Raw genomic sequence first — 55,534 nt, 5'->3', positions numbered from 1 at the left:
AGCGGCTCTTTCTCGTACACGTCCAGGCCGGCGCCACGGATGGTGCCTTTCTGCAGGGCTTCGATCAGCGCCGGTTCGTCGACGATCGGCCCACGGGCGATGTTCACCAGAATGGCGGATGGCTTCATCAGCGCCAGCTCGCGGTGGCTGATCAGGTGCTTGGTCTTCTCGCTCAGCGGTACCACCAGGCAGACGAAGTCGGCTTCGGCCAGCAGCTGGTCGAGGCTGCGGAACTGCGCGCCCAGCTCTTGTTCGATGGCGGTCTTGCGGCTGTTGCCGCTGTACAGGATGGGCATGTTGAAGCCCAGGCGGCCACGGCGGGCGATGGCTGCGCCGATGTTGCCCATGCCGACGATGCCCAGGGTCTTGCCGTACACGTCAGTGCCGAACAGGTTGGGGCCGACGGTGGCTTTCCATTCCCCGGCCTTGGTCCAGGCGTCCAACTCGGCGACGCGGCGGGCGCTGCTCATGATCAGCGAGAAGCCCAGGTCGGCGGTGCTTTCGGTGAGCACGTCGGGGGTGTTGGTGAGCATGATGCCGCGTTCGTTGAAGTAGGCGACGTCGTAGTTGTCGTAACCCACCGAGACGCTCGACACCACTTCCAGCTTGCTGGCGCTGGCCAGCTGCTTGGCGCCCAGCGGGCGGCCAGCGCCGATCAGGCCATGGGCGTGGGGCAGGGCTTCGTCGAACTGCGCGGCAATGTCACCCTGCTTGGGGTTGGGCACAATCACGTCGAAGTCTTGCTGCAGGCGCTCGACCATGGGCGGGGTGATGCGGCTGAAGGCAAGTACGGTCTTTTTCATTGGGCTTGTTCTCGACAGTCGGGTGAAGAATGTGAGCACGCTAACATTCCCGCCCTCGCTGACACAAACCCGTAGCCGCTGCCGCCAGGCTGCGCTGGCCCCTGAGCACACTGGAGATCATCAGCGCATGTCAGGGCCAGCGCAGCCTGGCGGCAGCGGCTACGAAGCGTTTCAAATCGCCATGTTCAACTCATGGGTCTTCAGGTCCGCCTCATGCGCCGCCAGAATGTCCGGCAACGAGCCGCGCAGGTACTCCACCCAGGTCTTGATCTTCGCGTCCAGGTACTGGCGCGACGGGTAGATGGCGTACAGGTTCAGCTCCTGCAGGCGGTAGTCGGGCAGCATGCGCACCAGGGTGCCGTTGCGCAGGCCGTCGATGGCCGCGTAGATGGGCAGCACGCCCACGCCCATGCCGCTGATGATCGCGCTTTTCATCGCGTCGGCGGAATTGACCTGGAACGGTGCATTGCTGATGTTGACCATCTCCTGGCCTTCGGGGCCGTCGAACAGCCATTTCTCCAGTTGCACCACCGGGCTGATCAGCCGCAGGCAGGCGTGGGACATCAGGTCGCTTGGCTTGCGGGCGGCGCCGTGGGCCTTCACGTACTCGGGCGAGGCGCAGACGATGCTGTAGGTGATGCCCAGGCGCTGGGACACGAAGCCCGAGTCCGGCAGCTCGCTGGCCAGCACGATGGACACGTCGTAGCCCTCGTCCAGCAGGTCCGGTACGCGGTTTGCAAGGGTGAGGTCGAAGGTCACGTCCGGGTGAGTCTTGCGGTACCGGGCAATGGCGTCGATCACGAAGTGCATGCCGATGCCGGTCATGGTGTGCACTTTCAGCTGGCCGGCTGGCCGGGCGTGGGCGTCGCTGGCTTCCGCCTCGGCTTCTTCGACGTAGGCCAGGATCTGCTCGCAGCGCAGCAGGTAGCGCTTGCCCGCTTCGGTCAGGGCAATGCGGCGCGTGGTGCGGTTGAGCAGGCGGGTTTGCAGATGCGCTTCGAGGTTGGAGACCGCCCGCGACACGTTGGCGGTGGTTGTATCGAGCTGCACGGCGGCGGCAGTGAAACTGCCTGCTTCGGCCACGCAACTGAAAGCACGCATGTTTTGCAGGGTGTCCATGGGTCACTCTCTAAATAGACGGCAAATTGTCGCATGAAGTAACAATTGTCGTCTCGCTGCTTTATACCGATTATCGCTTTTTCCGTAACAAAGATTCACACGAACACCTGCTTATCGGCGCCCGTTTCACCCCCTAGAATCGGCGTCTCAAGGCAATCCCCTCTCTTTCAGTCAGGAATTAGCAGCTGTGCCGCGTCGCATATTTGGAAAGCTGAATGCTTTCAGCGTTTTGGCCTTAACTTTGACCATCAGCGGCTGCATCGGCACAGGAGGCATCGCCCCGCAAGGCAAGGCCCTGTCCGCCAACACCCTGGCCACCGACGAAGCCATCCAGGCCGCCGCCAAGGACGCCCATTGGCCAGCCAGCCAATGGTGGCGTGGCTATGGCGACGCGCAGCTGGACCAGTGGGTGGACACCGCGCTGCAAGGCAGCCCGACCCTGGCCATGGCCGCCGCCCGCGTGCGCCAGGCCAAAGCCATGGCCGGGGTGGCCGAGTCGGCCGAGTCGGTGCAAATCAACGGCAAGGCGTCGATGACCCGGCACAAATGGCCGACGGACAACTTCTATGGCCCCGGCGAGCTGGCCGGTGTCACTGACTGGGACAACACCGCCGGCCTGGGCCTGAGCTACGACCTGGACCTGTGGGGCCGCGACCGCAACGCCACCGAACAGGCCGTGGACATGGCCCACATAAGCGTGGCCCAGGCCCGCCAGGCGCAGCTGGAACTGACCAACAACATCGTCAAGGCGTACATCCAGCTGTCGCTGCAGTTCGCCCAGCGCGACATCGTCCAGGCCACACTGGCGCAACAGCAGCAAATCTTGCAGCTGGCGCAAAAACGCCTCGACCATGGCATCGGTACCCAGTTCGAGGTCAGCCAGGCGCAGACGCCGCTGCCCGAAACCCAGCGCCAGATCGACGCCCTGGACGAAGAAATCGCCCTGAGCCGCAACCAGCTGGCGGCCCTGGCCGGCAAAGGCCCGGGTGAGGGCGCACGCCTGCAACGGCCGACCCTGGCCCTGGGCGCGCCGCTGAAACTGCCGTCGGCGCTGCCCGCCGAACTGCTCGGCCAGCGCCCCGACGTGGTCGCCAGCCGCTGGCAGGTCGCGGCGCAAGCCCGTGGCATCGACGTGGCGCACGCCGGCTTCTACCCCAACGTCGACCTCACCGCCAGCCTTGGCTACATGGCCACCGGCGGCGGCATGCTGGGCTTCCTGACGGCTTCCAAGCTCAGCTACACCGTGGGCCCGGCCGTGACCCTGCCGATCTTCGACGGCGGCCGCCTGCGCTCGCAGCTGGGCGAGGCCTCGGCCGGCTACGACATGGCCGTGGCGCACTATAATCAGACCCTGGTCGAGGCCCTGAAGAACATCTCCGACCAGCTGATCCGCCGCGAGTCCATGGACAAGCAGCAGGCCTTCGCCGCCCAATCGGTGGCCTCGGCGCAGAAAACCTACGACATCGCCCAGGTGGCGTTCCAGCGCGGCCTGACCGATTTCCTCAACGTACTGAACGCCCAGACCCAGCTGTTCCACCAGCAGACGGTGCAACAGCAGGTGCAGGCCGCGCGCCTCACCGCCCAGGCCGAGCTGGTGACGGCGTTGGGCGGTGGCCTGCAGGCCGGCAACGACGTGCCGAGCGACGACAAGACCGCGGCGCCGAAAACCCCGGCGGCCCTGGCCATCCTTAACCACTGACGGACCGATCATGACTTCTCTGTCTGCACCGCTGCGCCGGCTCGGGTCGCTGCAGTGGCGCCGTGGCTTCTTCGAGTGGGCGCGCAGCGACGGCGTCACCTGGGTGTATATCTTCAAGACCCTGTTGGCGGCCTTCCTGACCCTGTGGCTGGCCATGCGCCTGGAACTGCCGCAGCCGCGCACGGCGATGATCACCGTGTTCATCGTCATGCAGCTGCAAAGCGGCCACGTGTTCGCCAAGAGTTTCTACCGTTTCCTCGGCACCATCGCCGGGTCGGTGGTCACGGTGCTGCTGATTGCGCTGTTCGCGCAGAACACCGAACTGTTCCTGCCCAGCCTGGTGATCTGGTTCGGCATCTGTTCGGCGGGCGCCGTGCGCCACCGCAACTTCAAGGGCTACGGCTTCGTGCTGGCCGGCTACACCGCGGCGTTCATCGGCCTGCCGGCCCTGGCGCACCCGGAAGGGGCGTTCATGGCGGCCATGTGGCGGGTGCTGGAAATCTCCCTGGGGCTGATCGTCTCCACGGCGGTCAGCGCGGCGATTCTGCCGCAGTCGGCCAGCGCCTCCATGCGCAACGCCATGTACCAGCGCTTTGGCGTGTTCGCCGGCTTCGTCGCCGAGGGCCTGCGCGGTGCCAGCCAGCGCGCCACTTTCGAGAGCACCAACGTGCGCTTCATCTCCGAGGCCGTGGGCCTTGAGAGCCTGCGCGGCGTGGTGGCCTTCGAAGACCCGCACATGCGCCGTCGCAGTGGCCGGGTCAGCCGCCTCAACAGCGAGTTCATGGCCATCACCACGCGCTTCAACGCCCTGCACCAGTTGCTGGAACGCATTCGCGGCCGTGGCCATGCCGAGGTTGTCACGGCCATCGAGCCCGGCCTGCAGGCCCTGGCGCAACTGCTGGACGGTTTCGCCGGCCGCGCGCTGACCGTGGACGACGCCAAGCGCCTCACTGAACAGCTGTCCATCTACAAGGCCGAGCTGCCGTCCCACGTGCGCCGCCTGCGGGCCATCTTCGTCGAAAGCGCGCCCAGCGAGCACGACCTGCTGGACTTCCACACCGCCTACGAGCTGCTGTACCGCTTCGTCGACGAGCTGCACAGCTACGCCCAGACCCACGCCTCGCTGGCTGACCACAGCCATGTGCGCGAAAGCTGGGACGAGCCGTTCATGCCCCAGACCAGCTGGTGGGTCTCGGCCGCCGCAGCAGTGCGGGCCATGTCGGTGCTGGGCCTGCTGGGCAGCTACTGGGTGGCCACGGCGTGGCCCAGCGGTGCCACCATGACCCTGGTGGCCGCGGCCACCGTGGGCCTGTCGGCCGCGGCGCCGAACCCCAAGCGCATGTCGTTCCAGATGGCCTGCGGGACCATGCTGGGCGCGGTAGTGGGTTTTGCCGAAACCTTCTTCGTGTTTCCCTGGATCGACGGCTTCCCGCTGCTGTGCATGGTGCTGTCGCCGGTGCTGGTGTTCGGCGCCTTTTTGGCCTCGCGCCCGCAGTGGGCGGGGTACGGGCTGGGCTTGCTGATTTTCTTCTCGATCGGCTCGGTGCCCGACAACCTCACGGTGTACAACGCCTACGGCTTCATCAACGACTACATCGGCATGATCCTGGGCATGCTCGCCTGTGCCGCCGCCGGCGCCATCATCCTGCCGCCCAACAGCCGCTGGCTGTGGCAGCGCCTGGAGCACAACCTGCGCGAGCAGGTGGTGTTCGCCATCAGCGGCAAGCTGCGCGGCCTGGGTTCGGCGTTCGAAAGCCGCACCCGCGACGTGCTCAACCAGGCTTACGGCCTGGCCGCCGGCAAGCCCGAGGTGCAGCGCAACCTGCTGCGCTGGATGTTCGTGGTGCTGGAGATCGGCCACGCCATCATCGAGCTGCGCCGCGAGCAGGCGGTGCTGCCGGTGCACCCGGCCTACGCCGAGTCGCAGCCGTGGCGCCAGGCCATCCGCGCAATGGGCCGTTCGCTGATCCGCCTGTTCATCCAGCCCAGCCGCGCCAACCTGGAGCGCAGCCTGGCGGCAGTGGACCAGGCCATCTACTGCGTGCGCGACACCGACGAGCCGTTCGCCCGGCACTTCGACACCTCGGCGCTGCGCCGGGTGCAAAGCTACCTGCACTTCATCCGCAGCTCCCTGCTGGACCCGCAATCACCGCTTGCCGAGCTGGCGCCGCCGCGCCAGCCCAAGGACTGACCCATGCCTCGCGAAATAGCCTTCCATGGCGTGTACATGCCGACCATGACCCTGATGTTCCTGATTGCCCTGGGCGTGGGCTGGGTGCTGGACCGCCTGATCAGCGGCCTGGACCTGTACCGCTTCTTCTGGCACCCGGCGCTGCTGCGCCTGAGCCTGTTCGTCTGCCTGTTCGGCGCCATGGCGCTAACCGTTTACCGTTGAGACCGACCTGATGAAAAAGTTTTTCAGCCTGATTGCCACCCTGCTGATACTGGCCCTGGCCGTGTTCATCGGCCGCGAGTTGTGGGTGCACTACATGGAAACTCCCTGGACCCGCGACGGCCGCGTGCGCGCCGACATCATCAACGTCGCCCCGGACGTGTCCGGCTACGTGGTGGCGGTGCCGGTGCGTGACAACCAACTGGTGAAGAAGGGCGACGTGCTGCTGCAGATCGACCCCGAGCACTACCAGATCGCCGTCAAGCAGGCCCAGGCGCTGGTTGCCTCGCGCAAGGCCACGTGGGAAATGCGCCAGGTCAACGCCAAGCGCCGCGCCGACATGGACAACCTGGTGGTGTCCAAGGAAAGCCGCGAAGACGCCGGCAACGTCGCCAGCTCCGCCGAGGCCGACTACCAGCAGGCCGTGGCCGCGCTGGACGCTGCCCAGCTGAACCTGGCCCGCACCAAGGTGCTGGCCACGGTGGACGGCTACGTCACCAACCTCAACGTGCACGTGGGCGACTACGCCCGCACCGGCGAGGCGAAAATGGCCGTGGTCGACAAGAACTCGTTCTGGGTTTATGGCTTCTTCGAGGAAACCAAGCTGCCGCACGTGAAGGTGGGCGACAAGGCTGACCTGCAAATGATGAGCGGCGAAGTGCTCAAGGGCCACGTCGAGAGCATCTCGCGCGGCATCTACGACCGCGACAACCCCGAGAGCCGCGAGCTGGTGGCCGACGTCAACCCGACGTTCAACTGGGTGCGCCTGGCCCAGCGGGTGCCGGTGCGGATTCATATTGATGAAGTGCCGGAGGGGTTTTTGCTGGCAGCGGGGACGACTTGTACGGTGATTGTTAAGCAGGGGTCTGCTGGGGCTCTGTGAGGGGGTAGGGGCTGGTAGGAGGTTGCATGATGGCCGCCAGGTGCCAGTCATTGTTCTTCTAGCGTTCTCGAGATCGAGCGCCGTCCGCACGGCGCATCGCGACCAAGGTCGGCTCCTACATCTGTTTCGGGCCAGTTATGCCAGTGCCATCGCTTGGTCCGCCTTGTTGGTTCACTGCAGATTCGTGGTGGTGCCACCAAAGCGGGCAAGGTGATCTAACAGGCATAATTGGCCCGAAACAGATGTAGGAGCCGGCCTTGGCCGCGATGCGCCGCGCGGGCGGCGCTCGATCTCAAGGACACTGCACCTCTCAAGACATGCCCCTGGAAGCCCCAGCGCGATCGACCGCCAAGCCAAGCTCAGCGCAGCCTGGCGGCAGCGGCTACAGGTCTCGGTTGAGGCCGAACTTGCGTTTCAGGATTCCCTCCAGCATGCCCTTCGGCACCCACCTCTCCAGCCACGGCAACGCCCGGCTGCCGTTGCCGATACGCACCAGGCGCGGCGGCGCGGGTTTTTGCACGGCGGCCAGCAGGCGGTTGGCGAACTCGTCGGCCGGCGTAGGCCGGTCCTGTGACGCTCGCGCCCGCGCGCGGATCTGCGCCTGCAACGGCCACCACGGCGACCCCTCGGCCAGCACCTGCTCGGCCTCGCGGCTGGCGTTGTTGGCGAACTGGGTGTCGATGGCGCCCGGCTGTACTTCCATCACGCGAATGCCGAACGGTGCCAGTTCCATGCGCAGAGCATCGCTCAAGCCGTGCACGGCGGCCTTGGAGGCGCAGTAGGCGCCGGCGAACGGGGTCACCAGCACGCCGGAGACACTGCCGATGTTCACCACCAGCCCGCGGCTGGCACGCAGCAGCGGGAACAGCGCGCGGGTGACGCCGACGATGGCGAAGACGTTGGTCTCGAACTGCTGGCGCATGCCGGCCACGCCGCCGTCCAGCAGCGGGCCCATGGCGCCGTAGCCGGCGTTGTTGATGAGGATATCCAGCTGCGGCAACTCGGCGGCCAGGGCCGCCAGCGCGGCCTCGTCGTTGACGTCAAGCTGGCGGGCCTGGAAGCCTTCGGCCGCCAGGCGCTCTACGTCCGCGGGTCGTCGTGCCGTTGCCCAGACGCTGTGGCCTGCCTGCTGGAAGCTGCGCGCGAGGGCGAGGCCAATGCCGCTCGAGCAGCCGGTGATGAGGGTGACGGGCATACGGGGTCCTTGTTCTGCGAGTCCGGTGTCAGGTCAATCAGGGCGCAGTCTAGCTGTTCATCCTTGCCCCCTGTGATCAATAACCCGCGGCCATCGGCGTGCACCACGAATTGCGCCGGCACCCCGGTCACGCCCAGGGGCTGCCATAAAGCGCCGTTGCCTTCGGTGGGCATGCTGAAGATGTCGACGTCCGGGTGCTGGCTGGCGATGGCCGTGAGGTGTTGCAGGCGCATGCTGCAGCTAGGGCACCCAGCCGAGTGCAATAACAAAAGGCGCCCCCGGCGTGCCGGGGCAAAGGCATATTCATTGGCGCCGGTCTGCTTGCCTTCGCCGAAATGTTCGACGAAGGCAGCAGCGTTTTTGAGCGGTTTGATGGCATTCATGTCGCTGTCCCCATGATGAATAACGTGACCACGTATTCAACGCCTATGGGGCACAGCGCGAAACTGTAAGAACTGACAGGTACCCCGTCAGTTGGCAAAGCTGCCCTGTACCCGCTCGGCACGCCATTCCAGCGTCTGCGCGCGGTAGCCGGGGCGCAGCGGCGGCAGCGGCAGGCAGTCGCTCCAGCTGGCGCCGGGCTGCAACTGGCCCGGGCCGCGGTAGCGCGGGGCGTCGTAGTCGTCCTGCACCAGGTTCACGGTGTCACCCGGCGCGAAGGCGGCCAGGCGCCATTGCAGCTCCACCATGGGCACGCTGTTGCCGTTCTTCATGCTCACTTGCAGCGGCTTGTCGGCGGGGCACTGCTCGGCCTCGTACTTGAAGTGCAGGCCCATGCGCGCCAGTTGCGCCAGTTCGCGGTTGTCCTGCCACAGCACGCTGAGGCCGACCATGGCCAGGCCAACTACCGCCACCAGGGAAATCGGCAGGGCTTTTTTCGGGTAGCGAATGAGCAGGAACAGCCAGGAGATGATGAGGAGAGTGCCGATGAGCATGGCATGGTTTCGCGTGTGGCTGGACAGGCTTGCCATGGTAACCCGAACGCAATTGTCGAGCCACGTGTGCCTGAAGTGAACGGTGTGAGAAGTCGGAACTTCAGAAAACTCGTACACGACGGTCGGAAACGTCTGGTTTTTTTAGCTGGGAGCAGTGGGTAGGTTGCGCGAACACCCTGTTCAGGAAGATTTCCCTATGGCTAATCACGGCTACATGACCATCACTGGCGCGACTCAAGGGTTGATTTCGGCGGGTTGCTCCACACAGGACTCCATCGGCAACAAGTGCCAGGCCGGGCATCGCGACGAGATCATGGTGCTGTCGCTAAACCACGTTATGGAGCATGTCGGTAATAGCACCCGGGCCACCCATCAGCCCATCATCATCACCAAGAACATCGACAAGTCTTCGCCTCTGTTGGCACAGGCGATGGCAAGCCTTGAGACTCTTGACTGCAAGATCACGTTCTTCCGGGTTTCGGCCCATGGCGTTCAGGAAAGGTTCTACACCATCGAAATAAACGGCGCGCGCATCAGCCGGCTGATGGTGGATATGCCCCATGCCATGCTGGAGAATGATGAAGAAGCTCAAGAGCAGGTCTCTATTCGCTACCGTGACATCAGTTGGGTCCATCACCTGGCAGGGACCACTGGCTACAGCTCATGGGGCGAGCCCGAATGAGGAAATCGACCGAGCAGGAAGTCAAAAGCACCTGCGACTACTGGGAGGTGACACAGGCTGCAAACTACTTGGTGAGCCAGGCTTGTACCTTGGGTGGTCGGCATATTAGAGATGGCGGTTTGCGGGCCAGCTTCAGCCGAGAGGTGGCCTACTACGCGAGGGGAATTGTTCGGGATGTGGACAGTGGGCGCAAGACGGCCGATGAGGGGTTGGAAGCGTTGCTCCACGAAAAACGAGCGTTAGTGAAGCAGTCGCGTGACATTGCGCTGAAAGGAATTGGCGTAATTGCGGGGTCGGCGCAGTTCGTAGCCGGGGCGGGGCTTTGTTATGGTTCAGTTGGGCTTTTATGCCCTTTTTTCGGGGTGCCGTTGATGGCTCACGGCGCGAATAATATCTACGAGAACGGGCGTAATATGCTCCAGGGACGTTCTGATACTCAAGGTCCGATTAGAAAACTGTACCAAAAGGCATCGTCGGCTTTGGGCGGAACGAGTGTTGAAGGGAATATTGCCTATGGCGCGGTCGACATCGGTATGTCCGCTTATGGACTTCTCAGGTTGAGGCTCAGGCCGGATGCTTGGCGATTGTTCAGGTATGTGCGCACAGATTATGTCCGTGCCTATCAGATGGTCAGCAAACCTGCTTTGCTGATTGATGGAGTGTCTGGCGGGGTCACGCTTGATGCAATACGTGATGAGGCCACACGGCGTGATTGAGTCATCTCACGTGTGGGAAGGGGGGTACTACTTAGTTTCATTGTTGGTGTGGGTGCAAACTTATTATCTATCACGCCGGTTTTCAGGTGAGCGATTCAATCTGCTTGCATTTTCAGTGTTGTTTTTATTCGCATTTGGTTGGGGAATGGTACAAATGAGCCTGGTGTATCATGGGTACTTCAGGTTGTGGGGAACCACGGTTAAATTATTCGACGAAAGCGAGTTTGCGAACTGGTTTGCTCTTGTTTGTACAGGGTTGCAGGCATTTTGTATTCCCGGGCGGAGCGGCCACGGTCAATGGCGTGGCAAATAGTGGTTAGTGGATACGTTTTGAGATGGCGGACAGTGGTTTTCAAATGCTTTGGAGCGACAGCGCCTTTAGGACACAGACAATAAAAAGCCCCTGCCTCACCGGCTGCGGATAGGGGACGCAGCGGATGAGGCAGGGGCTTTCGGGGCCGACCTTACTGGGCGATGGTTTTCACCGACACGCCGCGCTCGATCGGGGTGGAACGGCCGTAGATGTCCTCGAAGCGCTCGATGTCGTCTTCACCCAGGTAGCTGCCCGACTGCACTTCGATGATTTCCAGCGGGATCTTGCCCGGGTTGCGCAGGCGGTGCACCGAGGCGATCGGGATGTAGGTGGACTGGTTCTCGCACAGCAGGAACACGTTCTCGTCGCAGGTGACCTCGGCGGTGCCCGACACCACGATCCAGTGCTCGGCGCGGTGGTGGTGCATCTGCAGGCTCAAGCAGGCGCCCGGTTTCACCGAGATGTGCTTGACCTGGAAGCGGCCGCCCATGTCCACCGAGTCGTACGAGCCCCAGGGGCGGTACACTTCGCAGTGGTTCTGGGTTTCGCTGCGGCCCTGCTCGTTGAGGGTGGCGACCATCTGTTTCACGCCCTGGACCTTGTCCTTGTGGGCAATCATCATCGCGTCCTTGGTTTCCACCACCACGATGTTTTCCAGGCCGATCACCGACACCAGCTTGCCGTTGCCATGGATCATGCAGTTGCGGCTGTCCTGCACCACCACGTCGCCCTTGGTGACGTTGCCGTTGGCGTCTTTCTCGTGCACGTCCCACAGCGACGACCAGCAGCCCACGTCGCTCCAGCCGGCGGTCAGCGGCACCACGCAGGCACGCTGGGTCTTTTCCATCACCGCGTAGTCGATGGAATTGTCCGGGCAGCAGGCGAAGGTGGCTTCGTCGATCTCGATGTTGTCGCCGTCCTTCACGCTGCGCTCAAGGGTGAGCATGCAGGTGTCGTAGATGTCCGGGTCGTGCTTCTTCAGCTCTTCCAGGAAGCGGCTGGCGCGGAACAGGAACATGCCGCTGTTCCAGAAGTAGCCACCGGCCTCGACGAATTCACTGGCGCGTTTTTCATCCGGTTTCTCGACGAACTGGGCCACACGGCTCACGCCTTCGGGCAGCAGCGCATCGTTGGTGGACTTGATGTAGCCATAGCCGGTTTCCGGCTTGGTGGCCGGCACGCCGAACAGCACCATCTCGCCACGCTCGGCGGCCACGGTGGCCAGGGCCAGGGCGCGTTGCAGGGCTTTCTGGTCGTCGATCACGTGGTCGGCGGGCAGCACCAGCATCAGCTCGTCGCGGCCTTCATTCACCAGCTTCATGGCGGTCAGGGCCACGGCTGGCGCGGTGTTGCGGCCGAAGGGCTCCATCAGGATGCCCTGGGTTTCCAGTTTCAGGTTGGCCAACTGTTCGTTGACGATGAAGCGGTGGTCCTTGTTGCAGACCACGATGGGGGTGTCCATGCCTTCGAACACCAGGCGTTCCAGGGTTTGCTGGAACAGTGTGTGCTCGCCGGTCAGGGCCAGGAATTGCTTGGGGAATTGCTTGCGCGAAAGCGGCCACAGACGAGAGCCACTACCACCTGACAAGATCACCGGAATCATAATGTTTCTCCATAAAACGAATGGTTAGTTAGACGCGTTGCCGTTTCTGTCTTGTTGTTGTTCCCTGCTGGCCGCCCGTTGCTGCGGGCGGCCGGCTCGATGTTTCTCAGCGGGTGGACACCGGGCGCTGTACCCAGACTGGCGACAGGCTGCTGCCTTCGCCGGTCACGTAGAGCACGGCGGCCTCGCCACGCTCCAGGGCCACGGGCTTGAGGTCGCTGACCTTCTTGTCGCCCTCGTACAGCGCCAGGCTGACTTTCACCGGGTTGATCTCGCGCTCGCCGGTGCCCTTGGCGGCCACGTCCTTGACCACGTCGGTCTTGCCGTCGGCGGTCTTCAGGGTCAGCGGCTTGTCACTCAGGTTCTGCACGCGTACCAGCGACTTCTGCTTGTTCTTGAACGGTGGCTCTTCCACCAGTTGCGGGTTGCCGTTGGTGTTGTTGACCACGGTGTAGTAGTGGTCCGAGGCCAGCTTCACCGGCAGGGTCTTGCTGCCGACCTTGGCGCTGTAGTCGCCCTGGGGCATGAAGCTGAAGTCGCTGCTGGCCAGCGGCGCGATCTCGTTGAGGTTGGTGTTGCCGACGCTGGCGCTGACTTCCTGGTTGCCGGCGTTGTAGACACGGACAAAGGCGGAGCCTTTCGGCGCGGTAGGGCCGTAGAGGGCGGCATCGCCACCGGCGAAGGCGTGTGCGGAGAGCAGGCCGGTGGCGGCAATCAGGGCAGCGGCCAGACGGTTTTTAGTGATATGTGCGGTCATGTGCATTTCCTCTTTGCTTGTAAGGTTCGAGCTTTTCAACGGCTCAGTTGGATTGGCCCACAGCCAGGTTCTGGTTGGTATTCGGGTCTTTTTTCAGCTCGGCGATCCAGTTCGGGTCGAAGTCGCCGAGGTCGTTCTTCATTGGCAGATAACGTTCCGGGAACTCCCAGATCAGCACCTGGGGCGGGCTGTTCTTGAAGGCGTCGGTTTGCAGGTACTTGAGCATCGGCAGAATCGGGCCATGGCCGTCTTCGGCGTAGTTGACGACGTCGCTGTTGAGCGACTGCTTCAGCGCGCCCAGGAAGTTCCAGTGCGGGTTGGCGCTGTAGCTGGTGCCCACCAGGGCCACCGGGATTTCGCTCCCGCCAAACAGCGCGTCGCCGCTGTCGGCCTGCTCGCCTGCCTGGGTGGTAGTGCGCTGGGCCAGCTCATCCGGTTTGGGCAGCAGGTTGCTGAACAGCGGGTCCAAGGGCAGGAAGTTGGTCAGGTCGCCCTTGTAGGGCTTGCTGCTGTCGCTGGCAGTGACGAAGGTCTGCGGCTGGCCGCTGAGCGGCATGTGCGCGCTGATGGCGGTGCCCAGGTTGTGGGCGACCACGTCGGCGCCCATGGGCGTCCAGTGGGTGTCGGTGCGCAGGAACACCTGGCCATGGGCCTTGGCCTGCTGCAGCGGGGCCAGCAGGTCGGGGGCGAAGATGCCGGCGGCCGCAGCCTGGGCGTGGAACTGCTGATACAGGTCCTGGTGCAGCGCGGCCGGGGCGGTGGCGCCGATGTGCTCGGGGTACAGGCGCGCCTTGGCCGGGACGATGGCCAGCACCAGCTGCACGCCGTGCTGCTTGAGCTGGGCCTGCACGCCCTTGATCAGGGCAAAGTTGTCCGCTTCCACCTGGGCGCCGTTGGCGACGGGGTCGAATTCCTCGTCGCTGTACAGCCATTGGTCGCGGCCCAGCACCACGCCGGGGCGGCCTTCGTGGAACAGCTTGAAGTCCACCGCCGCCCACAGGTTGGTGCCCAGGCGCTTGATCGGGAACTGGTCGTCGTAGTGGGTTTCCACCGCCTTGGTGAACTTGCCGTTGAGCACGGTCATCTGTTGGGTGCGGTTGAAGCTGGCGAAGCTCCACAGCGACCAGATGCCCAGGCCCAGCAGCACGGCCAGGAACAGCAGGATGTAGAGGATGCGTAATGATCGGGTCATGGTCGGCTCGCTCAGAACTGGAAGTAGAGGAACGGCGAGAAACTTTGCGCCGACAGCTTCAGGATCGAGGCCAGGAACAGCACCAGCACCAGCGTGCGCATCAGGTAGCGGCTCCAGTCCACGGTCCAGTACGAGGCTTGCACCTGGTGGCCGTGGGCGTGGGCCGCCAGCGCGGCCGGGTTGTCGCCCGGGGTGGCGCGGTACAGGCCAGGTTGCGCGGTGGCCGGGCCGTTGGCTTCGGCAACCGGGGCCTTGGCTTTTGGCTTGGGCTGGTTGGTGTACAGGTCACGCAGGCCGAAGAACGCCAGGGTGATGTAGGCGATCACCAGGGTCGCCACTTGCAGGCCGGTGAGGCTGGCGGCGTTGAGCTCGGACAGGTGCCAGTCGCCGAAGCTGAACATGGCGCCGTACATGCGGTAGGCCACGTGCAGGTTCTCGGCGCGGAAGATCACCCAGCCCATGATCACCAGCAGGAAGGTCAGCGCCCAGCGAATCGGGTTCAGCGCCCGTGGCGTGGTGTTGATGCCCAGCAGGCGCTCGATGGCCAGCCACGCGCCGTGCCAGGCGCCCCAGATGATGTAGGTGAAGTTGGCGCCGTGCCACAGGCCGCCCAGCAGCATGGTCAGGAACAGGTTGCGGTAGGTGGCCAGGGTGCCTTTGCGGTTGCCGCCCAGGGTGATGTACAGGTAGTCGCGCAGCCAGGTCGACAGGCTGATGTGCCAGCGGCGCCAGAACTCGGTGATCGACTGGCTGATGTAGGGCTGCTTGAAGTTTTCCATGAAGCGGAAGCCCATCATCAGGCCCAGGCCGATGGCCATGTCGCTGTAGCCGGAGAAGTCGAAGTACAGCTGCGCGGTGTAGGCCAGGGCGCCCAGCCAGGCGTCGCCGGTGGTCGGTGCGGCCAGGGCGAAGCAATGGTCGGAGACGGTGGCCAGGGTGTCGGCGATGAACACCTTCTTGATGAAGCCCTGCATGAACCGCGTGGCGCCCTCGCTGAACTTGTCGAGGGTGTGGGTGCGGTTGTTGAACTGGTCCACCAGGTCGGCGAAACGCAGCACCGGCCCGGCGATCAGGTGCGGGAAGATGGCCACGAAGGCGGCGAAGTCGATCAGGTTGCGCGTGGCCGGGGTGTCGCCGCGGTACACGTCGATGATGTAGCTGATCGATTCGAAGATGTAGAACGAGATGCCGATAGGCAACAGCACGTGCGTGAGGATGAACGGCTGCATGCCGAACGAGCTGATGATGGCGTTGATGCTCTCCACGCCGAAGTTGGCGTACTTGAAGTAGCCCAGCACGCACAGGTCCACGGCCACGCCCAGCAGCAGCCAGCGCTGTGCGGGTTTGGTGCGCACGCCGGCGGCGCCTACGCGCAGGCCGATCCAGTAGTTCCACAGGGTGACCGCGGCGAACAGCGCCAGGAAGTCCACCCGCCACCAGGCGTAGAACACGTAGCTGGCGACCAGCAACAGCAGGTTGCGGTAACGATTGCCGCACAGGTAGTACAAGCCGAGAAAGACCGGCAAGAACAGGAACAGGAACACGTTAGATGAGAAAACCATCCCGATCTCTCCTTGTTTGATCCATACACAAGGGCCAAAGCCCCCCCAAACCCCCCATTTATTCCAGGGGGTAAATCACCTCTACGCCATCTCGTAGCCGCTGCCGCCAGGCTGCGCTGGCCGGTGTGAACCCTGAAGATCTCCAGTGAGGTTCAGGGCCAGCGCAGCCTTCGGCAGCGGCTACAGGTCTAGGAGCCTTTGTTGCCTTTTTCGTGCTCGGGGTCGTAGACCTTGGTCAGGTCGCCGCCCAGGCGGAAGGTCTTGAACGGCTGGCCTTCGTGCTTGCGTTCAAGCGCGTCGGACGGGCAGCTGTAGAGGCTGCACCAGGGCTCCAGCCAGGCGAATTTGCTGTCCACCTTGAGGTCGGTCATGTCCTGGTCCTTGCCGTTCTTGGCCTCGAAGATGTCCGGGTCTTTCACCCCGGCCAGCACCTTGTCGCCCAGGCGTTTCAGGGCACCGTTGTTTTCCTGGCGCAGGTCCACGCCGTTGGCCTGGGCGAAGCTGGCGATCATGGCCAGCGGCGGCAGGGCGTAGTTGTGGTAGGCCAGGGCACGCTGCTGGCGCTTGAGCTCGTTGGGCAGGAAGCCATCGGCGTCGACCTGGCTGGCGCCGATCTTGTATTCCTTCACCGACCAGTCGAACAGGTCGCGGCGGTCCAGGGCCACGGATGCGGCCATCACCGACCAGGCGGCCCAGTACGAGTGGTTGTTGGTGTGGTCCAGCGGCAGGTTGTTCCAGTCGCTCACCACCTGGTCGGCCAGGCGCCCGAACCAGGCCTCGATCACCTGGGTCTGCTGCTGGTGGGTGGCCAGCGGGTGCGAGTCGGAGAACTTCAGCCGCACATACGCCGAGGCCATGCTGCCCAACGCCCATTTGCGCATGGACTTGCCGGTGTGGTTGAAGTCCTTGGACATCAGCGCGTCGGCCTGGGCCCACGTCACCATCCAGTTCAGCGCGCAATCCAGTTGCGCCGGGTTGCCGTCGCGCATGTACACCATCACCTGCTTGCTGATGCCGCGCTCCATGCTGGTGATGTCCTTGGTGGCATCGCGGAAGGCTTTGTCAGAGGTGGCGTTGAAGGTCGAACGGGTCTTGTCCGAACCTTCGTACTTGCTGCGGAACTGCAGGCTCTGGGTGTAGGGCTGCGGCATGGCCGGGCAACCCTGGTCGTTCGGGCTGGTCTTGAACTTGTCCACGGCGGCCAGGTAACCCTGCGGCGGGTGCAGGGGCGCGGCGGCCTGGGCGTGGCCGGCGAAGATGGCCAGGCCCAGCAGGGTAGGGGCGAGCAGGTGGCGTAGTGCGTTGGTGCGGTTCATGGGTAACCTCACAGTCCGGCTTGGGCGTTCTGTTGTTTCGGCGATTGCTGAACGCCAGGGAAGACGTTGCGCTTGCACACGGTGGCTTCGACTTTCTGGGCAGGTTGGCCGGCCTCGGGGCCTTCCACTTCCAGGGCCAGCAGGTTCTGCGAAGCCCAGTCCTCGTCGTTGCGCAACTCGAAGGCAAAGCGCCCGTCGGTTTCCGATGTGGTCGGTTTTTCGATCTTCAGGTCCTCATGCCGCCCGTTCAGGTACCACAGGGTGGCGTGCAGGGTCTTGACCGAGGTGTCGGCGAACTTGATGTCGATCTGGTGGTTGCCGTTGTGCAGGTCCTTGATGCCGTTGCGGCCGTTGATCAGCAATTCGTTCTTGCCGGTCTTGAGCGTGGTGCTGGCCGACAGCTCGGCGGTCTTGCCGTCGCAGCCGTTGTCCAGCAGCGACATCATCTGCCGGTAGATGGTCTCCTGGTCCAGGCGGTACAGCGGCGAGAACTCCCAGATGAGGATTTTCGGCGGGTGCTTCTGGAAGTCGTCGCTGCCCAGGTACTGCAGCATCGAGCCTTCCAGGCCGCCGCCGGGGAAGGCGACGTTGAGGATGTCGGCGCCGATGTCCTGCTCCAGGAAGCCCGAGAAGTTGTAGTTCTTGCCGCTGTGGCTGGTGCCCACCAGGGTGATCTGCGGGGTGCCGGCGTCGCCGAACAGGTCGCCGTCGGCGGCCTCGCCCTTGGGCTCGGTGGTGAACTGGTCCATGTACTGGATGGCGTAGCTGGTGCCGCACAGCTGGCCGGCCATGTTGTGCAGGGTGCCGGTCTTGCCCATGCGGCCGGACAGGTGGGTCTCGAACTCGCGCTTGGGAATGTCGGCGAAGGCCGGCATTTTCTTCACGGTCTCGGCAACGATCTTGGCGGTGCGCTGGGCGCCGTACGGGGTCCAGTGCTGGTCACCGCGGAAGTAGAAGTCGTGGGCCTGCTGCTCGTTGGTCAGCGGCGACAGGTCCGGCACGTTGAAGCCCATGCTGGCGAAGCGCTTGAGCATGGCCTGGTAGTTCTGCAGCGCCTTGTCGTACTGGAACTTGTCGCGGTCGGCGGGGAACAGCTTGTTGCGGTCCACCAGGCCACGGGTGGGCTGGTACACCACCACCAGCTCCACGCCCTTGCTCTTGAAGGCGTCGTGCAGCTGTTGCAGGCGGCGGTAGCCCTCGGGCGTGGTGTCGAATTCGGTGCGCAGGTCTTCCTGGGTACGGAACAGCCAGTCGCCCTGGGCCTGTACCAGGGTGGTGAAGTTCTGCTGGTAGCGGGTGACGTAGTTCTTCGCATCATGGGCGGCCGGGCACAGGCTGCAGCACGGCGCTGCCTGGTACTTGGGCGCGGCGAAGTCCTGGGCGCTGGCGCCGTTGGACGCGGCCATCATGGCGGCGGCCAGGCCGGACAGGCTGAGCAGCTTGATCAAGGTGGGGTGCATGAAATTCATCCTCAGTCCTGCATTTCGGTCTGGCGTTCGACAGGGTCGATCAGCACGGCTTTTTGTTGGCGAACCATCAGGTCCATGATTTCGGCCTGGCGGTCGCCCAGGATGCCGGTGAAGCTGATGCCGCTGGATTTGGTCGGGGCAAGCATCGACACGCGGTACATTTCAAGCGACAGCGGCGAGTCGATGGACAGCGGCCCGGTGCCGTTGCCGGCCAGCTCGCCACCCACCAGGATCAGCGAGACCTGGGCGTCGAACGGGTCGAGCTTGATGTTGCGGTCGGTGTTGCTCAGGTCCTTGATGTGCCCGTACACGCCGGTCAGGCCGTTGCCCAGGGCTTTGTTCTCGTAGAGGCGGATGTTGGTGCTGTTGCGCACGCGAATGCCGTGGCGCTTGTTGCCCAGCAGCATGTTGCCCCACAGCAGGTTGTCGGCGCTTTCGTACAGGGTGATGCCGTCGGTGTGGTTCTTGTAGATCTTGTTGTAGGCCACCAGGTTGCCCACGCTGTTACGGTCGATCACCACGCCGGACAGATGGTTGTCGTAGCTGCGGTTGTTGATGATGAAGCTGTCGTTCACCTCGCGGGAAACGATGATGCCGTGCTTCTTCTTGGTCCCGTACACCGTGTTGTCGGCGATGATCAGGCCGTGGGAGCGGTCGTGCGGGTCGATGCCGTAGATGACGTTGTCGCGGTAGGTGTTGCTCTTCACCACGAAGTCGGTGGTCTCATAGCAGTAGAAGCCGTACCACATGTCCGAGAAGGTGCTGCCGATGATCCAGCCGGTGGGCTGGGCACGGCCCATCTGCTCGCTCATGTTCGGCGTGTACTGCGAGATGCTCACCCCGTACGACTTGGACTGGTTGTAGCCCATGCTCGCCATCACGGTGTTGACCATGTAGGTCTCGGTGCCGCCCCAGGACAGCAGGAACGGGCGGAAATCCTTGGGGTCGCGGAAGGTCGACGGGCCGTTGTCGGCCTCGCGCCAGCCCAGCACGCGGGTGTCACGGATGAACAGCTTGCCGTCGTTGACGATGAACGCACCGCCTTCCTGGGACAGGCGCAGTTCCTTGGTCTGCTTGTCGATCTCGAAGGTTGCGTTGTGCCCGACCACGATTGGCAGGCGCGCCAGGTACACGCCCGGGGCGGTCTCGCGGATGTACTGCTTGGGCAGCTTGCGCACCAGCTCGGTGAGGTTGACGTAGCCGTCCTCGACGAAGATGGCCTGGGGAATGCCGTGCTGGCGGTTCACCCACTCGGCCATCTTGTTGTCGCCGCCGATGAATTCCTTGAGCACGTCTTCCTGCAGCATGCGCTTGACCACGATCTTGCCGGCCTTGCGGCGGTCAATCTTGGCGGCCACGGCCTTGGCGGTGTAGCCGCTGAGGTCGGGCAGTTTCGGCGCGGCCAGCTCCAGCGACTCGGGGGCCGCGGTGGTGATGGTGTAGGTCTTGGCCTGCTGCAGGGTCTTGGCCTCGTCATCGCCCAGGGGCGGCGCCGGGTGGGCCGCCGGCGCGGCAGCCAGGGCCGCGCCGCTGGCCAGCAGCAGGGCGGTGGCCAGCAAGGCCCTGGGCCATGGCAATCTGTCTGAATTCATCATTTCCTCGCACTCCCTTCGCGGTCGCATCAGAAGCGCCAGATCACGTCGATAAAGGCGCGGTGCATGTAGCTGTCCACTTGATTGCCATAGGCCGAGCCGGGCTTGAACACACCCGCGCGCAGGCGCACCAGGGCCGAAGGCTCGTCGATGGACTGGCTCAGGGCGGCAGGCAGCAGGCCTTGCTTGAAGTACTTGCTGACCACCAGGTCCATCTCCTGGCCCAGGTCCTTGTCACCGTCAGCCAGCGGCAGCGAGCTGATGGAGGTGATGTCGGTCGGGTTTTCCGGGTCGGTGGTGGTGTTCACCGCGTCCAGGGTGCTGGTGCCGATGCCCTGGTTGCCGTCCACGCGCCAGAACTTGTGGTAGATCAGGCTGGCGTCGTATTCGTCGCGCAGCTGCCAGCTGGCGAACAGCGAGGCGCTTTGCACGTTGGCCATCTCGGCCTGGTAGGCCTCGCCGAAGCGCGCCACGCGGGCACGGGTGCCGGTCCAGGTCGAGCGGTTGCTTTGCAGGCCGTTCTGTTCGTAGTCGCGGCTGGCACGCGAATAGGCGCCGCCCACTTGCCACTCGGGCGTCAGGTGCACGCGCAGGCCCAGGTCGGTGGCCCAGCCGTTGACGTGGCCACTGGTCTTGTCGCCGGCCACGGTCTGGCCGTCGACCACGTTGCTGCCAATGCTGTCGCGGTTGCCGGACATGAACGTCAGGCTGCCCCAGTAGTTGATGTTGTTCAGGTTGTCGTGGTTGTAGGCGTCGCTGTCGGCTTCAAGGCCCAGCCAGGTCAGGTCGCCGGTGCTGCTCTTGTCCGAATCGTCGATGGCCTGGCCGGTGCTGGGCAGGCTGCCGCTGTCATGGGTGTGGTGGGCGCGCAGGCCAATCCACTGGCCCGGGGTCCACTGGTACGAGACGTCGCCGTAGGCGTGCAGCACGTCCTTGTCGGTGGCGGCCAGTTCGGTGAGGTCGGTGCGGTATTCGCTGAACCGCTCGGCGACGCCGGCGTGGGCGCGCAGCAAGGTGGTGTCGAAGTCCCAGTTCAGGGCCTCGATGTTGGTGTCTTTCCATTCGCCGTCGTCGTTGCGCAGGCGCTGGCGGCCGAACTTGAGGATCTCGCCGGGGTAGGGCGTGAAGCCGCTGTAGCCGACCCAGAATTCACGCATGGCCAGGTAGTTTTTTTTCTGCTCGCGGCCCTTGGCGGTGCTGTCGCTGGTTACGTCGGACTCTTGCAGGGTGTCGGTCTGGATGGTGTCGGTGGCGGTCACCAACTGGCCCATGGCGTAGGCGCTCCAGTCGCCCCATTGGCCGTACGCCCAGGGGCGCAGGTCCAGGCCCAGGCCGTTGACGTCGCCGCCGGAGCGGGTGCCCAGGTCGCGGTCGTCCTCGGACTGCAGCGTGCCTTTGACTTCGATGCCGAAGTTCTGGTCAGCGGTCAGTGCCGCCAGTGTCGGGCAGGACCAGAGCGCGGCGAAACCCAGGCCAATGCCGGCTTTCATCCATTGGTTCAGTTTCATAGCGATTTGTCCTCAGCGTCTTCGTCTTCCAGCGTCTGCAGGGCAATGCTGCTGTTCTGGTTCATGGCACCGCGCACGTGCTGCTCCTGTTGCAGCAGTTGCTGGGCCTGGGCGCGTTGGTCGGGTGTCAGGGTGGTTTCCAGCTGGGTGGCCAGGTCCAGCACCGGCTGCGCCGGTTCGGGCTGGGCCTTGGCCAGTTGCACGAACATATAGGCGTACACCGGGTTGGGCTGGGTGCCACGGCCGCCCGAATACAGCTGTGCCAGGGCGAAATCGGCGCTGGCCTGGCCACCGCGGGCGGCCATCAGCAGGTTGTCCACGGCCTTCTGCGGCTCGGGCTCGCCCAGGTAGCCACGGCGGTAGATCTGGCCCAGGTAGTAGTGGGCGCTGATCTGGGTAGGGGCGGCGGCCTTGAGGTGCTGCTCGGCCTTCTTCGCGTCCGGGATCACCAGCTTGCCTTCGTAGTACACCTTGCCCAGCAGCAGCTCGGCGCGCGGCTGGTCGGCGTTGCGGCCCTTGTCCAGGTATTCCATCATCTTGTCGACGTCGCCCAGTTCCGGGAAGTCGTAGAGCAGTTGCGCCAGGCTGACCCACGAGGCGGGGTACACCGGGGCGATCTTTTCCAGCATGGCCTGGGCGGTCTTCTCGTCGGTCTGGCCCAGGGTGGCGTCACCCAGCACGCGGGCCACGGCGTCCACGCGCATGGCCGGCACGGCGCCGCGGGCGTAGGCGGCCTGCAGCTGGGCCAGCAACGCCTGCTGACGGTCGCTCTGCTGGCGTTTCTGGTACACGGTGGCCAGTTCCACGTAGCACACGTCGGCCACGGTCAGGGCCTTGCGGCACAGGTTCTCGACGTCGTCCAGGTGCTGGTCGTAGGTGCCCTGGATGCGGTACACCAGCACCTGGGCCAGGTTGGCTTCGGCGTAGCCGGCGGCCTGCCATTCGTTGATCTTTGCCTGGGCGTTCACGCCCGGGAAGGTGTTGGGGTATTGCAGGTAGAGCATGGCCAGCGGCGTCAGGGTGTTGCCCTCGCCGTTGGCAAAGGCTTTCTTCAGCAGGCCTTCGGCTTCGCGTTGTTCCGCCTCGGTGGGGTGCGGCTTGAGGGCCAGCAACCGGCCCAGGCGTGCCTGGGCCCGTGGCGAGGTGTCGGCCGCGGCGCGGTAGGTCGCCTCGGCCTGGCGCAGTTGCTCGGGGTCGCGGGTGCCCACCTGGATATCGGCCAGGCCGACCTGGGCTTCGGTGTAGCCCAGGTCTGCCAGTTGCTGATAATTCTGCTGGGCCAGCGCGGTGTCGCCACGCTTCAAGGCTTCGTTGGCCAGGCGTTGGTCCGGCAGGCCGCTGCAACCGGCCAGGCCGATGGCCACGGCCAGGCCCAGCAGTGCAGATCCTGGCAATATTCTTAGAGTGCTAGCCACAGGTGTTCTCCTCGATCCCACTTACTGGCCGGCGGCCATGGCTTTGTCCATCAGCCAGTTCAGCGACGGACCACGGTCGCTGCTGACGTCCACGGCGCGGCCGGTGAGGTTGCTGTTCAGTGGCTCGTCGGGCTGGATCTGCACGCGCAGGTCCGAGGACAGGTCCAGCGGGTTGATGCTGGTGGCGTTGATGATCTTGCCCTGGCGCACGGTGCTGTCGCCGGCCACCTGGAAGTTCACCGCGGTACCCGGGGTCACGTCGCCGAACTGGCGGTAGGCGAAGCGCGCCTCGACGTTGGCGGTGGTGTTGCGCGGTACCAGGGTGAAGATCACGTCGCCCTTGCTGGCGTACTGGCCGTCGGCAACCAGTTGCTGGCCCACGGTGCAGTCACACGGCGAGGTCAGGGTGCCGGTCATCTGCTTGCCGAACAGTTCGGTGATCTTGTCCGGTTGCAGTTGGTCGGGGTCCAGATTGCCTTTCAACACGTCGAGCATGCTGGTGCTGAAGCTGGCCAGCGGTGCGCCCTTGGGTGCCACGCCGTCGGCGCCCACCAGGCTCTGCACGGTGCCGTCGCGGGGCATGGTGATGTTCATCGATGGCGCGGCGACCAGGCCCGCCTGGGCGTGGGTCACGAAGTACAGGCCGTACACCGATTTCAGCACGAAGCCGAAGGCCGCCAGGCCCACCACGAACACGCCGGCGCTGAAGGTCACGGCTTTCAAACGGGCGAACGCCGACTGGCCACCGCCCAGCTTCTTGTCCTTGCGCGCCTTGGTGAAATTGTCGCGCTGCAGGGTGCCCAGCACGTCGCCGACGCTGATGATCTCGCCGCTCAGGTGCGAGGTGATCAGGTGGCGCATGGTGGCGATGTCCTGCTGCTCCAGGTTCTGGAACTGGCAGCCGACGCGGCCGGTGCTGTCGTTGAACGAGCGCACCTGGAACTCGATGTCCATGCCCAGGCCCAGGGTGTCGATGACGAACATCAGGCGCCCGCGGTGTACCTCACCTTCCTTCAGCGGCTTGGGCGCGTGGAAGGCCAGGCCACCGGCCGACAGGTCCTCGATGCGCACCTCGATGTTTTCCCGGTTGGGCCCCTGGTAGCGCAACTTGGCGGGCAGCTTGACCCGGGCGTGCTGGCGCTGGGCTTCGGACTCATGCACGACATTCACGTTCACGGCGTTATTCATGGCGGTAATTCCTGGTTAATCCATTAGTGTCCGGTTCACACCATCACGAACAGCACAGCCACGAAGATGCTGGCGGCCGAGAACGTCATGGTCCGTGAAGACCAGGTGTTGAACCATTGTTGAAAGCTCGCGAGATCGCGTTTGAGCACGGTGGGCTGGCGGGTCCAGGACTGCTTGTCGAGGCGGAAGAACACGTAGATCTTCATGATCGCGCCGACGATCTGGTTGTAATACAGGATCACCGGATAGGCAGGCCCTACCGAGTGGCCCGAGCACATCAGCATGATGGTCAGGATCAAACGGGTGATGCCGATCCACAGCAGGTAACCCAGCAGGAACGCGATGTTGAACTTGAGCGTGGCGATGATGGCCGCGGTCAGGCCCAGCAGGCTGGTCCACATGGACACACGCTGGTCGAACAGCACGATGCTGGTGAACACCCCCAGGCGGCGTACGCCCAGGCCCAGCGCGCGGGAGTTCTGGCGCAGGTTGTTGCCGTACCAGCGGTACATCAGCTTGCGGCTGGCCTTCAGGAAGCTCTTCTCGGGCGGGTGCTCCACGGTGTTGATCGCGGCATCGGGCACGTAGAAGGTGTCATAGCCCAGGCGCATCAGGCTGAACCAGCTGGACTTGTCGTCACCGGTGAGGAACTTGAAGCGGCCCAGGCGCCAATGCTCCAGGGAGTCGCTTTCCACGTCGGCGATGAACTCGGGGTTGGTGACCACGGTGGCGCGGAACACCGACATGCGCCCGGTCATGGTCAGCACGCGCTTGGACAGGGCCATGGAGCACATGTTGATGTGGCGCTGGGCGAAGCGCAGCTTGTGCCACTCGCTCATGATGTAGCCACCGCGCACTTCGCAGAACTCGTTGGTGGTCAGGCCGCCGACGTTGTCGTAGAGCTTGAACCAGGGCACGGTCTTGCGCACGCAGCCGTCGGCCAGCACGGTGTCGCCGTCGATCACCGCCACGACCGCGTTGTCGTCGGGCAGGTGGCGGGAGATGGCGCGGAAGCCGAAGGCCAGGCCGTCGCGCTTGCCGGTGCCGGCGATGCGCACGAAGTCCAGGGAGACGCGGTCAGGGGGAGCCATCTTGGCCCACAGCGCCTTGACCAGCAGTTCATCGGACATTTCCACCAGCGAGCACACCACGGTGGTGGGGTAGCCGCAGTTGATGGCTTCGCGGATCACCGAGCTGTACACCTGGGCGGTGGTCAGCGCGTCGATGCGGAAACTGGTGACCATCAGGAACACATGGCTGGGGTCGGCCGCGGCGCCCAACTTGCGGACCTTGCGGCGCAGGTGCGGGTACACCACGTACAGGAACAGCATGCCGCGCACGAAGTGCGTGGCGCCCATCGAATAGCGCCAGATACCCACGGCGCCAATCAGGAAAATGAAGTCTTTCGACTGTGAGTCGAAAAGAGTGGTTGGCAACGCCAGGGCGAGTGCCATCAGCAATGTCAGGTAGAACAACCATCCGGCGGCCTGGAGTAGACCGTGTTTTAGCCTGTGCATGATCTGCGTCCGTATCGATTGTCGGTCATTGCGGGGTAGGGGAGCGGGCCTGCCGGCGAACCGGCAGGCCCTTGGGCCTTACCAGCAGATGCCTTCAGTGCGGGCTTCCGGGCAGGTGGTGTTTGGCATGAAGCCCACCAGGTCGATGACCTGCTTGCCGTGTGGCACCGATTGCACCAGCGCACGGAATTTCTCGTCGCGGTTGCCCAGGATGATCACGTCGGAGTTGTCGATGACGCCCTCGAAGTCCGAGTCCAGCAGCGACGACACGTGGGGGATCTTCGACTCGATGTAGTCCTTGTTCGCGCCGTGGACACGGGCGTACTCGACGTTGCTGTCGTAGATCTTCAGGTCGAAGCCCTTGCCGATCAGCATCTCGGCCAGCTCTACCAGCGGGCTTTCGCGCAGGTCGTCGGTGCCAGCCTTGAAGCTCAGGCCCAGCAGGGCGACCTTGCGCTTGTCGTGGCTGGAGATGATGTCGAAGGCGTTTTGCACCTGGGACACGTTGCTGCGCATCAGCGAGTTGAGCAGTGGCGCGTCCACGTCCAGGGAGCTGGCGCGGTAGGTCAGGGCGCGTACGTCCTTGGGCAGGCACGAGCCGCCGAAGGCGAAGCCTGGGCGCATGTAGTACTGCGACAGGTTCAGGGCCTTGTCCTGGCAGACCACGTCCATCACTTCGCGGCCATCGACGCCCACTGCCTTGGCAATGTTGCCGATTTCGTTGGCGAAGGTGACCTTGGTGGCGTGCCACACGTTGCAGGTGTACTTGATCATCTCGGCCACTTCGATGTCCTTGCGGATGATCGGCGCGTCGAGTTCTTCGTACAGCGATTGCAGGGCATCACCGGAGGCGGCGTCGAACTCGCCGATGACGGTCATCGGTGGGTGGTCGTAGTCCTTGATGGCGGTGGATTCACGCAGGAACTCGGGGTTCACGGCCACGCCGAAGTCGACGCCGGCTTTCTTGCCCGAGCAGTCTTCGAGGATCGGGATCACCACGTTCTTGACGGTGCCCGGCAGCACGGTGCTGCGCACCACGATGGTGTGGCGGGTGGTCTTGTCGCGCAGTACGAAACCGATTTCACGGCACACCGACTCGATGTAGTTCAGTTCCAGGTCGCCGTTCTTCTTGCTCGGCGTGCCGACGCACAGCATCGACAGATCCGTGTCACGAATGGCTTCGGAGAAGTCGGTGGTGCCACGCAGGCGGCCACTTTGAATTCCCTGTGCCAACAACTCTTCCAGACCCGGTTCGACAATAGGCGATTTACCGTTGTTGATAAGGTCAATCTTGGCCTTGGAAATATCCACGCCAACCACGTCGTGACCGCGTGCAGACAGGCAACCGGCACAGACTGCACCGACATAACCCAAACCGAAGATGCTGATACGCATCGCATTCACCTCATGTGTTATCGCGCCGACTCAAACAAGTAAGAGCCAGACCGGGTTTAATTAACCAGCAGTATTCGCGCACTCGGAAGTGTGACAATTGACTGTCATGCTCCCGCTTGCAGGCATATATTTAAAAGTGAGTGCGCAATAATGCACTCAAGTAGCGCAGCACGTGGCCGTGTCGTGGGCTTGTGCCCTAGTGTGTAGCCAGCCTGTATTACAAAGACGACTTCCCAGCTTGCAGTGCTGACCGCTGTCTTGGCTATCCGCCAATGAAATCAAGCACTAAGACGCTTTGCAGGAGCTCGGTAAACGGGGCTCTGGCGTGGCCATGTCAAAGATTACTTTTGGTGCGTTCTCTCCTGAGATCAACTTCCGGTCATAGCCATGACCGTTGTTTGCAAGTTGTTCGAACGATAAGGCTCGAATCGTTCCCTGTTTCGCTGTAGGTCATCTCTCACATAGCGCTCGAGAATCGTTACGGGTGGTATGAGCTATTGGATTTGAAATTAGTTCCTGATGTCATTCCGCTCGGATGACAAAATCTTCAAGAAATTCATGGTTACAAATGCTCTCATTCTGATAGCACTGTACGGTTTTGTCCTGCGGGGCTGGGGACTTGCGGAGTCGTCATGTTTTTGTGCCAGCATTCAAAAAAAAGTCGTCAAAAAAATCGAAGTTTTCTGAACGGGAGCTGAATGAAGGACGGTAATCATCTAATTTGACGACTATTTGACGCCATTCGGTTGGCGGGTGGTGGCACTCTGCACTTTTTTGCAGGGGTAGCGGTGCCCGTTTTGTAGGACAAAACGGTGCACCGAAAGGAGGCTCAGTCGGCGGGGTGGTCGCGCAGGAAAACCAGGTTGTCGGGTTTCGACTGCTCGGCGCTGAAGTAGTAACCCTGCTGGTCGAACTGCTTGAGCTGCTGCGGGTCGTTGATGCGTTCCTGGATGACGAAGCGGCTCATCATGCCCCGGGCCTTCTTGGCGTAGAAGCTGATGATCTTGTACTGGCCGTTCTTCAGGTCCTTGAACTCGGTGTTGATGATGCGCGCCTTCAGGGCCGTGCGCTTGACCGCCGAGAAGTACTCGGTGGAGGCCAGGTTCAGCAGCAGGTCGTCGCCTTGCTCGGCCAGGGTGTCGTTCAGCCATTCGCTGATGCGCGTGCCCCAGAAGGCGTACAGGTCCTTGCCGCGGGCGTTGGCCAGCTTGGTGCCCATTTCCAGGCGGTAGGGCTGCATCAGGTCCAGCGGGCGCAGCAGGCCGTACAGGCCCGAGAGCATGCGCAGGTGGTCCTGGGCGTAGCTGAAATCGGCGTCGGTAAGGCTGTTGGCGTCAAGGCCGGTGTACACGTCGCCTTTAAAGGCCAGCAGGGCCTGCTTGGCGTTGTCGGGCGTGAAGGCCGGGTTCCAGCTGCCGAAGCGCGCGGCGTTCAGGCCGGCCAGTTTGTCGGACAGGTGCATCAGCTCGCTGATTTGCGCCGGGGCCAGCTCGCGCAGGATCTGGATCAGTTCCTGGCTGTGGTCCAGGTACTGCGGCTGGGTGAAGCGATCGGTTACGGGGGGTGTTTCGTAATCCAGGGTCTTGGCGGGGGAAATCACCGTCAGCATGAAATCGTCTCCATTTATCGTGGCGGCGATTTTAGGGGGTGGGGGCGGGGAACTCCATCTATTAGGGCGATAGAAGGATCGGCGGTGGGGTGGGACGCGGCCTGCGGCCGCTGCTACGGGTGGCTGCCTGATGGTTTATGATTCCGGCACCGCCGCCCCATGGAGATCCGCCCTTGCGCCTTGCCTGCCTGCTATTTGCCGCCCTTGCCAGCCTTGGCGCCCAGGCCGCCGTGCCGCCGCCGGTCGCCACCATCGAGCGCAGCGCCTGGCCCGAGACGCTGAGCACCCCGGCGCTGTTCGACGTGGCCTCGCGCGCGGAAATCCTGATGTTCGCCCACGTGCTGTTGCAATCCGAAGCCCTGGGCGAAGCCGACCTAGCCGACCGCCTGGACCTGCGCACGGTGAACATGGTGGCCATCAACGACCTGCGCCAGCAGCTGTGGCAGCGCCTGTGGAAGAACTACGACGCGGCCCAGCAGAGCTGCGACCAGGACGCCTCGTTCTGTTTCGCCATCGATAGCCTCGACGACCTGCGCACCCAGGCCAACAATTTCGCCGTGGCGCCGGACTCCTTTTATGCCAACTGGGGGGCGCCGGCGCGGGTGTTCGACCTGATCTACGTCGACGAGCTGCTGCGCAAGGCTGCGCTGGCGCCACAGATCAGCAGCGAGGTGCTGAAAATCTCCGATAATGAGCTGAACGGCAGCGATTTCAACGACCGGGTGTTCCTGCTGACCTTCGACAGTGGCCCCAGCATCGCCGTGGGCGGCACCGAGTGGGTCACCGACTACCTGCGCAAGCAGAGCATCAACGCCACCTTCTTCGTGCTGGGGCAGAGCTTCAGCAACCGTCGCGACAAGGGCGAGCCGGGCAGCCTCGTTGCTCTTTATAAAGGCCAGTGCGTGGGCGTGCAGGGCTGGCAGTATCGCTCCCACGCCGACTGGAACGACTGGCAGGGCTCAATCACCCGCAGCACCACCCTGGTGGAAAACGAGCTGCCGGACAACTACGTGCCGCTGTTCCGCCCGCCCTACGGCACCCGTCGCGCCGACGCCGATACCTTCCTGGGCACGCAACAGATGAAGGTGGCGCTGTGGGACATCGACTCCCAGGACAGCAACGCCCAGCTCACCGCCGAACAGAGCGCCCAGCGCGTGCTCACCCTGATGCTGCTGTGGCGCCATGGCGTGATCGATTTTCACGATACCCAGGCCAAAGTGCAGGTGGCGTTGCCCTGGCTGCTTACCCAGACGGCCCAGGCAGGCATCGGCTGGCAGGATTGCCGGCAGTTTCAGTGACCGGGCGTCACAGCCAATGTTTACGGGCACGGCGAGGCTGGAACGGTAAAATTTCCAGGGCAGCAGAAGGGGGGTGGACTTCTGACTTTACCGGTGGTTTTGACCTGCGCCAAGCGTTATTCGTCATGCAGAAAAATAAACTTCAAAAAAGCGTCAAAGTGCTTTTTAACGTCATGGGTTTTGCGGTATTACGAAGTTAGATCGCCGAACCCTGCAGCACAGGTGGCGTCGTCACCCGGCCCACCGCAGTTGCAGTTCCACACGTCCACAGCCCTCTGGGAGGTGCGGAAACGGCGGTCACTTCGCGGCGCAGCACCGTTCAGGTATTGCGTCGAACGGCTCTCTCAAAGGTGACCGAGTATGGATGATCAAGGACGCACCATTTCTTCCGACAAGCCAATCCTTTATGTGCTCGATACCAATGTACTGATCCACGATCCAAACGCGTTGCTGAACTTCGAGGAACACCACGTCGCCATCCCCATGACGGTGCTGGAGGAGCTGGACAAGCTCAAGAGCGGCAAGCAGTCGGTGGCTGCCGAGTGTCGGCAAGCCATCCGCCTCATCGACCAGACGCTGGGCGACGCCTGCCCTGCGGACGTGGAACTGGGCGTGCCGATCCAGCGTGGCAAGGGTGCACCGAAAGGCTTCCTGTCCATTCTCATGACCAAGGGCGGCCCGCCCACCACCGTGCTGCCGGGCAACCTCAACGACAACATCATCATCAACCAGCTGGTTGACCTGCACCAACGCAAGAAAGACTGGGACGTGGTCCTGGTCACCAAAGACATCAACATGCGCCTCAAGGCCCGTGCCTGCGGCATCGCGGCCGAGGACTACAGCACCGACCAGCTGGTGGATGACGTCTCCCTGCTGTCGCGTGGCTACCATGAAATGACCGGCTCGTTCTGGGACCGCGTCAGCAAGGTCGAAACCCGCCAGGACCATGGCCGCACCTGGCACCGCGTGCAGCTGCAGGAACAGCTGCCGGCCGTGCACATCAACGAGTTCGTCATTGATGAGCAGGGCTTCGTCGGCTGGATCAAGGGCGTGAAGGACGATGAGCTGGTGCTGCTCGACCTGCACCAGGAACCGCTGCTGCACCAGGAAGCCTGGGGCCTGAAACCGCGTGACATCCATCAGGCGCTGGCGCTGTTCGCGCTGCTGGACCCGGACATCCACCTGGTAAACCTGACCGGCGCCGCAGGTTCGGGCAAGACCATCCTGGCCCTGGCGGCGGCCATCGAGCAGACCATGGTGAGCAAGCGCTACCGCCGCATCATCGCCACGCGCAGCGTGCAGGGGCTGGATCAGGAGATCGGCTTCCTGCCGGGCACCGAGGCGGAGAAGATGGAACCTTGGCTGGGGGCCATCACCGACAACCTCGAAGCCCTGCACATGGACGATGAAAACACCCACGGCAGTGTCGACTACATCCTCAGCAAGGTGCCGCTGCAGTTCAAGTCGCTGAACTACATCCGCGGCCGCAGCTTCCAGCAGAGCCTGATCCTTATCGACGAGTGCCAGAACCTGACGCCGCACCAGATGAAAACCATCATCACCCGTGCCGGCGCCGGTTCCAAGGTGATCTGCCTGGGCAACCTGGCGCAGATCGACACCCCGTACCTGTCGGCGCCAAGCTCCGGCCTGACCTACCTGACCGAGCGTTTCAAGGACTTCCCCAATGGGGTGCACATCACCCTGCAAGGGGTGCCGCGCTCGATTCTGGCGGAGTACGCGGAGTCGCACCTGTAGTTTTTCGCTGCGTCGAAAAAGCCGTCATTGCCCTTGGTAATGGCGGTTTTTTTTAGATATTGGCGTCGAACATCAGGGTTACATCGCCGCTATAGGTGGCGCCGCGGTAATGCAGCAGCATTCTTCGAGCGTCGTTTTGCAGCACTTCAAAATGCACCTGCCCTGGCTGGCTGGAAACGTTGCCCACGGGGGTGATCATCTTGGCGTTGGCTACGCCCACGCCCAGCGGCAGGCGGGTCACGGGCTGGCCGTTGTAATGGAAGGTGGCTGGCAGGGTCAGTGCGGTATACACCGCGGACAGGTCGGGCAAGCGTGGGTGCTTCATGCCACAGTGAGTCGGGTTGCCGCCGTACTGGCAGCTCACGTACACGGCAAACGGGCTGGAGGCCCAGATCTTCAACGGGCTGTCGTGCACCAGCTTCGGTGGTATCTGGTTGGTGGTCTCGTACTGCTTCCAGCCGCCGGGCGGGATGACTTCCACGGCGCTGCCGCTGGCGGGGAAGTCCACCTGCATGTCGTGCTTGACGGTGATTTCCATGCGAAAACGAATGGTGTCGGCGCTGACCTGCACCAGGTCGCCGAAATCGAACCCGCCAGCCTGCCCCACTGGGTAGTCGATAAAGCCTTCCCACAAGCCGGGGCTCAGGCTGGCGGCGGCCGGGAAGCTGGCGTTGTAGGACAGCATGGTCTCGTTGAACATCGAGTGCTGGATTTCGCTGGTGCCGGTGGCTGTGGCCATGCAAGGGCGTTGGGCGTCCGGATAAAATGTAGACCACAGATACCGTTTCCAGTTGCTGGCTCCGCCCAGGCCATAGGGCGCTGTGCAGCCACCACTCACACCCGTGGTGAGCACGGGCTGTGTCTGGTGGCTGACTTTCTGGCTAATGAAGCGAAATGCCAGGCCAGCGCTGGCTGTTTCCTGGGTTGTCCGGTTGATCAGGGTGATGGTCTGGCGCGACGGCAGGTGCACGTAGACCTTTTCGCGAGCGTTCGTCGAGGCGAGGTTGATCTCCTTGGCGTATTCGAAGGGCAGGTCGATGGTCTTTTCGCTACTGCACATCTGCCAGTGCTGGCAGTACCGGGATCGAGGCGTAACGTCGACGACCCGTTCGTTTTCGACCCGGGCGCTGATCAATGCTTCGCCGCCCTGGGCGCTGAAAGCGCCCAGGCAAAGCATACCGAGCAACAGGCCGCGCAGCCCTGCCCGTGGGGTGATGTCTGGCATGGCTATGCTCCAGAAAGATCGTGGGAGCGCGATTATTGGACTGGCGAGGCACGTGGGAAGTCGGACAATTCCTAACTGAAGGAGGAAATGTCTGATGGGCCAGTGCCGTGCAATGGCCGGGCCCCGGGTTTACAATCCTCCCTCCGCCCCCAGGAGCAAGGCAAGTGCTGACCCATCTCGATTCCCAAGGCCATGCCAACATGGTCGACGTCACTGAAAAGGCGGTGACGTCCCGCGAAGCCGTGGCCCAGGCGCGGGTGCGCATGCTGCCTGCCACCCTGCAGATGATCGTCGACGGTGACCACCCCAAGGGTGACGTGTTCGCCGTGGCGCGCATCGCCGGTATCCAGGCGGCGAAGAAGACCAGCGACCTGATTCCCCTGTGCCACCCGTTGATGCTCACCAGCGTCAAGGTGCAGCTGAGCGCCGACGGCGACGACGCCGTGCTGATTGTGGCGCGCTGCAGGCTGGCCGGGCAGACCGGGGTGGAAATGGAGGCGCTGACCGCCGCCAGCGTCGCCGCGCTGACCATCTACGACATGTGCAAGGCCGTGGACAAGGGCATGACCATCGAGAGCGTGCGCCTGCTGGAGAAAATCGGCGGCAAGAGCGGCCACTACCAGGCGGCGCAGGCATGAAGGTCAACATCGTTTATTTCGCCCGTTACCGCGAAGCCATGGGCATGGATGGCGAGGAGCTCTCAGGCACGTTCAGTAGCCTGGAAGACGTACGCCAGGAGCTGCTGGAACGCGGCGGCAACTGGAGCGTACTGGGTGAAGCCAACCTGATGTGCGCCCGCAACCAGGACCTTTGCAAGCTGGACGAGCCGGTGGCCGACGGCGACGAAGTGGCGTTCTTCCCGCCCGTGACCGGGGGCTGACCATGAGCGTTCGTGTGCAGCTTGAGTCGTTCGACCCTGGCGTTGAGGTGAATGCCATGCACGCCGCCAACGTTGGCGTGGGCGCGGTGGTGAGCTTCGTGGGGTACGTGCGCGATTTCAACGATGGCCTGGAAGTGGCGGGCATGTTCCTGGAACATTACCCGGGCATGACCGAGAAAGCCCTGGGCAAGATCGTGGTGGAGGCCGAGCAGCGCTGGCCGTTGCTCAAGGTCGAGGTGCTGCACCGCATCGGCGCCCTGGCGCCGGGCGAGCCCATCGTCTTCGTCGGCGTGGCCAGCGCCCACCGGCAGGCGGCGTTCGACGCCTGCAACTTCATCATGGATTACCTGAAGACCCGCGCGCCGTTCTGGAAGAAGGAACAGACCGGGGCAGGGGAGCGCTGGGTGGAAGGCAAGGCCAGCGACAACCAGGCGGCTGACCGCTGGTTGTAACCGCGGACGCGGCCACAAGCCCCCGTAGCAGCTGCCGTAAGGCGGCGTCCGGAAACGCCGCGGTGTCTCAGGAATGCTTGCGCGGCACGGCGCGCAGCAGCTCGGTCGGCGGCATCTCGCAGCTGATCTTGCGGCCCAGCAGCGCCTCGATCGACGGCAGCTGGTAGGAGTCATCCTCGCCGGCAAAACTGATCGACACGCCGCTCATGCCCGCACGGCCCGTACGGCCGATACGGTGTACGTAGTCGTCCGGGTCTTCGGGCAGGGTGAAGTTGATCACGTGGCTGATGCCATCGATGTGAATGCCACGCCCGGCCACGTCGGTGGCCACCAGCACGCGAATCTTGCCTTCGCGGAAGCCTTCCAGGGTCTTGATGCGCCTGTGCTGGGGCACGTCGCCCGACAGCTGCGCGGCGTTGACGCCGTCACGCACCAGCTTTTCCTCGATGCGCCGCACCTCGTCCTTGCGGTTGGCGAACACCATCACCCGCTCCCAGCCGTTGTCGTTCACCAGGTTATACAGCAGCTTGTACTTGTCGCTGCCGGCCACGGCGTAGACGTGCTGTTCCACGGTTTCGCTGGCGACGTTCTCCGGCTCGATCTCGACGATGGCCGGGTCGGTGGTCCACTGCTTGGCCAGGTTCATCACGTCGTCGGTGAAGGTGGCGGAGAACAGCAGGGTCTGGCGCTCGCTTTTCGGCGGGGTCTGGCGAATGATCTGGCGCACTTGCGGGATAAAGCCCATGTCGAGCATGCGGTCGGCTTCGTCCAGCACCATCACCTCGACCATGTCCAGGTGCACTTCACCGCGCTGGTTGAAGTCCAGCAGGCGGCCCGGGGTGGCCACCAGGATGTCGCAGTAGCGGGCTTCCAGCTGCTTGAGCTGCTTGTCGAAGTCCATGCCGCCGACGAACGTCATCACGTTCAGGCCGGTGTACTTGGTCAGGTTGGCCGCGTCCTTGGCGATCTGCACCACCAGCTCGCGGGTGGGGGCGATGATCAGCGCCCGTGGCTCGCCCATGTAGCGTTCCTTGGGCGGCGGGGTCTGCTGCAGCTGGGTGATGATCGAAATCAGGAACGCCGCAGTCTTGCCGGTGCCGGTCTGGGCGCGGCCGATCGCATCCTTGCCCTTCAAGGTGTAGCCCAGCACCTGCGCCTGGATGGGCGTGCAGTAGGGGAAACCCAGGTCGTGGATGGCGTGCATCAGCTCAGCGGAGAGCTTGAAGTCGTGGAAGCGGGTCTTGCCTTCCTGGGGTTCGACCTTGAAGTCTTCCAGTTTCCACAGCGCGGCGGCCGGCTTGGGCTTGCGTTCGCGGGGGGAGGGCTTGACCAGTTCGGCTTCGGCGTTGGTAACGGGGGCGGGGGCGGGCGTTGGGGCTGACAGGGTCTCGGTTTCCTTGATGGTTTCCACGGGCGTGGGGATGGCCGCTTCCCGAGCTGGGCTCGGTGCTACAGGAGCAGTCATTTCGGCTGCGAGCGGCTCAGCCTCGCTTTTTCCGAACAGGTTCTTGAGTGCTTTGAGCACGGTCTTCTCATTATATTTGATTAAGGAATGTACGCGGGGCAGTGTAATGCAAGAATCGGGCGCGTAGTAGCAGCTGCCGATACACAGGGCTGCAACCTCGCCGTAGCCGCTGCCGCTGGCTGCGGGGCCCCTGTGCCACGATGTAGATCTTCAGGCTTCACGCGGGCCAGCGCAGCCTGGCGGCAGCGGCTACGGGAGGTTATTTCAGGCGAGTTTCTTTGCGAGCCACGCGGCGATGTCGCGAATCTCTTCAATCACCACTTCATGGCCCATCGGGTATTCCAGCCACTCCACCGCCACGCCCCACTGCTTGAGGTGGTCGTGGGCGCTGCGGCCCATGGCGTTGAACACCACGTCATCCTGGTCACCGTGCAGGCACAGCACCGGTGTGGCGCGCTGGGTGGCGCTCAGTTGCACCTGTTCATTGAAGGTAGGCGCGTAGGTGGACAGCGCCAGCACCCCGCCCAGGGTGCCCGGGTAACGCAGGAACGCGGTGTGCAGCACCACGGCGCCACCCTGGGAGAACCCGGCGATGAAAATGCGCTGTTCTGGCACACCGGCGGCCACTTGCGCTTCGATCAAGCCCTTGACCATGTCGGCCGACTCGTCCAGTTGCGCCTCGTCAATGGCCCGCGCCGGGGTCATGGCCTTGATGTCGTACCAGCTCGGCATTTCATAGCCGCCGTTGATGGTCACCGGGCGCGTGGGCGCCTGGGGCAGGATGAAGCGGGCGCTGGGCAGGCTGGCCTGCAGGGCCTCGGCCACCGGCAGGAAGTCGTAGCGGTCGGCGCCCAGGCCGTGCAACCAGATCACACAGGCGTCGGCTGGCTGGGTAGGTTCGAGGATCATCGGGTTGCTCATGACTGCTCCAAAATTGGGCGAACGCTCTCATAAAGTGCATTGCAAAAGGGCGTATCGGGGCGATACCGGAAAAAGATGTCGCAAGGCTACACGTTTTCCTATTGACGGGCGCTGAAACGCTTGCGCTCTGTAACGTGGTACGCGCTTTGCTATGTATCCGCCAAGTGGAAGGAAAGATGTATCCGGTAACACTATCAGGCTGTACGCCCCATGGCGAAAGCGGGATGGTATTCAAGCGGATTGCAGCCCTTCCACGGGTCATGCGAAACGACAGGGGCGAACCATAACGCCTCATCTGTTCGACCGATCAAGGAGCCGTGAGTTTGCAGGAATCCCGAAGGTGAACTGCACTTACACAATCAAAAAATGAGTTCTGTACCGCTTGACCCAAAAACAAGCCAGCAACGGGTCGAAATCGCCTCAAAAGGGTGCGGCAGAACACAGCTCGACACAACAAGAGCAATTTGGAGGTTTGAATGAAAATGCTGAAATCCACCCTGGCTGTCCTGACCGCCGCCACCGTTCTGGGGGTAAGCGGCTTTGCCCAGGCAGGCGCCACTCTGGACGCGATTCAGAAGAAAGGTTTCATTCAGTGCGGCGTCAGTGATGGCCTGCCTGGCTTCTCCGTTCCGGACTCCACCGGCAAGATCCAGGGCATCGACGCTGACGTCTGCCGCGCCGTGGCCGCTGCCGTGTTCGGCGACGCCACCAAGGTCAAGTTCAGCCAGCTGAACGCCAAGGAGCGCTTCACCGCCCTGCAGTCCGGTGAAATCGACGTGCTGTCGCGCAACACCACCTGGACCAGCTCCCGTGACGCCGGCATGGGCCTGATGTTCACCGGTGTCACCTACTACGACGGCGTGGGCTTTCTGGCCAACAAGAAGCTGGGCGTGAAGTCGGCCAAGGAACTGGACGGTGCAACCATCTGCATCCAGGCCGGTACCACCACCGAACTGAACGTCTCGGACTACTTCCGCGCCAACGGCCTGAAGTACACCCCGATCACCTTCGACACCTCCGACGAAAGCGCCAAGTCCCTGGAAAGCGGCCGTTGCGACGTGCTGACCTCCGACAAGTCGCAGCTCTACGCACAACGCTCCAAGCTGGCCTCGCCGGGCGACTACGTGGTACTGCCGGAAACCATCTCCAAGGAGCCCCTGGGCCCGGTGGTGCGTAAAGGCGACGAAGAGTGGTTCAGCATCGTCAAGTGGACCCTGTTCGCCATGCTCAACGCCGAAGAGGCTGGCATCACTTCCAAGAACGTCGTGGAAGAAGCCAAGTCCACCAAGAACCCTGACGTGGCACGCCTGCTGGGCGGCGACGGCGAGTACGGCAAGGACCTCAAGCTGCCAAAGGATTGGGTAGTGAAGATCGTCTCGCAAGTGGGTAACTACGGCGAAGTGTTCGAGAAGAACCTGGGCAAGAGCACCCCGCTGGCCATCGACCGCGGCCTGAACGCGCTGTGGAACAACGGCGGCATCCAGTACGCCCCACCAGTACGTTAAGCAAGCCCCGCGCCTGGCGGCCCGTATGCCGCCAGGCGCTGTTACATTCCCTTTCTTCCGGGGCACTTCATGCAAAATCAAATCGGCGCACCCAAAGGGTTCTCCCTGACCGATCCACGTGTGCGTGCGTGGCTGTTTCAGATCATCACCATCGTGGCGGTGGTCTCGCTGGGCTGGTACCTGTTCCACAACACCCAGACCAACCTGCAACACCGCGGCATCACTTCGGGTTTCGACTTCCTTGAACGCAGTGCCGGCTTCGGCATTGCCCAGCACCTGATCCCGTACACCGAGTCGGACACCTACTCGCGGGTCTTCGTGATCGGGCTGCTCAACACGCTGCTGGTGACCTTCATCGGCGTGATCCTGGCGACCCTGCTGGGCTTCGTCATCGGCGTGGCACGCCTGTCGTCCAACTGGATGGTCAACAAGCTCGCCACCGTCTACGTCGAGACCTTCCGCAACATCCCGCCACTGCTGCAGATCCTGTTCTGGTATTTCGCCGTGTTCCTGACCATGCCTGGCCCGCGCGGCAGCCATAACCTGTGGAACACCTTCTACCTGAGCAACCGTGGCCTGAACATGCCGGCGGCGCTCAAGGCCGATGGCCTGTACCCGTTCCTGATCGCCGTGGTGGTGGCCATCGTCGCCATCGTCGCGATGGTCAAGTGGGCCAACAAGCGCTTCGAGGACACTGGCGAGCCGTTCCACAAGTTCTGGGTCGGCCTGGCCCTGCTGGTGGTAATCCCGGCGCTCAGCGCGCTGGTGTTCGGCGCGCCGCTGCACTGGGAAATGCCCGAGCTGCGCGGTTTCAACTTCGTTGGCGGCTGGGTGATGATCCCTGAACTGCTGGCCCTGACCCTGGCGCTCACGGTGTACACCGCGGCGTTCATCGCCGAGATCGTGCGCTCGGGCATCAAGTCGGTCAGCCACGGCCAGACCGAGGCCGCGCGTTCCCTGGGCCTGCGCCCCGGGCCGACGCTGCGCAAGGTGATCATTCCCCAGGCGCTGCGGGTGATCATTCCGCCGCTGACCAGCCAATACCTGAACCTGGCGAAGAACTCCTCGCTGGCGGCCGGTATCGGCTACCCGGAAATGGTTTCGCTGTTTGCCGGCACGGTGCTCAACCAGACCGGGCAGGCGATCGAAGTCATCGCCATTACCATGAGCGTGTACCTGGCGATCAGCATCAGCATTTCCCTGCTGATGAACTGGTACAACAAGCGCATTGCGCTGATCGAGCGGTGAGGAAACGGCCATGACGTCGCATGTATTCAAACCCAACATGCCACCGCCCAACCTGGCGGTCGGCCCTGTCGCATGGATGCGCGCCAACCTGTTTTCCAGCTGGTTCAACACCCTGCTGACCCTGCTGGCCCTGTACCTGGTGTGGCTGGTGATACCGCCGCTGCTGAGCTGGGCGTTCCTGGACGCCAACTGGACCGGCACCACCCGCGAGGACTGCACCAAGGCCGGCGCCTGCTGGGTGTTCATCGAGCAGCGCTTCGGCCAGTTCATGTACGGCTATTACCCGCAGGAACTGCGCTGGCGCGTCGACCTCACCGTGTGGCTGGCCGTGCTGGGGGCAGCGCCGCTGTTCATCCCGCGCGTGCCACGCAAGGCGGTGTATGGCCTGAGCTTCCTGGTGATCTTCCCGATCGTGGCCTACACCCTGCTGCACGGTGGCTACCTGGGCCTGGAGAACGTGGCCACCAGCCAATGGGGCGGCTTGATGCTGACCCTGGTGATCGCCACCGTGGGTATTGCCGGCGCGTTGCCGCTGGGCATTTTGCTGGCCCTGGGCCGGCGCTCGAAGATGCCGGCGGTGAAGGTGGTGTGCGTGACCTTCATCGAGTTCTGGCGCGGCGTGCCGCTGATCACCGTGCTGTTCATGTCGTCGGTGATGCTGCCGCTGTTCCTGCCCGAAGGCATGAGCTTCGACAAGCTGCTGCGCGCGCTGATCGGCGTGATCATGTTCCAGTCCGCCTACGTGGCCGAAGTGGTGCGCGGGGGCCTGCAGGCCATTCCCAAGGGCCAGTATGAGGCGGCTTCCGCCATGGGCCTGGGCTACTGGCGCAGCATGGGCCTGGTGATTCTGCCGCAGGCACTCAAGCTGGTGATTCCCGGCATCGTCAACACCTTGATCGCGTTGTTCAAGGACACCAGCCTGGTGATCATCATCGGCCTGTTCGACCTGCTCAACAGCGTCAAGCAAGCCGGTGCCGACCCCAAATGGCTGGGCATGGCCACCGAAGGCTATGTGTTTGCCGCCGCCGTTTTCTGGATTTTCTGTTTCAGTATGTCCCGCTACTCCGTGCATTTGGAGCGCAAGCTGGACACTGGCCACAAGCGTTAGGAGTGTCATCATGAGCGAAGCAATCAAACAGCCTGTGGGCGCCGATGGCATTATCCAGATGCAGGGCGTGAACAAGTGGTACGGCCAGTTCCACGTACTGAAAGACATCAACCTGAACGTCAAGCAGGGCGAGCGCATCGTGCTGTGCGGGCCGTCGGGCTCGGGCAAGTCCACCACCATCCGCTGCCTCAACCGCCTGGAAGAACACCAGCAGGGTCGCATCGTGGTGGACGGCGTGGAGCTGACCAACGACCTCAAGCAGATCGAAGCCATCCGCCGCGAAGTGGGCATGGTGTTCCAGCACTTCAACCTGTTCCCGCACCTGACCATCCTGCAGAACTGCACCCTGGCGCCCATGTGGGTGCGCAAGATGCCCAAGCGCAAGGCCGAGGAAATTGCCATGCATTACCTGGAGCGCGTGCGCATCCCGGAGCAGGCCAACAAATTCCCCGGCCAGCTCTCGGGTGGCCAGCAGCAGCGCGTGGCCATCGCCCGCGCCCTGTGCATGAAGCCCAAGATCATGCTGTTCGACGAACCGACCTCGGCGCTGGACCCGGAAATGGTGAAAGAGGTACTGGACACCATGATCGGCCTGGCCGAAGACGGCATGACCATGCTCTGCGTGACCCACGAGATGGGCTTCGCCCGCACCGTGGCCAACCGGGTGATCTTCATGGACAAGGGCGAGATCGTCGAGCAGGCAGCGCCGAACGACTTCTTCGACAACCCGCAGAACGAGCGGACGAAGTTGTTCCTGAGCCAGATTCTGCATTGATGCTGTTGATGTGATGAAAACCCGGCACTGGTGCCGGGTTTTTTTATGGGGCTTGAAAACGCGTCATGGCTCTTGGGTGCAAGCCGATGTTGTTCTGGGGCCCTTGAGATCGAGCGCCGCCCGCGCGGCGCGACGCAGCCTGGCGGCAGCATCTACATTTGTTGCAACGTGCCATGGCCTGTGGGGGCGGCGTTGCCAGCCTTTTTTGCGGCATCCTGGGCGACCGCTCAACAGATAGCTAGCAATTTACCTTGCTACGCCTTTCCTCAAACTTTACCCTTCTGTCTTGCCCGCGATTACCTATAGATATTCAAAGCGGGGCCTCTGCAATTCCAGGAACCTGCCTTATGCCCAGCCAAACCACCGAGACGCTCAGCGCCTCCGCCGACCAACCCGCCGCCCTGCCCAAACCCTGGCTCCTGCTGCTGGGCCTGGTGCTGGTGGCCCTGAACCTGCGCCCGGCGCTGTCGAGCATGGCGCCGCTGTTGGACCAGGTGTCCGACAGCCTGGGCCTGAGCGCCGCCACTGCCGGCTTGCTGACTACGCTGCCGGTGCTGTGCCTGGGGCTGTTCGCGCCCTTGGCGCCGATTCTCTCGCGGCGTTTCGGCGCCGAGCGGGTGGTGCTGGGTGTGCTGTTGCTGCTGGCGGCGGGCATCGCCCTGCGCAGCCAGTTCGCGGTGGTCGGGCTGTTCGCCGGCAGCGTGCTGTCGGGGGCCAGCATCGGCATCATCGGCGTGCTGCTGCCGGGCATCGTCAAGCGCGACTTCCCGAAGAACGCCGGCACCATGACCGGCGTCTACACCATGGCCCTGTGCCTGGGCGCCGCCCTGGCGGCCGGTAGCAGCGTGCCGCTGGCCGAGGTGTTCGACAACCGCTGGACCGTGGGCCTGGGCTTCTGGGTGCTGCCGGCGCTGGCGGCCGCGGTGTTCTGGCTGCCCCAGGCACGCCAGAAGCACGGCGCGCACCATGCCGCCTACCGCGTGCGCGGCCTGTTCCGTGACCGCCTGGCTTGGCAGGTGACGCTGTTCATGGGGCTACAGTCGTCACTGGCCTACATCGTCTTCGGTTGGCTGCCGTCGATGCTCATGGGCCGTGGCCTGGGCGCCGCCGAAGCGGGGCTGGTGATGTCGTTCTCGATCATCATCCAGCTCGGCAGCTCGCTGATCGCGCCCTGGCTGGCCACCCGTGGCAAGGATCAGCGCATCGCCATCGTCACGGTGATGGGCCTGACCCTGGCCGGGCTGTTCGGCTGCCTCTACGCGCCGCTGGGCGGCCTGTGGGCCTGGGCCGTGGTGCTGGGGCTGGGGCAGGGCGCCATGTTCGCCGTGGCGCTGACCCTGATCGTGCTGCGTGCCAGCGACTCGCACGTGGCCGCCAACCTGTCGAGCATGGCCCAGGGCGTAGGCTACACCCTGGCGTCCATGGGCCCGCTGGCGGTGGGCCTGGTGCACGACTGGACCGGCGGCTGGAGCGCCGTGGGCTGGATCTTCGCCGTGATCGGCAGCCTGGCGATCATCGCCGGCATGGGCGCCGGGCGTTCGTTGCACGTGCAGGTCACCAGCGAGAAGATCTGACCTGCTAGGATGGCACTCTACCAAGGAGAGTGCCGCCCATGAGCGAAGCCAACGCAGCCCAGATCACCCGTTTCTACCTGGCCTTCCAGCGCCTGGACGCCGAGGCCATGGCGGCCTGCTACACCGATGACGTGGTGTTCAGCGACCCGGCCTTCGGCACGCTGCGCGGCAAGGACGCCGGCGACATGTGGCGCATGCTGGCCGCGCGCGCCAAGGACTTCTCCCTGACCTTCGACCACGTGCATGCCGGCGACAGCACCGGCGCCGCGCGCTGGGTGGCCACTTACCTGTTCAGCCAGACCGGCCGCACCGTGGTCAACCACATCCACGCCCGCTTCGTGTTCCGCGACGGCAAGATCTGCGAGCACCACGACCACTTCGACTTCTGGCGCTGGTCGCGCCAGGCCCTGGGCACCCCGGGCCTGCTGCTGGGCTGGTCGCCGCTACTCAAGGGCAAGGTCCGGCAGCAGGCGTTGAAGGGCTTGCGGGCGTTTCAGGCTGGGCGCGGCTGATCAGCCTTCAGCCTTGACCACCTGGTCCTTGGGGTCGTAGGCAAAGCGCGCCGCCGTGCCGTTGGCCGGCAGGCTGATGCTGATCACCGGGACGAACCGGCCGGCCTCGCGCTGCCAGTCGCGCTGCACCCGTTGGGCGTCTTCGCGGCCGGCGGTGTTGCCGGCGATGTAGAAGAAGGACTGGATTGGCAGTTCCTTGAAGCGGCTTTCGCTCCAGGTCTGGATCATCACCTCGTTCCAGGCGAAGGGGCGGTCCTTCATCAGTTGCATGACCCGCAACGTCTCATGGAAGTTTTTCGCCCCGGTGGCGCCCAGGCGGTCGCGAATGTCGAAGGCGCATTGGGCTGCATAGCGGTAGTCCGGGTTGCCGGCCCAGCGGTCGATCACTTCCGGGTCGGGGGAGGCGTTGTAGTGGGCGATCCATTGCTCGGCGGTGTTTATGCCCACGGCATCGCACAGGTTTTCCTTCACCTGCGGCGTGCGCTGGTTGTCGCCACAGCCGCCTTTACCACGCTCCCAGGTGTCGCCATCGGTGGGGAAGGCGCACAGTGGGTTGTAGGCCATGGTGCCGGTGGCGCGCTGGTCCAGCGGCGCCAGGGTGTAGCCGCTGCGCGCGCTCTCGGCCAACGCGCGGATGGGCGCATCGGCCCTGAGGTAGGAGAACGACACGCCGCGCTTGGCCACGGCGTTGGGGCTGTTGTTCCAGGTGTAGTACTTGTCCGACGGCTTGGTCACCCGCAGCAACACCCCCGAGCAGGCATAGGCCGGCTTGCCGTCGCAAGCCTGGCGGGTGTCATCGTAGGCAGCCTGCATGGCGGCGGCGGTGCGCGACCCCAGGTCGGCCTGGGCGGTGCCGGCCACGGCCAGCGCGCAGGCCAGCAGGGCGTGAGTGGCGTAAGTCAGTTTCATGATGTGCAGCCTCATTGTGTGTGAGCTGCCTACGGTATTTTCCGTAGCCTGCGACGTATGTCGCCCGCTGGCGGCAGGCTTGAGTAAAAAAGCGCCGCCGTGCCTGGCCGAGCGAGGCGCATGGCGTAGGAATGCGTGAGAAAGGGGATTGTTCCTCTGCGGAATTGGTAGAATCGAACCCCTCATGAAACCGGTCCAGCCTGCGTGATCGACAGCCCACCGCCTCCTTCCAAGCCCTGGTACGTCTACCTGGTGCGCGCTGCCAATGGCGCGCTGTACTGCGGCATCAGCGACAACCCCCAGCGCCGCTTCGCCCAGCACCAGAGCGGCAAGGGCGCACGCTTCTTCGCCTCCAGCCCCGCCACCGCGCTGGTGTACGTGGAGTGCTGGCCCGACAAGGGCGAGGCCCTGCGCCAGGAGCGGCTGATCAAGCGGCTGCGCAAGAGCGCGAAGGAGCGGTTGGTGGCGTCGTATGTGGCGAGTGATGTGAGTAATGAGGCGCTGACGGGCTGACGCGGACTAGGTCGTAATATTCGGCGACGGTTTCGTTGTTTGCGTATCGCCAAAATGGCGATACGTTCGTATGATGTCTACTAAACACCGAATCCGTGAGAAGTACCGTATCGAATTACGGGAGAGAGATCATTTGCCTCCGCATGTGCATTTGACTGGCGGCGGTGTTGATGTCGTGATCTGTCTCGAAACCGTCGTGGTCACGCAGGGCAAAGCTCCTTCAGGGATATTGCGGGAAGCCTTGGAGTGGGTTTCGGCCAATCAGCCTGAGCTATTGAAGGAGTGGAATAAATGGCATCGATGAAACGCCCCCGCCTGCGGGCTGTGCAGGCACTTTGCGGTGCAGCCCTGGCACTGACCTTTACTAATGGGCAGCAGTTCAAGCTGGATATGCGTGATAGCCTCAAGTTTTATCCAGGCCTCAAGCCCCTGTCCGATGCCGAGGCGTTCAGCGGTGCAGTCCTGGGCGACGCTGGCTGGACAGTGGAGTGGCCCGAGCTCGATATTCAAATAGGTGCCGATACGCTGTTTCTTGATGCCCTTGCCCAAGCGGCGCCAGATGAAAATACCCGTCTGTTCATTCGCTGGCGGCTACGGCACCGAATGACGCTGGAACAGGCCGCAGAAGCTTTAGGCGTGAGTTCGCGTAGCATCAGCCGGTATAGCAGTGGACGCGAGCCTGTTCCGAGGACATTGGCTTTAGCGTGCCTGGGCTGGGAAACCCTTGAGCATCCGCACGCTGCCTGATCACTGGAAGTGATGACCCCCTATCAGCCTGATCAGGTAGGCCATCCCCGCCCACACGGGTAAGCTTGGGGTTTACCCCTCGTGGCGGAGCCGACGATGACCGAGCTGATCCTGCATCACTACCCAACATCCCCGTTCGCCGAAAAGACTCGCCTGATGCTGGGCTTCAAGGGCCTGTCATGGCGCTCTGTGCTGATTTCGCCGGTGATGCCCAAGCCTGACCTGGTGGCGCTGACCGGCGGCTACCGCAAGACCCCAGTGCTGCAGGTAGGCGCGGATATCTACTGCGACACGGCGTTGATCGCCCGTCGCCTGGACCAGGAAAAAGCCCTGCCGGCGTTCTTCCCCGAAGGCCAGGAATTCACCGTCGCCACCTTTGCCGCCTGGGCCGACTCGGTGCTGTTCCAGCACGCCGTCAGCCTGGTGTTCCAGCCCGAGTCGGTGGCGGTGCGCTTTGCCCGCCTGCCGCCGGAAGCGATCAAGGCGTTCGTCGCCGACCGTGCCCAGCTGTTCAGCGGCGGCACCGCCAGCAGGCTGCCGCTGGAGCAGGCCAAACACCAGTGGCCGGTGTTCATGGCGCGCCTGGAGCAGCAGTTGCAGCGCGAAGAGCGCGACTACCTGTTTGGCGAACCGTCTATTGCCGACTTCGCCGTGGCCCACCCGCTGTGGTTCCTCAAGGGCACGCCGGTGACCTCGCCGTTGGTGGATGAGTACCCGGCCGTGCATGCCTGGTTGGGCCGGGTGCTGGGCTTCGGGCATGGCGCCTACAGTGAGCTGAGTGCCGAAGAGGCCCTGGAAATTGCCCGCTCCACTGCGCCGGCGCCTTTGCCGGAAGACGGCTTTAGCGACCCGAACGGTTTCAAGGTGGGCGACCAGGTGAGCGTTGCGGCCATCGACTATGGCGTCGACCCGGTGGTGGGCGAGTTGCTGTACGCCGGCGCCGAGGAGCTGATAGTGCGCCGCGAAGACCCCAGGGCGGGCGTGGTGCACGTGCACTTCCCGCGCCTGGGGTTCAAGCTGGAGAAACATTAATCTCGATTCATGCTTATCCTGTAGCCGCTGCCGTCAGGCTGCGCTGGCCCGCGCCCACGCTGGAGAGCTTCAGTGTACTCCAGGGCCAGCGCAGCCTGACGGCAGCGGCTACGAGGGTGTGGTGTTACGGGCGCTGGAGGGCTTGCAGGATCTGCGCTTCGTCGTATTGGCGCAGTAGCGTGCCATTCACGTCCAGCATCGGTATCCCACGCCCGCCCAGCGTCTCGTAGCGCTTGCGCGCCTCCAGGTCCTTGTCGATGTCGAACTCCTTGTAGGCCACGCCCTGGCGGTCCAGCAAGCGCCTGAAATCCTTGCAGTAGTCACACCAGTCGGTGGCGTACAGGGTGACCTGGGCGTTGGCGCGCGCCTGCGCCGAGAGCTGCGAGGTGGGGTTGAAGAAGGCCTCGATCTTGCCCCACTGCTGGAAGATCACCACCACCAGCAGGATGGGCAGCACGCGCTTGAGGGTCTTGTTCAGCACCCGCTCAGTCCTTGCGACGCTTGAGCTGGTCGGTGAGCTGAGTGGGCAGGCCCTTGATGATCAGGGTGCCGGCTTCTTCGTCGTACTCGATCTTGGAGCCCAGCAGGTGCGCCTCGAAGCTGATGGACAGGCCTTCGGCGCGGCCGGTGAAGCGGCGGAACTGGTTGAGGGTGCGTTTGTCCGCCGGGATCTCCGGCGACAGGCCGTAGTCCTTGTTGCGGATGTGGTCGTAGAAGGCGCGCGGGCGGTCTTCGTCGATCAGCCCGGAGAGCTCTTCCAGGGCCACCGGTTCGCCGTGCTTGGTCTGGGTGGTGGCGTAGTCCACCAGCGCCTGGGTCTTCTCGCGGGCGGCTTCCTCGGGCAGGTCCTCGCTTTCCACGAAGTCACTGAAGGCCTTGAGCAGGGTGCGGGTCTCGCCCGGGCCGTCGACGCCTTCCTGGCAGCCGATGAAGTCGCGGAAGTACTCCGAGACCTTCTTGCCGTTCTTGCCCTTGATGAACGAGATGTACTGCTTGGAGTTCTTGTTGTTCTGCCACTCGGAAATGTTGATGCGCGCCGCCAGGTGCAACTGGCCCAGGTCCAGGTGGCGCGAGGGGGTCACGTCCAGCTCGGCGTTCACCGCCACGCCTTCGCTGTGGTGCAGCAGGGCGATGGCCAGGTAGTCGGTCATGCCTTGCTGGTAATGGGCGAACAGCACGTGGCCGCCGGTGGACAGGTTGGACTCTTCCATCAGCTTCTGCAGGTGTTCCACCGCCGTGCGGCTGAATGCGGTGAAGTCCTGCTCGGCGTCCATGTACTGCTTCAGCCAGCCGCTGAACGGGTGGGCGCCGGACTCGGCGTGGAAGAAGCCCCACGCCTTGCCTTGCTTGGCGTTGTAGCTGTCGTTGAGGTCGGCCAGCAGGTTCTCGATGGCCTGGGATTCGGCCAGTTCCGAGTCGCGGGCGTGGAGCACGGCAGGGGTGCCGTCGGGTTTCTTTTCGATCAGGTGGACAATGCAGTGACGGATCGGCATGGGGCTTCTCGGTTCGTCGAAAGGGGCAGGGCAGGGGCGAGCAGGTCGGCCGTGCGCAAAGGCGCCAAGTGTAACGCAACTGGGGGTTTGGCGGCCCGGCTGGGCCGTTTCAGCCTGTGATTTAGAGACTTTTGTCTATTTTTCAACCAAACCAGTGATAAACCTGAACAAATGGCCAGGTAGAGGCGGATATTTCTGTTTCTGTGTGCTAGTTTTGCCCGGTCTTGCGCTCCACAAGGGCGCATCGCCCGCAGATAGCTGCCGTCAGGTCGAACCAAATACCGATTTGTGCATCTACATTCGCGATTGGCGTGACTGTAGACCGATTGCCGAACCCCAGGGGTTACGGCGTTTTTGACTGATGTTGCACTCTGCAATCCAACTGAATTTGATAGGGAAGGAACACCACCATGGCATTGACCAAAGACCAACTGATCGCCGACATCGCTGAAGCCATCGACGCGCCGAAAACCACCGCGCGCAATGCTCTCGAGCAACTGGGCCAGATCGTTGCCGACCAGCTGGAAAATGGCAGCGAAATCACCCTGCCAGGCATTGGCAAGCTGAAAATCTCCGAGCGTCCAGCTCGTACCGGCCGTAACCCTTCGACTGGCGCACCGATCGAAATCGCTGCCAAGAAAGTCGTCAAGTTTGTTCCAGCCAAAGTGCTGACTGATTCGGTTAACAAGTAATCTTGTAACCCGTCATGAAAAAGCCGTGACCGGGGCAACCCGGTCACGGCTTTTTTGTGCCCGCAATCCCCGTAGCAGCGGCCGCCAGGCCGCGTCCTGGGCACCGCGGTGGCCCCGGACGCAGCCTTCGGCAGCTGCTACGGGTACCAGGTTTGCTGCTGGGCGTCGGTCTGGAAGGTCCAGGCCACGAAGCGGCTTTGCTTCTGCCCCTGGCCCATTTCAACCACCTGCACCTGCAGCGCGCCGGCCTTTTTCAGCGCCAACTGGATCGGTGGCAGGTTCGAGGCCTTGGACACCAGGGTGCTGAACCACAGCACCTGTTGGCCCACTGCCACGCTCTCGTTGATCAGTTGGGTAACGAACCGGATCTCGCCGCCCTCGCACCACAACTCGTTGCTCTGGCCACCGAAGTTCAGCACCGGCAGCTTGCGCTTGGGGTCGGCCTTGCCCAGGGCGCGCCATTTGCGTTGGCTGCCGCGGGTGGCTTCTTCCAGCGAGGCGTGGAAGGGCGGGTTGCACAGGGTCAGGTCGAAGCGCTCGTCAGGCTTCAGCAGCCCGGTGAGGATGTGCTTCGGGTTGCCCTGCTGGCGCAGGCTGATGCCCTTGTCCAGCTTGTTGGCCTGCACGATGGCCTTGGCCGACGCCAGGGCCACGCTGTCGATGTCGGAGCCGGTGAACTGCCAGCGGTAGTCGCTGTGGCCCAGCAGCGGGTAGATGCAGTTGGCACCCGTGCCGATGTCCAGCGCGCGCACCGAGCTGCCACGGGGAATCTCGCCACCGTTGGTTTCGGCCAGCAGGTCGGCTGCAGCGTGTATGTAGTCGGCGCGCCCGGGAATGGGCGGGCACAGGTAGCCCTCCGGGATCGTCCAGTGCTGGATGCCGTACAGGGCCTTGAGCAGGGCACGGTTGAACACCTTGACCGCCGCCGGGTTGGCGAAGTCGATGCTTTCCTTGCCATAGGGGTTGAGGATCACGTACTGGCCAAGCTCGGGGCTGCTCTTGATCAGTTGCGGGAAGTCGTAACGGCCTTGATGGCGGTTGCGGGGGTGGAAGGTGGGCTTGCTGGGGGCGGACATGAGGGGAAACTTCCGTTGTCCGTGCTGGCCCCATCGCGACCAAGGTCGGCTCCTACAGGGTAGGAGCCGACCTTGGTCGCGATGGGGCCGCCGGAGGGTTTACAGGCTGGCGATGCGCGCGTGCTGCTCGGCCAGCTTGCTCAGGGCTTGCTCGGCCTCGGCCATCTTCGCGCGCTCCTTGTCGATCACCGCAGGCGGTGCCTTGTCGACGAAGGCGGCGTTGGACAGCTTGCCACCCACGCGGGCCACTTCACCCTGCAGGCGCTGGATTTCCTTGTCCAGGCGCGCAAGTTCAGCGTCCTTGTCGATCAGGCCGGCCATGGGCACCAGCACTTCCAGCTCGCCCACCAGCGCGGTGGCGCTCAGGGGGGCTTCGGCGCCGGCGTCCAGCACGGTGATGGCTTCGAGCTTGGCCAGCTTCTTCAGCAGGGCTTCGTTCTCGACCAGGCGGCGCTTGTCTTCGGCGCTGGCGTTCTTCAGGAACAGCGCCAGGGGCTTGCCCGGGCCGATGTTCATTTCGCCACGGATGTTGCGCACGCCCAGCATCAGGCCCTTCAGCCACTCGATGTCCTGCTCTGCGGCCTCGTCGATGCGTGCTTCGTTGGCCACTGGCCAAGGTTGCAGCATGATGGTCTTGCCCTCGGCACCGACCAGCGGCGCCAGGCGCTGCCAGATTTCCTCGGTGATGAACGGCATGAACGGGTGCGCCAGGCGCATGGCTACTTCCAGCACGCGCACCAGGGTGCGACGGGTGCCGCGCTGGCGCTCCACCGGGGCGTTCTCGTCCCACAGCACAGGCTTGGACAGCTCCAGGTACCAGTCGCAGTACTGGTTCCAGATGAACTCGTACAGGGCCTGGGCGGCCAGGTCGAAGCGGAACTGGTCCAGCTGGCGGGTCACTTCGGCTTCGGTGCGCTGCAGCTGCGAGATGATCCAGCGGTCCGCCAGGGACAGCTCGTAGGCCTCGCCGTTCTGGCCGCAGTCCTCGCCCTTGTCCAGCACGTAGCGGGTGGCGTTCCAGATCTTGTTGCAGAAGTTGCGGTAGCCTTCCACGCGGCCCATGTCGAACTTGATGTCGCGGCCGGTGGACGCCAGCGAGCAGAAGGTGAAGCGCAGGGCGTCGGTGCCGTAGCTGGCGATGCCGTCGGCGAACTCGTCGCGGGTCTGCTTCTCGATCTTCTTCGCCAGTTTGGGCTGCATCAGGCCGTTGGTGCGCTTCTGCACCAGGGCTTCCAGCTCGATGCCGTCGATGATGTCCAGCGGGTCGAGCACGTTGCCCTTGGACTTGGACATCTTCTGGCCCTGGCCATCACGCACCAGGCCGTGCACGTAGACGGTCTTGAACGGTACCTGCGGGGTGCCGTCCGGGTCTTTCACCAGGTGCATGGTCAGCATGATCATCCGGGCGACCCAGAAGAAGATGATGTCGAAGCCGGTGACCAGCACGTCGGTGGAGTGGAATTTCTTCAGGAACTCGGTCTGTTCCGGCCAGCCCAGGGTGGAGAAGGTCCACAGGCCCGAACTGAACCAGGTGTCGAGCACGTCGTTGTCCTGGTTTAGGACCACGTCGGCGCCCAGGCCGTGCTTGGCGCGCACTTCTTCTTCGCTGCGGCCCACGTAGACCTTGCCGGACTCGTCGTACCAGGCTGGAATGCGGTGGCCCCACCACAGCTGGCGGCTGATGCACCAGTCCTGGATGTCACGCATCCACGAGAAGTACATGTTTTCGTACTGCTTGGGCACGAACTGGATGCGGCCGTCTTCCACGGCGGCGATCGCAGGCTCGGCCAGCGGCTTGGTGGACACGTACCACTGGTCGGTCAGCCACGGCTCGATGATGGTGCCCGAGCGGTCGCCCTTCGGCACTTTCAGCGCATGGTCGTCGACGCTCACCAGCAGGCCGGCGGCGTCGAAGGCAGCGACGATCTGCTTGCGCGCCTCGAAGCGGTCCAGGCCGGCGTATTCGGCCGGCAGGGTGCCGTCGACGCTGTCGTTCAGCGTGCCGTCCAGGTTGAACACCTGGGCAGCCGGCAGCACGTTGGCGTTCTTGTCGAAGATGTTCAGCAGCGGCAGGTTGTGGCGCTTGCCGACTTCGTAGTCGTTGAAATCGTGGGCCGGGGTGATCTTCACGCAGCCGGTGCCGAACTCAGGGTCGCAGTAGTCGTCGGCGATGATCGGGATGCGGCGGCCAACCAGCGGCAGCTCGACGAACTTGCCGATCAGGGCCTGGTAGCGCGGATCGTTCGGGTTCACGGCCACGGCCGCGTCACCCAGCATGGTTTCCGGACGAGTGGTAGCGACGATCAGGTAATCCAGGCCCTCGGCGGTCTTGGCGCCGTCGGCCAGCGGGTAGCGCAGGTTCCACAGCGAGCCTTTCTCGTCGTGGTTCTCCACTTCCAGGTCGGAAATCGCCGTGTGCAGCTTGGTGTCCCAGTTGACCAGGCGCTTGCCGCGGTAGATCAGGCCGTCTTCGTGCAGGCGCACGAAGGCTTCCTTCACCGCTTCCGACAGGCCGTCGTCCATGGTGAAGCGCTCGCGGCTCCAGTCCACGGACGAGCCCAGGCGGCGGATCTGGCGGCTGATGTTGCCACCCGACTGGTCCTTCCATTCCCAGACTTTCTCCAGGAACTTCTCGCGGCCCAGGTCATGACGGTTCTGGCCCTGGGCTTCGAGCTGGCGCTCCACCAGCATCTGGGTGGCGATACCGGCGTGGTCGGTGCCCGGCTGCCACAGGGTGTTGCGACCCTGCATGCGGCGGAAACGGATCAGGGCGTCCATGATCGCGTTGTTGAAACCATGGCCCATGTGCAGGCTGCCGGTGACGTTCGGCGGCGGGATCATGATGGTGTACGAGTCGCCCGCGCCTTGCGGAGCGAAATAGTTCTCGGACTCCCAGGTCTGGTACCAGGAAGTTTCAATGGCGTGCGGCTGGTAGGTCTTATCCATGCTCGGCGGGACCCTAATAGGCATTTATTCAGGAAAGCCGATTAGTATAACGGGGATAGGCCGGGATCGGTAGGCATGTAGCCGCTGCCGCAGCCTGCGCTGGCCCCTGAGTGCGCTGGAGATCTTCAGCGAGGTAGAGGGCCAGCGCAGCCTGCGGCAGCGGCTACGGCATGGCAGCGTTACGGGTTGAGCAGCCGTTCCATGCGCGCTTCCAGGCGGCGCTTGATCTCGGTCTCGATGTGCGGCGCGAAGTCGTCGATCACGTCCTGCATGATCAATTGCGCGGCGGCGCGCAGTTCGGCGTCCAGGTGCAGCAGGGTGTCCTGGCGGTTCTGCGCGGGGGTGGCCGGCTCGGGGGCGGGCGGCGGCTCGGGTGGTGCGGCCTGGGCCTGGGCCTCGGCGCGTTGCTGGGCTTCGAGCTGGTCGAAGAGCAGCGGGATCTGTTCGGCGCTGACCACGGTGTCGGTCAGCAGCGGCGGTTGCAGGGTGTCATCGCCGAGCAGCTTGCGGATCGACTCGAGGTCGTCCAGCAGGTGCACGGACTTGGGCAGCTTGTTTGCAGTGTCCATCGTTGGCTCAGAGTCGCTGTAAGCGGTGATCTTGCAGAGGATAGCCCTGTTCACGGTAGAAACGGAAACTCTCCCGTGCGGCCTGACGAATAGCAGGGTCTTCGACCACCACCTCGGCCACGCGGGCGAAGCGGCCGGCGAAGGCCGGTACCTTGAGGTCCAGGTTCACCAGCAGGTCCTGGTGGCTGGCGGGTGCGTCGGCAAGGCCCAGGACGATGACGGCGTCCGGGTCTTGTTCTGCCAGGCTGTGGGGCACGAAGCTTTCGCCCTTGAAGGCCCACAGGCGGGCGTCGAGTTGCTCGCGCTGCTCGGCGTCGCTGCAGTGCAGGTACACCCGGTGGCCCAGGCGCCAGGCCTTTTCCACCAGCTTGCAGGCGAAGTCCAGGCGCGCTGCGGGCAGCGGGCTGGGCAAAATGTAGAAGTCGACTTTGGTCATGTTGGGTCCATGTGCGGCGCTGGTGACGCGGCCTGGCGGCCGCAGCTACACGGAGGTGCGTAGCAGCGGGCGCCAGGCCGCGTCAGGGGCATCACGCGCCAGCGCGGTCCAGCAGGTACTGGGTCAGCAGGGGCACTGGGCGGCCACTGGCGCCCTTGTCCTTGCCGCCGCTGACCCAGGCGGTGCCGGCGATGTCCAGGTGCGCCCAGGGGTAGCTCTTGGCGAAGCGCGACAGGAAGCAACCAGCGGTGATGGCGCCGCCTTTCGGGCCACCGATGTTGGCGATGTCGGCGAACGGCGAGTCCAGCTGTTCCTGGTACTCATCGAACAGCGGCAGCTGCCAGGCGCGGTCGTCGGCCTGCTGGCCGGCTTCCAGCAGTTGGGCCACCAGTTCCTCGTTGTTGCCCATCAGGCCCGAGGTGTGGGCGCCCAGGGCGACCATGCAGGCGCCGGTCAGGGTGGCGATGTCGATCACCGAAGCCGGCTTGAAGCGCTCGGCGTAGGTCAGGGTGTCGCACAGCACCAGGCGGCCTTCGGCGTCGGTGTTGAGGATTTCCACGGTCTGGCCGCTCATGGTGCTGACGATGTCGCCAGGGCGGGTAGCGCCGCCGCTCGGCATGTTCTCGGCGCAGGCCAGCAGGCACACCAGGTTGATCGGCAGCTTGAGCTCCAGCACGGCGCGCAGGGTGCCGAACACGCTGGCGGCGCCGCACATGTCGTACTTCATCTCGTCCATGCCGGCGGCCGGCTTGATGCTGATGCCACCGGTGTCGAAGGTGATGCCCTTGCCCACCAGCACGTGGGGCTTCTCGGATTTCTTGGCGCCCTGGTAGTTGAGCACGATCAGGCGCGGTGGCTGCTCGCTGCCCTGGGCCACGGCCATGAAGGCGCCCATGCCCAGTTCCTTGAGCTTCTTCTCGTCGTGGATCTCGACCTTGAGGTTCTTGTGTTCCTTGCCCAGCTCCTTGGCCTGCTCGGCCAGGTAGCTTGGGTGGCAGATGTTTGGCGGCAGGTTGCCCAGGTCGCGGGTGAAGCTCATGCCGGCGGCGATGGCGCTGGCGTGGGTCACGGCGCGCTCGACGTCAGCCTGGCTGGCCTTGTCGGTCACCAGGGTGATCTTCTTCAGGGCGCGGGGCTCGGCCTTCTTGCTCTTGAAGCGGTCGAACACGTATTCGCCGTCCAGCAGGGTCTCGGCCAGCAGGCGCGTCTTGCCGTAGGCGTCACGGCCTTTCACGCCCAGCTCGTCCAGTGCCAGCACGGCGTCGCTGCCGCCCAGGCCCTTGAGCGCGCCCAGCACGGCGGCGCCCAGCTTGCGCCAGGCGCGGTCGCCCAGCAGTTCGTCGGCGCCGGTGCCTACCAGCAGCACGCGCTCGGCCTTGAGGCCCGGCAGGTTGTGCAGCAGCAGGGTCTGGCCCGGCTTGCCGGCCAGGTCGCCACGCTTGAGCACGGCGGTCAGGGCGCCGCTGCTCAGCTCGTCGACCTGCTTGCCGACGGTACCCAGGGTGCGGCCTTCGCCCACGGCGACGACCAGGGTCGCGGTCTT

51 protein-coding genes (2 of these 51 running past the window's edge) are annotated in these 55,534 nt (G+C 63.8%); 22 read left to right on the top strand and 29 right to left on the bottom strand.

Going from position 1 to position 55,534, the window contains the following annotated elements; translation table 11 throughout:
* Positions 1–803 carry the 5' portion of an NAD(P)-dependent oxidoreductase gene (locus tag AC0Z2B_RS02915; protein ID WP_473005442.1) on the bottom strand. It extends 172 nt beyond the left edge of the window, so only the first 803 of its 975 coding nucleotides appear in the window; the start codon lies at positions 801–803; its stop codon lies beyond the left edge, outside the window.
* 171 nt (positions 804–974) lie between these two features.
* Entirely contained in the window at positions 975–1,922 is a 948-nt protein-coding gene (locus tag AC0Z2B_RS02910) for a LysR family transcriptional regulator (RefSeq protein WP_416422594.1), read from the bottom strand.
* A gap of 187 nt (positions 1,923–2,109) precedes the next feature.
* Here AC0Z2B_RS02910 and AC0Z2B_RS02905 point away from each other — a divergent pair, with 187 nt between their 5' ends.
* From AC0Z2B_RS02905 to AC0Z2B_RS02890, 4 genes are read left to right on the top strand one after another with little or no spacing between them, the layout of a single operon-like run.
* Positions 2,110–3,621 (top strand): efflux transporter outer membrane subunit, encoded by a 1,512-nt coding sequence (locus AC0Z2B_RS02905; RefSeq protein WP_476295053.1) that lies wholly within the window; start codon positions 2,110–2,112, stop codon positions 3,619–3,621.
* Positions 3,622–3,631: 10 nt separating this feature from the next.
* Entirely contained in the window at positions 3,632–5,812 is a 2,181-nt protein-coding gene (locus AC0Z2B_RS02900) for an FUSC family protein (RefSeq protein ID WP_476295052.1), read from the top strand.
* 3 nt (positions 5,813–5,815) lie between these two features.
* Positions 5,816–6,016 (top strand): DUF1656 domain-containing protein, encoded by a 201-nt coding sequence (locus AC0Z2B_RS02895; protein WP_416422597.1) that lies wholly within the window; start codon positions 5,816–5,818, stop codon positions 6,014–6,016.
* 10 nt (positions 6,017–6,026) lie between these two features.
* Positions 6,027–6,896: an efflux RND transporter periplasmic adaptor subunit gene (locus AC0Z2B_RS02890; protein WP_476295050.1), complete on the top strand. Its 870-nt coding sequence runs from the start codon at positions 6,027–6,029 to the stop codon at positions 6,894–6,896.
* Between the two features lie 382 nt (positions 6,897–7,278).
* Here the strand turns inward: AC0Z2B_RS02890 and AC0Z2B_RS02885 are convergent, their stop codons facing one another.
* The 3 genes from AC0Z2B_RS02885 to AC0Z2B_RS02875 form a co-directional block, all read right to left on the bottom strand.
* Positions 7,279–8,091, bottom strand: a complete 813-nt coding sequence (locus tag AC0Z2B_RS02885) for an SDR family oxidoreductase (RefSeq protein WP_476295049.1) — start codon at positions 8,089–8,091, stop codon at positions 7,279–7,281.
* Positions 7,977–8,474, bottom strand: coding sequence for a TlpA family protein disulfide reductase (locus AC0Z2B_RS02880; protein ID WP_476295048.1), 498 nt, complete (start codon positions 8,472–8,474; stop codon positions 7,977–7,979). Before AC0Z2B_RS02880 ends, AC0Z2B_RS02885 begins: the two co-directional genes overlap by 115 nt.
* 87 nt (positions 8,475–8,561) lie before the next feature.
* A complete protein-coding gene (locus AC0Z2B_RS02875; protein WP_473005450.1) occupies positions 8,562–9,026 on the bottom strand; it encodes a multidrug transporter in 465 nt (154 codons plus the stop codon).
* A gap of 196 nt (positions 9,027–9,222) precedes the next feature.
* Between AC0Z2B_RS02875 and AC0Z2B_RS02870 the strand changes: the two genes are divergently transcribed.
* Both AC0Z2B_RS02870 and AC0Z2B_RS02865 read left to right on the top strand, forming a co-directional pair.
* Complete coding sequence (locus AC0Z2B_RS02870; protein WP_476295047.1) at positions 9,223–9,708, top strand: Hcp family type VI secretion system effector; 486 nt, start codon at positions 9,223–9,225, stop codon at positions 9,706–9,708.
* Entirely contained in the window at positions 9,705–10,424 is a 720-nt protein-coding gene (locus tag AC0Z2B_RS02865) for a DUF4225 domain-containing protein (protein ID WP_476295046.1), read from the top strand. The genes AC0Z2B_RS02870 and AC0Z2B_RS02865 overlap by 4 nt, the downstream gene beginning before the upstream one ends.
* Before the next feature lie 464 nt (positions 10,425–10,888).
* Here AC0Z2B_RS02865 and AC0Z2B_RS02860 read toward each other — a convergent pair whose 3' ends face one another.
* The 13 genes from AC0Z2B_RS02860 to yaaA all read right to left on the bottom strand — a co-directional run bounded on the left by AC0Z2B_RS02860 (position 10,889) and on the right by yaaA (position 28,860).
* Positions 10,889–12,340: a mannose-1-phosphate guanylyltransferase/mannose-6-phosphate isomerase gene (locus AC0Z2B_RS02860; RefSeq protein ID WP_416422605.1), complete on the bottom strand. Its 1,452-nt coding sequence runs from the start codon at positions 12,338–12,340 to the stop codon at positions 10,889–10,891.
* A 106-nt stretch (positions 12,341–12,446) separates the two neighbouring features.
* Positions 12,447–13,097: an alginate O-acetyltransferase AlgF gene (locus AC0Z2B_RS02855; RefSeq protein ID WP_476295044.1), complete on the bottom strand. Its 651-nt coding sequence runs from the start codon at positions 13,095–13,097 to the stop codon at positions 12,447–12,449.
* 43 nt (positions 13,098–13,140) lie between these two features.
* Entirely contained in the window at positions 13,141–14,289 is a 1,149-nt protein-coding gene (locus tag AC0Z2B_RS02850; protein ID WP_476295043.1) for an alginate O-acetyltransferase, read from the bottom strand.
* 11 nt (positions 14,290–14,300) lie between these two features.
* On the bottom strand, positions 14,301–15,851 hold the full coding sequence (locus AC0Z2B_RS02845) for an MBOAT family O-acyltransferase (RefSeq protein ID WP_416422607.1): 1,551 nt from the start codon (positions 15,849–15,851) through the stop codon (positions 14,301–14,303).
* 188 nt (positions 15,852–16,039) lie between these two features.
* Positions 16,040–17,167 (bottom strand): mannuronate-specific alginate lyase, encoded by a 1,128-nt coding sequence (locus tag AC0Z2B_RS02840; protein ID WP_476295042.1) that lies wholly within the window; start codon positions 17,165–17,167, stop codon positions 16,040–16,042.
* An 8-nt stretch (positions 17,168–17,175) separates the two neighbouring features.
* Positions 17,176–18,627: an alginate O-acetyltransferase gene (locus AC0Z2B_RS02835; protein WP_416422609.1), complete on the bottom strand. Its 1,452-nt coding sequence runs from the start codon at positions 18,625–18,627 to the stop codon at positions 17,176–17,178.
* 11 nt (positions 18,628–18,638) lie between these two features.
* Positions 18,639–20,231, bottom strand: coding sequence for a mannuronan 5-epimerase AlgG (gene algG / locus AC0Z2B_RS02830; protein WP_416422610.1), 1,593 nt, complete (start codon positions 20,229–20,231; stop codon positions 18,639–18,641).
* 26 nt (positions 20,232–20,257) lie between these two features.
* Positions 20,258–21,736, bottom strand: coding sequence for an alginate export family protein (locus AC0Z2B_RS02825; protein ID WP_476295040.1), 1,479 nt, complete (start codon positions 21,734–21,736; stop codon positions 20,258–20,260).
* Entirely contained in the window at positions 21,733–23,151 is a 1,419-nt protein-coding gene (gene algK / locus AC0Z2B_RS02820) for an alginate biosynthesis TPR repeat lipoprotein AlgK (RefSeq protein WP_476295038.1), read from the bottom strand. The genes AC0Z2B_RS02825 and algK overlap by 4 nt, the downstream gene beginning before the upstream one ends.
* Before the next feature lie 21 nt (positions 23,152–23,172).
* Positions 23,173–24,339: a PilZ domain-containing protein gene (locus tag AC0Z2B_RS02815; RefSeq protein WP_416422613.1), complete on the bottom strand. Its 1,167-nt coding sequence runs from the start codon at positions 24,337–24,339 to the stop codon at positions 23,173–23,175.
* Between the two features lie 35 nt (positions 24,340–24,374).
* Entirely contained in the window at positions 24,375–25,856 is a 1,482-nt protein-coding gene (gene alg8 / locus AC0Z2B_RS02810; protein WP_416422614.1) for a mannuronan synthase, read from the bottom strand.
* Positions 25,857–25,934: 78 nt separating this feature from the next.
* Positions 25,935–27,251 carry a nucleotide sugar dehydrogenase gene (locus AC0Z2B_RS02805; RefSeq protein ID WP_476295036.1) on the bottom strand — a complete coding sequence of 439 codons (1,317 nt, stop codon included), beginning with the start codon at positions 27,249–27,251 and terminating at the stop codon, positions 25,935–25,937.
* An 829-nt stretch (positions 27,252–28,080) separates the two neighbouring features.
* Positions 28,081–28,860, bottom strand: a complete 780-nt coding sequence (gene yaaA, locus AC0Z2B_RS02800; RefSeq protein ID WP_416422616.1) for a peroxide stress protein YaaA — start codon at positions 28,858–28,860, stop codon at positions 28,081–28,083.
* Between the two features lie 173 nt (positions 28,861–29,033).
* Here yaaA and AC0Z2B_RS02795 point away from each other — a divergent pair, with 173 nt between their 5' ends.
* Complete coding sequence (locus AC0Z2B_RS02795; protein WP_476295035.1) at positions 29,034–30,158, top strand: polysaccharide deacetylase family protein; 1,125 nt, start codon at positions 29,034–29,036, stop codon at positions 30,156–30,158.
* A 360-nt stretch (positions 30,159–30,518) separates the two neighbouring features.
* Complete coding sequence (locus tag AC0Z2B_RS02790) at positions 30,519–31,913, top strand: PhoH family protein (protein WP_416422618.1); 1,395 nt, start codon at positions 30,519–30,521, stop codon at positions 31,911–31,913.
* 52 nt (positions 31,914–31,965) lie between these two features.
* On the opposite strand, the gene AC0Z2B_RS02785 is transcribed toward AC0Z2B_RS02790, so the two are convergent.
* Positions 31,966–33,138, bottom strand: coding sequence for a hypothetical protein (locus AC0Z2B_RS02785; RefSeq protein ID WP_476295033.1), 1,173 nt, complete (start codon positions 33,136–33,138; stop codon positions 31,966–31,968).
* A 164-nt stretch (positions 33,139–33,302) separates the two neighbouring features.
* On the opposite strand from AC0Z2B_RS02785, the gene moaC reads away from it, so the two are divergent.
* The 3 genes from moaC to moaE are packed head-to-tail and all read left to right on the top strand — an operon-like array spanning position 33,303 to position 34,470.
* On the top strand, positions 33,303–33,776 hold the full coding sequence (moaC, locus tag AC0Z2B_RS02780; RefSeq protein WP_476295031.1) for a cyclic pyranopterin monophosphate synthase MoaC: 474 nt from the start codon (positions 33,303–33,305) through the stop codon (positions 33,774–33,776).
* Positions 33,773–34,018 carry a MoaD/ThiS family protein gene (locus AC0Z2B_RS02775; RefSeq protein WP_476295030.1) on the top strand — a complete coding sequence of 82 codons (246 nt, stop codon included), beginning with the start codon at positions 33,773–33,775 and terminating at the stop codon, positions 34,016–34,018. Before moaC ends, AC0Z2B_RS02775 begins: the two co-directional genes overlap by 4 nt.
* 2 nt (positions 34,019–34,020) lie before the next feature.
* Complete coding sequence (moaE, locus tag AC0Z2B_RS02770) at positions 34,021–34,470, top strand: molybdopterin synthase catalytic subunit MoaE (protein ID WP_476295029.1); 450 nt, start codon at positions 34,021–34,023, stop codon at positions 34,468–34,470.
* Between the two features lie 67 nt (positions 34,471–34,537).
* Here moaE and rhlB read toward each other — a convergent pair whose 3' ends face one another.
* Both rhlB and AC0Z2B_RS02760 read right to left on the bottom strand, forming a co-directional pair.
* The gene (rhlB, locus tag AC0Z2B_RS02765; protein WP_476295028.1) at positions 34,538–35,995 is read right to left on the bottom strand and encodes an ATP-dependent RNA helicase RhlB; all 1,458 of its coding nucleotides are present in this window, start codon (positions 35,993–35,995) and stop codon (positions 34,538–34,540) included.
* A gap of 204 nt (positions 35,996–36,199) precedes the next feature.
* Positions 36,200–36,856, bottom strand: a complete 657-nt coding sequence (locus AC0Z2B_RS02760; protein ID WP_476295026.1) for an alpha/beta hydrolase — start codon at positions 36,854–36,856, stop codon at positions 36,200–36,202.
* A gap of 476 nt (positions 36,857–37,332) precedes the next feature.
* Here AC0Z2B_RS02760 and AC0Z2B_RS02755 point away from each other — a divergent pair, with 476 nt between their 5' ends.
* From AC0Z2B_RS02755 to AC0Z2B_RS02730, 6 genes are all read left to right on the top strand, one after another.
* Positions 37,333–38,361, top strand: a complete 1,029-nt coding sequence (locus AC0Z2B_RS02755) for an amino acid ABC transporter substrate-binding protein (RefSeq protein WP_416422625.1) — start codon at positions 37,333–37,335, stop codon at positions 38,359–38,361.
* 69 nt (positions 38,362–38,430) lie between these two features.
* Positions 38,431–39,609, top strand: coding sequence for an amino acid ABC transporter permease (locus tag AC0Z2B_RS02750; RefSeq protein ID WP_476295025.1), 1,179 nt, complete (start codon positions 38,431–38,433; stop codon positions 39,607–39,609).
* A gap of 10 nt (positions 39,610–39,619) precedes the next feature.
* Entirely contained in the window at positions 39,620–40,717 is a 1,098-nt protein-coding gene (locus tag AC0Z2B_RS02745) for an amino acid ABC transporter permease (protein WP_416422627.1), read from the top strand.
* A 10-nt stretch (positions 40,718–40,727) separates the two neighbouring features.
* Complete coding sequence (locus AC0Z2B_RS02740) at positions 40,728–41,492, top strand: amino acid ABC transporter ATP-binding protein (RefSeq protein WP_158157103.1); 765 nt, start codon at positions 40,728–40,730, stop codon at positions 41,490–41,492.
* Positions 41,493–41,839: 347 nt separating this feature from the next.
* The gene (locus AC0Z2B_RS02735) at positions 41,840–43,066 is read left to right on the top strand and encodes a CynX/NimT family MFS transporter (protein WP_476295024.1); all 1,227 of its coding nucleotides are present in this window, start codon (positions 41,840–41,842) and stop codon (positions 43,064–43,066) included.
* Between the two features lie 38 nt (positions 43,067–43,104).
* Positions 43,105–43,578, top strand: coding sequence for a nuclear transport factor 2 family protein (locus tag AC0Z2B_RS02730; RefSeq protein ID WP_476295022.1), 474 nt, complete (start codon positions 43,105–43,107; stop codon positions 43,576–43,578).
* Here AC0Z2B_RS02730 and AC0Z2B_RS02725 read toward each other — a convergent pair whose 3' ends face one another.
* A complete protein-coding gene (locus AC0Z2B_RS02725; protein ID WP_476295020.1) occupies positions 43,579–44,487 on the bottom strand; it encodes a hypothetical protein in 909 nt (302 codons plus the stop codon).
* Between the two features lie 204 nt (positions 44,488–44,691).
* Here AC0Z2B_RS02725 and AC0Z2B_RS02720 point away from each other — a divergent pair, with 204 nt between their 5' ends.
* The 4 genes from AC0Z2B_RS02720 (at position 44,692) to AC0Z2B_RS02705 (ending at position 46,779) form a co-directional block, all read left to right on the top strand.
* Positions 44,692–45,000, top strand: coding sequence for a GIY-YIG nuclease family protein (locus AC0Z2B_RS02720; RefSeq protein WP_476295018.1), 309 nt, complete (start codon positions 44,692–44,694; stop codon positions 44,998–45,000).
* A 73-nt stretch (positions 45,001–45,073) separates the two neighbouring features.
* Positions 45,074–45,304, top strand: a complete 231-nt coding sequence (locus AC0Z2B_RS02715) for a DUF4160 domain-containing protein (protein WP_476295143.1) — start codon at positions 45,074–45,076, stop codon at positions 45,302–45,304.
* Positions 45,292–45,747: a DUF2442 domain-containing protein gene (locus tag AC0Z2B_RS02710; RefSeq protein WP_476295016.1), complete on the top strand. Its 456-nt coding sequence runs from the start codon at positions 45,292–45,294 to the stop codon at positions 45,745–45,747. The genes AC0Z2B_RS02715 and AC0Z2B_RS02710 overlap by 13 nt, the downstream gene beginning before the upstream one ends.
* Before the next feature lie 96 nt (positions 45,748–45,843).
* Positions 45,844–46,779, top strand: coding sequence for a glutathione S-transferase family protein (locus AC0Z2B_RS02705; RefSeq protein WP_476295014.1), 936 nt, complete (start codon positions 45,844–45,846; stop codon positions 46,777–46,779).
* A gap of 124 nt (positions 46,780–46,903) precedes the next feature.
* Here the strand turns inward: AC0Z2B_RS02705 and AC0Z2B_RS02700 are convergent, their stop codons facing one another.
* Both AC0Z2B_RS02700 and yejK read right to left on the bottom strand, forming a co-directional pair.
* Positions 46,904–47,260, bottom strand: a complete 357-nt coding sequence (locus tag AC0Z2B_RS02700) for a glutaredoxin family protein (protein WP_476295012.1) — start codon at positions 47,258–47,260, stop codon at positions 46,904–46,906.
* Between the two features lie 4 nt (positions 47,261–47,264).
* Positions 47,265–48,272 carry a nucleoid-associated protein YejK gene (yejK, locus tag AC0Z2B_RS02695; RefSeq protein WP_473005469.1) on the bottom strand — a complete coding sequence of 336 codons (1,008 nt, stop codon included), beginning with the start codon at positions 48,270–48,272 and terminating at the stop codon, positions 47,265–47,267.
* Between the two features lie 410 nt (positions 48,273–48,682).
* Here yejK and AC0Z2B_RS02690 point away from each other — a divergent pair, with 410 nt between their 5' ends.
* Positions 48,683–48,964 carry an HU family DNA-binding protein gene (locus AC0Z2B_RS02690; RefSeq protein WP_416422635.1) on the top strand — a complete coding sequence of 94 codons (282 nt, stop codon included), beginning with the start codon at positions 48,683–48,685 and terminating at the stop codon, positions 48,962–48,964.
* 137 nt (positions 48,965–49,101) lie between these two features.
* Here AC0Z2B_RS02690 and rlmF read toward each other — a convergent pair whose 3' ends face one another.
* The 5 genes from rlmF to AC0Z2B_RS02665 form a co-directional block, all read right to left on the bottom strand.
* Positions 49,102–50,040, bottom strand: a complete 939-nt coding sequence (gene rlmF / locus AC0Z2B_RS02685; protein WP_476295011.1) for a 23S rRNA (adenine(1618)-N(6))-methyltransferase RlmF — start codon at positions 50,038–50,040, stop codon at positions 49,102–49,104.
* A gap of 99 nt (positions 50,041–50,139) precedes the next feature.
* Positions 50,140–52,986 carry a valine--tRNA ligase gene (locus tag AC0Z2B_RS02680; RefSeq protein WP_476295009.1) on the bottom strand — a complete coding sequence of 949 codons (2,847 nt, stop codon included), beginning with the start codon at positions 52,984–52,986 and terminating at the stop codon, positions 50,140–50,142.
* A 179-nt stretch (positions 52,987–53,165) separates the two neighbouring features.
* Positions 53,166–53,555, bottom strand: a complete 390-nt coding sequence (locus AC0Z2B_RS02675; protein WP_473005472.1) for a DNA polymerase III subunit chi — start codon at positions 53,553–53,555, stop codon at positions 53,166–53,168.
* Positions 53,556–53,562: 7 nt separating this feature from the next.
* Positions 53,563–53,991, bottom strand: coding sequence for a DNA polymerase III subunit chi (locus tag AC0Z2B_RS02670; RefSeq protein ID WP_476295008.1), 429 nt, complete (start codon positions 53,989–53,991; stop codon positions 53,563–53,565).
* Positions 53,992–54,082: 91 nt separating this feature from the next.
* Positions 54,083–55,534: the 3' portion of a leucyl aminopeptidase gene (locus AC0Z2B_RS02665; protein WP_473005473.1), read on the bottom strand. It continues 39 nt past the right edge of the window; only the last 1,452 of its 1,491 coding nucleotides appear in the window; its start codon lies off the right edge, out of view; it ends in the stop codon at positions 54,083–54,085.

This window comes from Pseudomonas sp. GYB4201 (genome assembly GCF_056312595.1).
Note: the sequence above shows the minus strand (reverse complement) of the source record. Positions and strands in the feature narration are given on the sequence as shown.

Excerpts from the sequence above, each read along its gene's own strand:
- AC0Z2B_RS02715 (WP_476295143.1), top strand. The coding sequence starts at position 45,074 with ATGTCTACTAAACACCGAATCCGTGAGAAGTACCGTATCGAATTACGG.
- AC0Z2B_RS02725 (WP_476295020.1), bottom strand. The coding sequence starts at position 44,487 with ATGAAACTGACTTACGCCACTCACGCCCTGCTGGCCTGCGCGCTGGCC.
- AC0Z2B_RS02910 (WP_416422594.1), bottom strand. The coding sequence starts at position 1,922 with ATGGACACCCTGCAAAACATGCGTGCTTTCAGTTGCGTGGCCGAAGCA.
- AC0Z2B_RS02855 (WP_476295044.1), bottom strand. The coding sequence starts at position 13,097 with ATGACCGCACATATCACTAAAAACCGTCTGGCCGCTGCCCTGATTGCC.
- AC0Z2B_RS02740 (WP_158157103.1), top strand. The coding sequence starts at position 40,728 with ATGAGCGAAGCAATCAAACAGCCTGTGGGCGCCGATGGCATTATCCAG.
- AC0Z2B_RS02745 (WP_416422627.1), top strand. The coding sequence starts at position 39,620 with ATGACGTCGCATGTATTCAAACCCAACATGCCACCGCCCAACCTGGCG.
- AC0Z2B_RS02785 (WP_476295033.1), bottom strand. The coding sequence starts at position 33,138 with ATGCCAGACATCACCCCACGGGCAGGGCTGCGCGGCCTGTTGCTCGGT.
- AC0Z2B_RS02670 (WP_476295008.1), bottom strand. The coding sequence starts at position 53,991 with ATGACCAAAGTCGACTTCTACATTTTGCCCAGCCCGCTGCCCGCAGCG.
- alg8 (WP_416422614.1), bottom strand. The coding sequence starts at position 25,856 with ATGCACAGGCTAAAACACGGTCTACTCCAGGCCGCCGGATGGTTGTTC.
- AC0Z2B_RS02775 (WP_476295030.1), top strand. The coding sequence starts at position 33,773 with ATGAAGGTCAACATCGTTTATTTCGCCCGTTACCGCGAAGCCATGGGC.
- AC0Z2B_RS02710 (WP_476295016.1), top strand. The coding sequence starts at position 45,292 with ATGGCATCGATGAAACGCCCCCGCCTGCGGGCTGTGCAGGCACTTTGC.
- yejK (WP_473005469.1), bottom strand. The coding sequence starts at position 48,272 with ATGCCGATCCGTCACTGCATTGTCCACCTGATCGAAAAGAAACCCGAC.
- rlmF (WP_476295011.1), bottom strand. The coding sequence starts at position 50,040 with ATGTCCGCCCCCAGCAAGCCCACCTTCCACCCCCGCAACCGCCATCAA.
- AC0Z2B_RS02680 (WP_476295009.1), bottom strand. The coding sequence starts at position 52,986 with ATGGATAAGACCTACCAGCCGCACGCCATTGAAACTTCCTGGTACCAG.
- AC0Z2B_RS02835 (WP_416422609.1), bottom strand. The coding sequence starts at position 18,627 with ATGCACCCCACCTTGATCAAGCTGCTCAGCCTGTCCGGCCTGGCCGCC.
- AC0Z2B_RS02860 (WP_416422605.1), bottom strand. The coding sequence starts at position 12,340 with ATGATTCCGGTGATCTTGTCAGGTGGTAGTGGCTCTCGTCTGTGGCCG.
- AC0Z2B_RS02875 (WP_473005450.1), bottom strand. The coding sequence starts at position 9,026 with ATGCTCATCGGCACTCTCCTCATCATCTCCTGGCTGTTCCTGCTCATT.
- AC0Z2B_RS02840 (WP_476295042.1), bottom strand. The coding sequence starts at position 17,167 with ATGAACCGCACCAACGCACTACGCCACCTGCTCGCCCCTACCCTGCTG.
- AC0Z2B_RS02805 (WP_476295036.1), bottom strand. The coding sequence starts at position 27,251 with ATGCGTATCAGCATCTTCGGTTTGGGTTATGTCGGTGCAGTCTGTGCC.
- AC0Z2B_RS02825 (WP_476295040.1), bottom strand. The coding sequence starts at position 21,736 with ATGAAACTGAACCAATGGATGAAAGCCGGCATTGGCCTGGGTTTCGCC.
- AC0Z2B_RS02845 (WP_416422607.1), bottom strand. The coding sequence starts at position 15,851 with ATGGTTTTCTCATCTAACGTGTTCCTGTTCCTGTTCTTGCCGGTCTTT.
- AC0Z2B_RS02790 (WP_416422618.1), top strand. The coding sequence starts at position 30,519 with ATGGATGATCAAGGACGCACCATTTCTTCCGACAAGCCAATCCTTTAT.
- AC0Z2B_RS02675 (WP_473005472.1), bottom strand. The coding sequence starts at position 53,555 with ATGGACACTGCAAACAAGCTGCCCAAGTCCGTGCACCTGCTGGACGAC.
- AC0Z2B_RS02865 (WP_476295046.1), top strand. The coding sequence starts at position 9,705 with ATGAGGAAATCGACCGAGCAGGAAGTCAAAAGCACCTGCGACTACTGG.
- AC0Z2B_RS02690 (WP_416422635.1), top strand. The coding sequence starts at position 48,683 with ATGGCATTGACCAAAGACCAACTGATCGCCGACATCGCTGAAGCCATC.
- AC0Z2B_RS02730 (WP_476295022.1), top strand. The coding sequence starts at position 43,105 with ATGAGCGAAGCCAACGCAGCCCAGATCACCCGTTTCTACCTGGCCTTC.
- AC0Z2B_RS02760 (WP_476295026.1), bottom strand. The coding sequence starts at position 36,856 with ATGAGCAACCCGATGATCCTCGAACCTACCCAGCCAGCCGACGCCTGT.
- AC0Z2B_RS02850 (WP_476295043.1), bottom strand. The coding sequence starts at position 14,289 with ATGACCCGATCATTACGCATCCTCTACATCCTGCTGTTCCTGGCCGTG.
- algG (WP_416422610.1), bottom strand. The coding sequence starts at position 20,231 with ATGATGAATTCAGACAGATTGCCATGGCCCAGGGCCTTGCTGGCCACC.
- AC0Z2B_RS02880 (WP_476295048.1), bottom strand. The coding sequence starts at position 8,474 with ATGAATGCCATCAAACCGCTCAAAAACGCTGCTGCCTTCGTCGAACAT.
- moaE (WP_476295029.1), top strand. The coding sequence starts at position 34,021 with ATGAGCGTTCGTGTGCAGCTTGAGTCGTTCGACCCTGGCGTTGAGGTG.
- AC0Z2B_RS02885 (WP_476295049.1), bottom strand. The coding sequence starts at position 8,091 with ATGCCCGTCACCCTCATCACCGGCTGCTCGAGCGGCATTGGCCTCGCC.
- AC0Z2B_RS02890 (WP_476295050.1), top strand. The coding sequence starts at position 6,027 with ATGAAAAAGTTTTTCAGCCTGATTGCCACCCTGCTGATACTGGCCCTG.
- yaaA (WP_416422616.1), bottom strand. The coding sequence starts at position 28,860 with ATGCTGACGGTGATTTCCCCCGCCAAGACCCTGGATTACGAAACACCC.
- AC0Z2B_RS02870 (WP_476295047.1), top strand. The coding sequence starts at position 9,223 with ATGGCTAATCACGGCTACATGACCATCACTGGCGCGACTCAAGGGTTG.
- AC0Z2B_RS02755 (WP_416422625.1), top strand. The coding sequence starts at position 37,333 with ATGAAAATGCTGAAATCCACCCTGGCTGTCCTGACCGCCGCCACCGTT.
- AC0Z2B_RS02815 (WP_416422613.1), bottom strand. The coding sequence starts at position 24,339 with ATGAATAACGCCGTGAACGTGAATGTCGTGCATGAGTCCGAAGCCCAG.
- AC0Z2B_RS02895 (WP_416422597.1), top strand. The coding sequence starts at position 5,816 with ATGCCTCGCGAAATAGCCTTCCATGGCGTGTACATGCCGACCATGACC.
- AC0Z2B_RS02735 (WP_476295024.1), top strand. The coding sequence starts at position 41,840 with ATGCCCAGCCAAACCACCGAGACGCTCAGCGCCTCCGCCGACCAACCC.
- AC0Z2B_RS02750 (WP_476295025.1), top strand. The coding sequence starts at position 38,431 with ATGCAAAATCAAATCGGCGCACCCAAAGGGTTCTCCCTGACCGATCCA.
- AC0Z2B_RS02900 (WP_476295052.1), top strand. The coding sequence starts at position 3,632 with ATGACTTCTCTGTCTGCACCGCTGCGCCGGCTCGGGTCGCTGCAGTGG.
- AC0Z2B_RS02705 (WP_476295014.1), top strand. The coding sequence starts at position 45,844 with ATGACCGAGCTGATCCTGCATCACTACCCAACATCCCCGTTCGCCGAA.